Source organism: Streptomyces sp. ACA25 (assembly GCF_028200735.1).
GTDB lineage: Bacteria > Actinomycetota > Actinomycetes > Streptomycetales > Streptomycetaceae > Streptomyces.
Genome location: NZ_JAQKPV010000007.1, coordinates 55,807 through 113,477, shown reverse-complemented (window position 1 = coordinate 113,477; position 57,671 = coordinate 55,807). Strand labels below are relative to the sequence as shown.

At 70.2% G+C, this 57,671-nt stretch carries 52 protein-coding genes (2 of these 52 only partly in view); 30 read left to right on the top strand and 22 right to left on the bottom strand.

What is annotated here, in order from left to right; genetic code table 11:
* From PJ985_RS13105 to pgi, 8 genes are all read left to right on the top strand, one after another.
* Positions 1 to 289, top strand: partial view of a gluconeogenesis factor YvcK family protein gene (locus PJ985_RS13105; protein ID WP_271683885.1) — the final stretch only. It extends 758 nt beyond the left edge of the window; only the last 289 of its 1,047 coding nucleotides appear in the window; its start codon lies off the left edge, out of view; its stop codon occupies positions 287 to 289.
* A complete protein-coding gene (gene whiA, locus PJ985_RS13100) occupies positions 280 to 1,257 on the top strand; it encodes a DNA-binding protein WhiA (protein ID WP_271683884.1) in 978 nt (325 codons plus the stop codon). The genes PJ985_RS13105 and whiA overlap by 10 nt, the downstream gene beginning before the upstream one ends.
* 251 nt (positions 1,258 to 1,508) lie before the next feature.
* Positions 1,509 to 2,513: a type I glyceraldehyde-3-phosphate dehydrogenase gene (gene gap, locus PJ985_RS13095; protein WP_271683883.1), complete on the top strand. Its 1,005-nt coding sequence runs from the start codon at positions 1,509 to 1,511 to the stop codon at positions 2,511 to 2,513.
* Between the two features lie 85 nt (positions 2,514 to 2,598).
* The gene (locus PJ985_RS13090) at positions 2,599 to 3,825 is read left to right on the top strand and encodes a phosphoglycerate kinase (protein ID WP_271683882.1); all 1,227 of its coding nucleotides are present in this window, start codon (positions 2,599 to 2,601) and stop codon (positions 3,823 to 3,825) included.
* A 100-nt stretch (positions 3,826 to 3,925) separates the two neighbouring features.
* The gene (gene tpiA / locus PJ985_RS13085) at positions 3,926 to 4,702 is read left to right on the top strand and encodes a triose-phosphate isomerase (RefSeq protein ID WP_271683881.1); all 777 of its coding nucleotides are present in this window, start codon (positions 3,926 to 3,928) and stop codon (positions 4,700 to 4,702) included.
* 145 nt (positions 4,703 to 4,847) lie between these two features.
* Positions 4,848 to 5,078, top strand: a complete 231-nt coding sequence (secG, locus tag PJ985_RS13080; RefSeq protein ID WP_271683880.1) for a preprotein translocase subunit SecG — start codon at positions 4,848 to 4,850, stop codon at positions 5,076 to 5,078.
* An 85-nt stretch (positions 5,079 to 5,163) separates the two neighbouring features.
* Positions 5,164 to 5,499, top strand: coding sequence for an RNA polymerase-binding protein RbpA (locus tag PJ985_RS13075; protein WP_271683879.1), 336 nt, complete (start codon positions 5,164 to 5,166; stop codon positions 5,497 to 5,499).
* A 111-nt stretch (positions 5,500 to 5,610) separates the two neighbouring features.
* Positions 5,611 to 7,263, top strand: a complete 1,653-nt coding sequence (pgi, locus tag PJ985_RS13070; protein ID WP_271683878.1) for a glucose-6-phosphate isomerase — start codon at positions 5,611 to 5,613, stop codon at positions 7,261 to 7,263.
* A gap of 63 nt (positions 7,264 to 7,326) precedes the next feature.
* Here the strand turns inward: pgi and pgl are convergent, their stop codons facing one another.
* The 5 genes from pgl to tkt are packed head-to-tail and all read right to left on the bottom strand — an operon-like array spanning position 7,327 to position 13,909.
* Entirely contained in the window at positions 7,327 to 8,121 is a 795-nt protein-coding gene (gene pgl / locus PJ985_RS13065; protein ID WP_271683877.1) for a 6-phosphogluconolactonase, read from the bottom strand.
* Entirely contained in the window at positions 8,118 to 9,134 is a 1,017-nt protein-coding gene (opcA, locus tag PJ985_RS13060; RefSeq protein WP_271683876.1) for a glucose-6-phosphate dehydrogenase assembly protein OpcA, read from the bottom strand. The genes pgl and opcA overlap by 4 nt, the downstream gene beginning before the upstream one ends.
* Entirely contained in the window at positions 9,131 to 10,681 is a 1,551-nt protein-coding gene (gene zwf / locus PJ985_RS13055; RefSeq protein WP_443033485.1) for a glucose-6-phosphate dehydrogenase, read from the bottom strand. Before zwf ends, opcA begins: the two co-directional genes overlap by 4 nt.
* The gene (gene tal / locus PJ985_RS13050; protein WP_271683874.1) at positions 10,678 to 11,796 is read right to left on the bottom strand and encodes a transaldolase; all 1,119 of its coding nucleotides are present in this window, start codon (positions 11,794 to 11,796) and stop codon (positions 10,678 to 10,680) included. Before tal ends, zwf begins: the two co-directional genes overlap by 4 nt.
* 34 nt (positions 11,797 to 11,830) lie before the next feature.
* The gene (tkt, locus tag PJ985_RS13045; RefSeq protein WP_271683873.1) at positions 11,831 to 13,909 is read right to left on the bottom strand and encodes a transketolase; all 2,079 of its coding nucleotides are present in this window, start codon (positions 13,907 to 13,909) and stop codon (positions 11,831 to 11,833) included.
* A 367-nt stretch (positions 13,910 to 14,276) separates the two neighbouring features.
* On the opposite strand from tkt, the gene PJ985_RS13040 reads away from it, so the two are divergent.
* Positions 14,277 to 15,218, top strand: a complete 942-nt coding sequence (locus tag PJ985_RS13040; protein ID WP_443033476.1) for a heme o synthase — start codon at positions 14,277 to 14,279, stop codon at positions 15,216 to 15,218.
* Between the two features lie 71 nt (positions 15,219 to 15,289).
* Entirely contained in the window at positions 15,290 to 15,631 is a 342-nt protein-coding gene (locus PJ985_RS13035; RefSeq protein ID WP_271683872.1) for a hypothetical protein, read from the top strand.
* A 110-nt stretch (positions 15,632 to 15,741) separates the two neighbouring features.
* Here the strand turns inward: PJ985_RS13035 and PJ985_RS13030 are convergent, their stop codons facing one another.
* From PJ985_RS13030 to PJ985_RS13020, 3 genes are all read right to left on the bottom strand, one after another.
* Positions 15,742 to 16,773, bottom strand: a complete 1,032-nt coding sequence (locus PJ985_RS13030) for a COX15/CtaA family protein (RefSeq protein ID WP_271683871.1) — start codon at positions 16,771 to 16,773, stop codon at positions 15,742 to 15,744.
* Between the two features lie 65 nt (positions 16,774 to 16,838).
* Entirely contained in the window at positions 16,839 to 17,567 is a 729-nt protein-coding gene (locus tag PJ985_RS13025) for an ABC transporter permease (RefSeq protein WP_271684035.1), read from the bottom strand.
* Positions 17,568 to 17,620: 53 nt separating this feature from the next.
* Positions 17,621 to 18,544, bottom strand: a complete 924-nt coding sequence (locus PJ985_RS13020) for an ABC transporter ATP-binding protein (protein WP_271683870.1) — start codon at positions 18,542 to 18,544, stop codon at positions 17,621 to 17,623.
* Positions 18,545 to 18,739: 195 nt separating this feature from the next.
* On the opposite strand from PJ985_RS13020, the gene PJ985_RS13015 reads away from it, so the two are divergent.
* A complete protein-coding gene (locus PJ985_RS13015; RefSeq protein WP_271683869.1) occupies positions 18,740 to 20,407 on the top strand; it encodes a pectate lyase family protein in 1,668 nt (555 codons plus the stop codon).
* A 143-nt stretch (positions 20,408 to 20,550) separates the two neighbouring features.
* Here the strand turns inward: PJ985_RS13015 and PJ985_RS13010 are convergent, their stop codons facing one another.
* From PJ985_RS13010 to PJ985_RS12975, 8 genes are all read right to left on the bottom strand, one after another.
* Positions 20,551 to 21,855 carry a Gfo/Idh/MocA family protein gene (locus PJ985_RS13010; RefSeq protein ID WP_271683868.1) on the bottom strand — a complete coding sequence of 435 codons (1,305 nt, stop codon included), beginning with the start codon at positions 21,853 to 21,855 and terminating at the stop codon, positions 20,551 to 20,553.
* A gap of 88 nt (positions 21,856 to 21,943) precedes the next feature.
* Positions 21,944 to 23,224 carry an ABC transporter substrate-binding protein gene (locus PJ985_RS13005; RefSeq protein ID WP_271683867.1) on the bottom strand — a complete coding sequence of 427 codons (1,281 nt, stop codon included), beginning with the start codon at positions 23,222 to 23,224 and terminating at the stop codon, positions 21,944 to 21,946.
* A gap of 25 nt (positions 23,225 to 23,249) precedes the next feature.
* Positions 23,250 to 24,110 (bottom strand): carbohydrate ABC transporter permease, encoded by an 861-nt coding sequence (locus PJ985_RS13000; RefSeq protein WP_271683866.1) that lies wholly within the window; start codon positions 24,108 to 24,110, stop codon positions 23,250 to 23,252.
* Between the two features lie 7 nt (positions 24,111 to 24,117).
* On the bottom strand, positions 24,118 to 25,089 hold the full coding sequence (locus PJ985_RS12995; protein WP_271683865.1) for a carbohydrate ABC transporter permease: 972 nt from the start codon (positions 25,087 to 25,089) through the stop codon (positions 24,118 to 24,120).
* Entirely contained in the window at positions 25,086 to 26,237 is a 1,152-nt protein-coding gene (locus PJ985_RS12990) for a Gfo/Idh/MocA family protein (RefSeq protein WP_271683864.1), read from the bottom strand. Before PJ985_RS12990 ends, PJ985_RS12995 begins: the two co-directional genes overlap by 4 nt.
* Positions 26,234 to 27,367, bottom strand: coding sequence for a mandelate racemase/muconate lactonizing enzyme family protein (locus tag PJ985_RS12985; protein WP_271683863.1), 1,134 nt, complete (start codon positions 27,365 to 27,367; stop codon positions 26,234 to 26,236). Before PJ985_RS12985 ends, PJ985_RS12990 begins: the two co-directional genes overlap by 4 nt.
* Positions 27,364 to 28,275 carry a 5-dehydro-4-deoxyglucarate dehydratase gene (locus tag PJ985_RS12980; protein ID WP_271683862.1) on the bottom strand — a complete coding sequence of 304 codons (912 nt, stop codon included), beginning with the start codon at positions 28,273 to 28,275 and terminating at the stop codon, positions 27,364 to 27,366. Before PJ985_RS12980 ends, PJ985_RS12985 begins: the two co-directional genes overlap by 4 nt.
* On the bottom strand, positions 28,275 to 29,168 hold the full coding sequence (locus PJ985_RS12975) for an NAD-dependent epimerase/dehydratase family protein (protein WP_271683861.1): 894 nt from the start codon (positions 29,166 to 29,168) through the stop codon (positions 28,275 to 28,277). The genes PJ985_RS12980 and PJ985_RS12975 overlap by 1 nt, the downstream gene beginning before the upstream one ends.
* A 112-nt stretch (positions 29,169 to 29,280) precedes the next feature.
* Between PJ985_RS12975 and PJ985_RS12970 the strand changes: the two genes are divergently transcribed.
* From PJ985_RS12970 to dapD, 13 genes are all read left to right on the top strand, one after another.
* Positions 29,281 to 30,333, top strand: coding sequence for an aldose epimerase family protein (locus PJ985_RS12970; protein WP_271683860.1), 1,053 nt, complete (start codon positions 29,281 to 29,283; stop codon positions 30,331 to 30,333).
* Positions 30,324 to 31,307 carry a LacI family DNA-binding transcriptional regulator gene (locus PJ985_RS12965; protein ID WP_271683859.1) on the top strand — a complete coding sequence of 328 codons (984 nt, stop codon included), beginning with the start codon at positions 30,324 to 30,326 and terminating at the stop codon, positions 31,305 to 31,307. The genes PJ985_RS12970 and PJ985_RS12965 overlap by 10 nt, the downstream gene beginning before the upstream one ends.
* A gap of 274 nt (positions 31,308 to 31,581) precedes the next feature.
* Positions 31,582 to 32,367, top strand: coding sequence for a helix-turn-helix transcriptional regulator (locus tag PJ985_RS12960; protein WP_443033484.1), 786 nt, complete (start codon positions 31,582 to 31,584; stop codon positions 32,365 to 32,367).
* The gene (sufB, locus tag PJ985_RS12955; RefSeq protein ID WP_271683858.1) at positions 32,364 to 33,785 is read left to right on the top strand and encodes a Fe-S cluster assembly protein SufB; all 1,422 of its coding nucleotides are present in this window, start codon (positions 32,364 to 32,366) and stop codon (positions 33,783 to 33,785) included. Before PJ985_RS12960 ends, sufB begins: the two co-directional genes overlap by 4 nt.
* 56 nt (positions 33,786 to 33,841) lie before the next feature.
* Positions 33,842 to 35,023, top strand: coding sequence for a Fe-S cluster assembly protein SufD (sufD, locus tag PJ985_RS12950; RefSeq protein ID WP_271683857.1), 1,182 nt, complete (start codon positions 33,842 to 33,844; stop codon positions 35,021 to 35,023).
* Positions 35,020 to 35,367 carry a non-heme iron oxygenase ferredoxin subunit gene (locus PJ985_RS12945; protein WP_271683856.1) on the top strand — a complete coding sequence of 116 codons (348 nt, stop codon included), beginning with the start codon at positions 35,020 to 35,022 and terminating at the stop codon, positions 35,365 to 35,367. Before sufD ends, PJ985_RS12945 begins: the two co-directional genes overlap by 4 nt.
* 7 nt (positions 35,368 to 35,374) lie before the next feature.
* Positions 35,375 to 36,139, top strand: coding sequence for a Fe-S cluster assembly ATPase SufC (gene sufC, locus PJ985_RS12940; RefSeq protein ID WP_271683855.1), 765 nt, complete (start codon positions 35,375 to 35,377; stop codon positions 36,137 to 36,139).
* 88 nt (positions 36,140 to 36,227) lie between these two features.
* Positions 36,228 to 37,484: a cysteine desulfurase gene (locus tag PJ985_RS12935; RefSeq protein WP_271683854.1), complete on the top strand. Its 1,257-nt coding sequence runs from the start codon at positions 36,228 to 36,230 to the stop codon at positions 37,482 to 37,484.
* Between the two features lie 10 nt (positions 37,485 to 37,494).
* Positions 37,495 to 37,959, top strand: coding sequence for a Fe-S cluster assembly sulfur transfer protein SufU (sufU, locus tag PJ985_RS12930; RefSeq protein WP_271683853.1), 465 nt, complete (start codon positions 37,495 to 37,497; stop codon positions 37,957 to 37,959).
* A 58-nt stretch (positions 37,960 to 38,017) separates the two neighbouring features.
* Positions 38,018 to 38,347: a metal-sulfur cluster assembly factor gene (locus PJ985_RS12925; protein ID WP_271683852.1), complete on the top strand. Its 330-nt coding sequence runs from the start codon at positions 38,018 to 38,020 to the stop codon at positions 38,345 to 38,347.
* A gap of 207 nt (positions 38,348 to 38,554) precedes the next feature.
* Complete coding sequence (locus PJ985_RS12920; protein ID WP_271683851.1) at positions 38,555 to 38,875, top strand: DMT family transporter; 321 nt, start codon at positions 38,555 to 38,557, stop codon at positions 38,873 to 38,875.
* On the top strand, positions 38,875 to 39,453 hold the full coding sequence (locus PJ985_RS12915; protein WP_271683850.1) for a TetR/AcrR family transcriptional regulator: 579 nt from the start codon (positions 38,875 to 38,877) through the stop codon (positions 39,451 to 39,453). The genes PJ985_RS12920 and PJ985_RS12915 overlap by 1 nt, the downstream gene beginning before the upstream one ends.
* A 9-nt stretch (positions 39,454 to 39,462) precedes the next feature.
* Entirely contained in the window at positions 39,463 to 40,470 is a 1,008-nt protein-coding gene (dapD, locus tag PJ985_RS12910) for a 2,3,4,5-tetrahydropyridine-2,6-dicarboxylate N-succinyltransferase (protein ID WP_271683849.1), read from the top strand.
* Between the two features lie 88 nt (positions 40,471 to 40,558).
* Here dapD and PJ985_RS12905 read toward each other — a convergent pair whose 3' ends face one another.
* The gene (locus PJ985_RS12905; protein WP_271683848.1) at positions 40,559 to 42,436 is read right to left on the bottom strand and encodes an endonuclease/exonuclease/phosphatase family protein; all 1,878 of its coding nucleotides are present in this window, start codon (positions 42,434 to 42,436) and stop codon (positions 40,559 to 40,561) included.
* A 182-nt stretch (positions 42,437 to 42,618) separates the two neighbouring features.
* Between PJ985_RS12905 and PJ985_RS12900 the strand changes: the two genes are divergently transcribed.
* The 5 genes from PJ985_RS12900 to PJ985_RS12880 all read left to right on the top strand — a co-directional run bounded on the left by PJ985_RS12900 (position 42,619) and on the right by PJ985_RS12880 (position 51,150).
* Positions 42,619 to 44,160, top strand: a complete 1,542-nt coding sequence (locus tag PJ985_RS12900) for a hypothetical protein (RefSeq protein WP_271683847.1) — start codon at positions 42,619 to 42,621, stop codon at positions 44,158 to 44,160.
* A gap of 109 nt (positions 44,161 to 44,269) precedes the next feature.
* Positions 44,270 to 45,445, top strand: a complete 1,176-nt coding sequence (locus PJ985_RS12895; protein ID WP_271683846.1) for a serine hydrolase domain-containing protein — start codon at positions 44,270 to 44,272, stop codon at positions 45,443 to 45,445.
* Between the two features lie 258 nt (positions 45,446 to 45,703).
* The gene (locus PJ985_RS12890) at positions 45,704 to 47,182 is read left to right on the top strand and encodes an NCS2 family permease (protein ID WP_271683845.1); all 1,479 of its coding nucleotides are present in this window, start codon (positions 45,704 to 45,706) and stop codon (positions 47,180 to 47,182) included.
* 310 nt (positions 47,183 to 47,492) lie between these two features.
* Positions 47,493 to 49,013: an aldehyde dehydrogenase (NADP(+)) gene (locus PJ985_RS12885; RefSeq protein ID WP_271684033.1), complete on the top strand. Its 1,521-nt coding sequence runs from the start codon at positions 47,493 to 47,495 to the stop codon at positions 49,011 to 49,013.
* A gap of 175 nt (positions 49,014 to 49,188) precedes the next feature.
* A complete protein-coding gene (locus tag PJ985_RS12880) occupies positions 49,189 to 51,150 on the top strand; it encodes a PhoX family protein (RefSeq protein ID WP_271683844.1) in 1,962 nt (653 codons plus the stop codon).
* Between the two features lie 53 nt (positions 51,151 to 51,203).
* Here the strand turns inward: PJ985_RS12880 and PJ985_RS12875 are convergent, their stop codons facing one another.
* From PJ985_RS12875 to ectA, 5 genes are all read right to left on the bottom strand, one after another.
* A complete protein-coding gene (locus PJ985_RS12875; RefSeq protein ID WP_271683843.1) occupies positions 51,204 to 52,709 on the bottom strand; it encodes an SLC13 family permease in 1,506 nt (501 codons plus the stop codon).
* A gap of 222 nt (positions 52,710 to 52,931) precedes the next feature.
* Complete coding sequence (gene thpD / locus PJ985_RS12870) at positions 52,932 to 53,831, bottom strand: ectoine hydroxylase (protein WP_271683842.1); 900 nt, start codon at positions 53,829 to 53,831, stop codon at positions 52,932 to 52,934.
* Positions 53,832 to 53,928: 97 nt separating this feature from the next.
* The gene (locus tag PJ985_RS12865; protein WP_271683841.1) at positions 53,929 to 54,333 is read right to left on the bottom strand and encodes an ectoine synthase; all 405 of its coding nucleotides are present in this window, start codon (positions 54,331 to 54,333) and stop codon (positions 53,929 to 53,931) included.
* Positions 54,334 to 54,379: 46 nt separating this feature from the next.
* The gene (gene ectB, locus PJ985_RS12860; protein ID WP_271683840.1) at positions 54,380 to 55,648 is read right to left on the bottom strand and encodes a diaminobutyrate--2-oxoglutarate transaminase; all 1,269 of its coding nucleotides are present in this window, start codon (positions 55,646 to 55,648) and stop codon (positions 54,380 to 54,382) included.
* 57 nt (positions 55,649 to 55,705) lie between these two features.
* Positions 55,706 to 56,215: a diaminobutyrate acetyltransferase gene (ectA, locus tag PJ985_RS12855; RefSeq protein ID WP_271683839.1), complete on the bottom strand. Its 510-nt coding sequence runs from the start codon at positions 56,213 to 56,215 to the stop codon at positions 55,706 to 55,708.
* A gap of 465 nt (positions 56,216 to 56,680) precedes the next feature.
* Between ectA and PJ985_RS12850 the strand changes: the two genes are divergently transcribed.
* On the top strand, positions 56,681 to 57,671 hold the 5' portion of the coding sequence (locus PJ985_RS12850) for an amidohydrolase family protein (protein ID WP_271683838.1). The gene runs 101 nt beyond the window's last position; 991 of the gene's 1,092 nt are visible here — the first part of the coding sequence; the start codon lies at positions 56,681 to 56,683; its stop codon lies beyond the right edge, outside the window.

Here is a 57,671-nt window from a genome sequence, read left to right as displayed (position 1 = left end):
CTTGAACCTCGCACCCCAGCCCGGCGAAACTGATGGCTTTTCTCCGCAGCGTCATGTGGAGGTTCTGGTACAACACGCCCCTAAACTCACCTTCGACGTGGTGCTGGCCGACCAGGATGCGGTGCCCGACCGGGACAGCCTGTGCCGGGCCGCCGAACGGCTCGGCGCAGCGGTCGAACTGGCCCCGGTGGCCGCTCCGGACGGAACCCCCCGACACGATCCGGAGCAGCTGGCCGCCGCGTACGACAGAATTTTCCGGATGCATGGAAGGATCGGCCCATGGCGATGACGGCAGCGGTGAAGGATGAGATCTCCCGGCTACCCGTCACCCGCACCTGCTGCCGCAAGTCGGAGGTGTCGTCGATTCTCCGGTTCGCGGGCGGCCTGCACCTGGTGAGCGGGCGCATCGTGATCGAGGCGGAGCTGGACACCGGAATCGCTGCCCGGCGGCTGCGGCGCGACATCCTGGAGATCTTCGGGCACTCCTCGGATCTGGTGGTGATGGCACCCGGCGGACTGCGCCGCGGCAGCCGGTACGTGGTGCGGGTGGTGGCCGGCGGTGACCAACTGGCCCGGCAGACCGGGCTGGTCGACAGCCGCGGCCGTCCGATCCGGGGTCTTCCGCCGCAGGTCGTCTCGGGTGCCACCTGCGACGCCGAGGCGGCCTGGCGCGGGTCGTTCCTGGCCCACGGTTCGCTCACCGAGCCGGGCAGGTCGTCGTCCCTGGAGGTCACCTGCCCGGGCCCCGAGGCCGCTCTCGCCCTCGTCGGGGCCGCCCGGCGGCTGCAGATCCCCGCGAAGGCCCGCGAGGTCCGCAACGTGGACCGGGTCGTGGTCCGGGACGGCGACGCCATCGGCGCGTTGCTCACCCGGCTCGGTGCCCACGAGTCCGTGCTGGCCTGGGAGGAGCGCCGGATGCGGCGCGAGGTGCGGGCCACCGCGAACCGGCTGGCAAACTTCGACGACGCCAATCTGCGCCGCTCCGCACGCGCCGCCGTTGCGGCCGGGGCGCGGGTCCAGCGGGCGCTGGAGATCCTCGGGGACGAGGTTCCCGACCACCTCGCCGCCGCCGGCCGGCTGCGCATGGACCACAAGCAGGCCTCCTTGGAGGAGCTGGGCGCGCTGGCCGACCCGCCGCTGACGAAGGACGCGGTGGCGGGCCGGATCCGGCGGCTGCTCGCGATGGCCGACAAGCGGGCTCAGGACCTGGGCATCCCGGGCACCGAGGCCACCCTCACCGAAGAGATGGTCGGCTGAGCGGGCCCGGCCCCTCCCCGAGCTTCCGCGTCTCCCCGGGCGTGCCGGGGGCAGCGGTCCGAGCGCCGCATACCAGCCGGTAGGGGAGCGGCGCCGAGGCGATGACTCCGTGGACGCGTCCGCACGCCCGGTGGACGCGCCCTGCCAATGTCACGGCAGGAGGCCCGGCGCGGTAGGGTCGGAAGTGGTCGGGGACATCCCATACAGCTCGCCGGTGTCCGCCACCGGCGTACCAACGAGGAGATCGGTTCGTGACGATCCGCGTAGGCATCAACGGCTTTGGCCGCATCGGCCGCAACTACTTCCGCGCACTTCTGGAGCAGGGAGCAGATGTCGAGATCGTCGGTGTCAACGACCTGACCGACAATGCGACTCTGGTACACCTCCTGAAGTACGACAGTGTGCTGGGCCGTCTCAAGGAGGAGGTCAGCCACACCGAGGACACCATCACGGTCGGCAACCAGACCTTCAGGACGATGGCCGAGCGTGACCCGGCGAAACTGCCCTGGGGCGAACTCGGTGCCGACATCGTCATCGAGTCCACCGGCATCTTCACCAAGGGGCCTGACGCCGGGAAGCACCTCACCGCCGGGGCCAAGAAGGTCCTGATCTCCGCGCCCGCCAAGGACGAGGACATCACGGTCGTCATGGGCGTGAACCATGAGGACTACGACGCGGCGCAGCACCACATCATCTCCAACGCCTCCTGCACCACCAACTGCGTGGCGCCGATGGCCAAGGTGCTCGACGAGAGCTTCGGCATCGTCAAGGGCATGATGACCACGGTCCACGCCTACACCAACGACCAGAGCATTCTGGACTTCCCGCACAAGGACCTGCGCCGTGCGCGGGCGGCCGCGGTCAACATCATCCCGACCTCGACCGGTGCCGCCAAGGCCACCGCCCTGGTCCTTCCGCAGCTCAAGGGCAAGCTGGACGGCATCGCCATGCGCGTCCCGGTGCCCACCGGCTCGGTCACCGACCTGGTCGTCGAACTCAGCCGCGACGTCACCCGGGACGAGGTCAACGCCGCGTTCCAGAAGGCGGCCGGCGGCTCGCTGAAGGGTTTCCTCGAGTACACCGAGGACGCGATCGTCTCCTCCGACATCGTCAACTGGCCGGCCTCCTGCACCCTGGACTCGCAGCTCACCATGGCCCAGGGCAGCCAGGTCAAGATCGTCGGCTGGTACGACAACGAGTGGGGCTACTCCCACCGCCTCGTCGACCTGACCGTCTTCGTCGGCGGCAAGCTCTGAGCGCAGGCGCAGTCACCACGATGTGAAGAGGCAGGGCTCGTGCACCGCACGGGCCCTGCCCCATGACGGTCAGGAGCCGCTTTTCATGAAGACGATCGACCAACTCGTCGAGGAGGGTGTCGCGGGCCGGCGGGTTTTCGTCCGCGCAGACCTCAACGTCCCGCTCGCGGGCACCGACAACGGACAGAAGACCATCACCGACGACGGCCGTATCCGGGCCGCCGTTCCGACGATCAGCCGTCTCGCTGACGCGGGTGCCCGCGTGATCGTCGCTTCCCACCTCGGCCGCCCCAAGGGCGCGCCGGACCCGCAGTTCTCGCTCGCCCCGGTCGCCCGCCGGCTGGGCGAGCTGCTCGGCCGGGACGTCGCCTTCGCCGCCGACACCGTGGGCGACGGCGCCCGCACCGCCGTGGACGGGCTCGCGGACGGGCAGGTCGCGCTGCTGGAGAACCTCCGCTTCCACTCCGGGGAGACCAGCAAGGACGACACCGAGCGCGGCGCCTTCGCCGACGAGCTGGCCGCCCTCGCGGACGCCTACGTCGGTGACGGCTTCGGCGCCGTGCACCGCAAGCACGCCTCGGTGTACGACCTCCCGGCCCGCCTTCCGCACGCCGCCGGCGGGCTGATCGCCACCGAGGTCACGGTGCTGAAGAAGCTCACCGAGAACGTCAGCAGGCCGTACGCGGTGGTACTCGGCGGCGCCAAGGTCTCCGACAAGCTCGGCGTCATCGAGCACCTGCTGGGCAAGGCCGACCGGATCCTCATCGGCGGCGGCATGGCCTTCACCTTCCTCAAGGCCCAGGGCCATGAGGTGGGCAGCTCGATGCTGCAGGAGGACCAGGTCCCGGCCGTGCAGGGCTACCTGCGGCGGGCGAAGGAGCTGGGGGTGGAGTTCGTCCTGCCGGTCGACGTGGTCGCGGGCGCGGAGTTCCCCGACCTCGGGGCCAAGGCGCCCACGAATCCGGTCACCTGCCCTGCCGACGCCATTCCGGCCGAGCTGATGGGCCTGGACATCGGCCCGGAGTCCGGCAGGCTCTACGCGGAGAAGATCGCCGACGCGGCCACGGTGTTCTGGAACGGCCCGATGGGGGTCTTCGAGCACCCCGACTACGCGGAGGGGACCCGGGCGGTCACCCGGGCGCTGCTGGACAGCGACGCCTTCACGGTTGTCGGCGGCGGTGACTCGGCAGCGGCCGTGCGCATCCTCGGCTTCGACGAGGACGCCTTCGGCCACATCTCGACCGGCGGTGGCGCCAGCCTGGAGTACCTGGAGGGCAAGACGCTCCCCGGTCTCGCCGCACTGGAGAACTGAACCGGTGACGGCGGTGCGCGGCTTCCCTGCCACGCGTCGCCCTCACCGCCGCCCGCCGGCCCAGCCGCACGGGTGAAGAAGCCAGAGAAGAAAGAGGGCTATGACCACGCGCACCCCGCTGATGGCGGGCAACTGGAAGATGAACCTCACGCACCTCGAGGCCATCGCCCACGTCCAGAAGCTCGCCTTCGCCCTGAGCGACAAGGACCTGGAGACTGTCGAGGTCGCCGTCCTTCCGCCCTTCACCGCGCTGCGCTCCGTGCAGACGCTGGTGGACGGTGACAAGATCAAGATCGCCTTCGGCGCGCAGGACATCTCGGCGCACGACAACGGCGCGTACACCGGTGAGGTCTCCGGACCGATGCTGGCCAAGCTGCACTGCACCTATGCGGTAGTGGGGCACTCCGAGCGCCGTCAGTACCACGGCGAGAACGAGGAGGTCTGCAATGCCAAGGTGCGGGCCGCCTACCGGAACGGCCTGACCCCGATCCTGTGTGTCGGAGAAGGGCTCGAGGTCCGCAAGGCCGGCGACCAGGTGGCGCACACCCTCGCGCAACTGGACGGCGCGCTGCGGGACATCCCGGCGGAGCATGCCGCCACGATCGTCATCGCCTATGAGCCGGTGTGGGCGATCGGGACGGGCGAGGTCGCCACCCCCGAGGACGCCCAGGAAGTGTGCGGTGCGATCCGGCGGAGGCTGGCCGAGCTGTACAACCAGGAGCTCGCGGACGCTGTCCGTATCCAGTACGGCGGCTCGGTGAAGTCCGGGAACGTCGCCGCGATCATGGCGCAGCCCGACGTCGACGGCGCCCTGGTCGGCGGCGCGGCGCTGGACACCGACGAGTTCGTCAAGATCGTCCGGTTCCGCGATCAGTGAGGGACCGCTGAGCGGCTGAAGCTAGTACCCTGTCGGGGACCGGCCCGGCGGCCCTGCCGCCTGCCCGGTCCCCGAGACGCCTGTACATTCGGTAGATCCACATCACGTCCGTCGTGTCCGTCCCTCTGAGAGAGTTGGTCCAGCCGTGGAAACGGGGTTTTCGATCGCCCTTGTCATCTTCAGCTTCCTGCTGGGGTTGCTGGTCCTGATGCACAAGGGCAAGGGTGGCGGCCTGTCCGACATGTTCGGTGGCGGCATGCAGTCGTCGGTCGGTGGCTCGTCGGTCGCCGAGCGGAACCTGGACCGCATCACGATCGTCGTCGCGCTGATCTGGTTCGCGCACATCGTGGTTCTCGGCTTGCTGATGCGGTCGTAAGTCAGTAACTCCAGCCACTGGACGTGCGTTGAGCCTTGCATAGACTGAGGCGACTTCGCAGCACGTGAGGCAGGGAGTGACGACCGTGGCAGGTGGCAACGCTATCCGTGGCAGCCGGGTCGGCGCGGGGCCGATGGGGGAGGCCGAGCGGGGCGAGTCCGCCCCGCGTCTGCGGGTCTCCTTCTGGTGCGCCAACAGGCACGAGACGCAGCCCAGCTTCGCGAGCGACGCGCAGGTCCCTGACATCTGGGACTGTCCGCGGTGCGGCCTGCCCGCCGGCCAGGAGGAGGCGAATCCTCCGGCCCCGCCCCGCAACGAGCCGTACAAGACCCACCTCGCGTATGTCCGTGAGCGCCGCAGCGACGCGGACGGCGAGGCCCTTCTCGCCGAGGCTCTCGCCAAGCTGCGCGGCGAGGGCTGATCCCGCCTCGCCGACCGGTCCGCTGACCGGGCAGAACCGTGCGCCCGCCGGGTGATCGTCTAGCGTGGTCGTCGGTGATACCGGACGAGCACAGATGGGCTGAAGCGGACGATGAACGCAAGCGAGCGGACCGCGCTGGACCGTATGCCGCAGTGGAGCGAGCTGGCGGAGCACCGCGAACAGCTGGGCTCCGTGCACCTGAGGGACCTGTTCGCGCGGGACGCCGGCCGTGCCGGGCGGTACAGCCTCCGGGCCGGCGACCTTCACCTGGACTACTCCAGGAACCTGATCACCGAGGACACGCTGCGGCTGCTGCGGGAGCTGGCGCTGGCCACGGGCGTTCCCGAGCTGCGGGACGCGATGTTCCGCGGCGAACGCATCAACCTGACCGAGGACCGTGCGGTCCTGCACACCGCGCTGCGCAGCCCGAGCGACGCGGTCATCGAGGCGGACGGGAAGAACGTCGTGCCGGGGGTGCACTCCGTGCTGACCCGGATGCAGGTGTTCTGCGGCCGGGTGCGGTCCGGGGACTGGACCGGTCACACCGGCCGGCGGATCAGGACCGTGGTCAACATCGGCATCGGCGGATCGGACCTGGGCCCGGCCATGGCGTACGAGGCGCTGCGGCCGTACACCGCGCGGGATCTCGACTTCCGCTTCGTGTCCAATGTGGACGGCGCCGACCTGCACGAGGCGCTGCTGGGGCTGGACCCGGCCGAGACGCTGTTCGTGGTGGCGTCCAAGACGTTCACCACCATCGAGACGATCACCAACGCGAAGTCCGCCCGGGACTGGCTGCTGACCGGTCTGGGCGCCGGCCAGGACGCGGTGGCGAAACACTTCGTGGCGGTGTCGACCAATGCGGGTGAGGTCGCCGCGTTCGGTATCGACACCACGAACATGTTCGAGTTCTGGGACTGGGTCGGCGGACGCTACTCCTACGACTCGGCCATCGGCCTCTCCCTGATGATCGCCATCGGACCGGACCGGTTCCGGGAGATGCTGGCCGGCTTCCACCTCATGGACGAGCACTTCCGTGAGGCACCACTGGAGCGGAACGCGCCGATGCTGCTGGGGCTGCTCGGTGTCTGGTACGGGGGGTTCTTCGACGCCCACGCGCACGCGGTGCTGCCCTACAGCCACTACCTCGCCAAGTTCACGGCGTACCTGCAGCAGCTGGACATGGAGTCCAACGGCAAGTCCGTCGACCGGCAGGGCCGGCCGGTCACCTGGCAGACAGGCCCCGTGGTGTGGGGCACCCCGGGCACCAACGGTCAGCACGCGTACTTCCAGCTGCTGCACCAGGGGACGAGGATCGTCCCCGCCGACCTCATCGGCTTCGCCCGGCCGTCCGGCGAGCTCGCACCGGAACTCGCCGCACAGCACGACCTGCTGATGGCCAACCTCTTCGCGCAGGGCCAGGCACTGGCCTTCGGCAGGACCGCCGAGGAGGTCCGCGCCGAGGGCGTCGCCGAGGACCTGGTCCCGCACCGCACGTTCCCGGGCAACCGGCCGACCACCACGGTCCTGGCCCCCGAGCTTTCCCCCTCGGTACTGGGCCAGCTGATCGCCCTGTACGAGCACAAGGTGTTCGTACAGGGCGCGGTGTGGAACATCAACTCCTTCGACCAGTGGGGCGTGGAGCTGGGGAAGGTGCTCGCCAGGCGGATCGAACCGGCCTTGACCGGGGGTGTGGAGGTGCCCGGTCTGGACGCGTCGACCGCCGCGCTGGTGCGGCAGTACCGGGAACTCCGGGGGCGCTGACCTCCGTCCCGTCCCGTGCCGTCCCCCGGCCGCCGGTGCGTACCGGCGGCCGGGGGAGACGGGTCACGCGGTCGGCGGATGGTAGAGGGTGTGGGGGAGCCGGTCGGCGGCCGCGCGGTCCAGCAGCCAGAGAGTGCGGCGGGTGCCGCGTGCCCCGGCTGCCGGGATCTGTACCTCGCCGGCGCCGGCCAGCGCCAGCGCCACGGCCCTCGCCTTGTCCGCGCCGGCAGCCAGCAGCCACACCTCCTGGGCGGCGCGGATCGCCGGCAGGGTGAGGGTGATCCTGGTCGGCGGGGGCTTCGGTGCGCCGTGCACCCCGACGACCGTGCGCTCCGTCTCCCGCACCGCGGGGAGCTCCGGGAAGAGCGACGCCACGTGGGTGTCCGGGCCGACGCCCAGCAGCAGGACGTCGAAGGAGGGGACCGGTCCGTGGGATTGTGAACCCCCGGCCATGGCCGCTCCGGCCAGTGCGGTGGCGTACGCGGCGGCTGCGGCCTCGGGATCCGGACCGTACGGGCCGTCCGAGGCCGGCATGGCCCTGACCCGGGCGGGATCCAGCGGCACCGCGTCCAGCAGCGCCTGCCGGGCCTGCGTGTGGTTGCGCTCCGGATGGCCCTCCGGCAGGAACCGCTCGTCACCCCACCACAGGTCCAGGCGGGACCAGTCGATGGCGTCCCGGGCCGGGGCGTCGGCGAGCGCCGCCAGCAGTGCGTTGCCGTTACGGCCACCGGTCAGCACCACAGAGGCGGAGCCGTTGGTGGCCTGGGCGTCGACGATCCGGGTGAGCAGCCGGGCCGCCGCGGCCCGGGCCATCAGCTCCGGGTCGCGGTGAACCACGAGCTGGGGGGTGCCGGTCACGAGGAGCCCTTCCGTTTCTTCGGCCGCGGAGCGGCCGGTACCGGGGAGTCCGCGGTGGCCGCCGCGGGGACCGGCGTTGTCTCCGGATCCTGGCTCGGCTGCCGCAGACCCAGACGCACCGCCTTGGCGTATGCCTCGTCCGGGTCGAGCCGGCGCAGCTCTTCGGCGATCAGCTCGGCGGTGCCACGCCGGTGCAGGGCGACGTGCCGGTCCGGCTGGCCCGGCACGGCGAGTTTGGCCAGGGCACCGTCCGAGCGGTCCAGGCAGATGTCACCGTCGTCGGTGATCAGCCGGACGGCGGTGATCCCGGGGCCGTCGGAGAGGACCCGCTCGACGGGAACCCCCAGCCGGCCGGCGAGCCACAGGGCCAGCAGTTCGGTGCTCGGGTTGTGCTCCTCGCCCTCGACCACCGCGGACGTGATGCGGGTGAAGCCCTGGTCCAGTGCGGCGGCCAGCATGCTGCGCCAGCCGGTGATCCGGGTCCAGGCGAGATCCGTGTCGCCGGGCGCGTAGACCTCGGCCCGCCGGACGAGAGCGGCCAGCGGGTCCTCGCCGGCAGCCGCGTCGGTGATGCGCCGCTGGGCGAGCGTGCCGAGAAGGTCCTCCGCCGGGTCGGCCGGAGTGTCCTCCGGCCACCAGACGACGACCGGGGCGTCCGGCAGCAGCAGCGGCAGCACCACGCTGTGGGCGTGTGCCGCCAGCTCGCCGTGCAACCGCAGCAGTACCGTCTCGCCGGTGCCGGTCTCCCCGCCGACCCGCACCTCGGCGTCCAGCCGGGCGATGGCCCGGTCCCGAGGCGAACGGCCGGGCCTCCGGACGACGACGAGGATCCGGGAGGGGTGCTCCTTGGAGGCCTCGCTCGCCGCCTTCAGCGCGTCGTAGTGGTTGCCCTCGTCGGTCACGATGACGAGAGTCAGCACCATACCGACGGCCGGGGTGCCGGTCGCCCGTCGCGCCTTCACCAGAGCCGCGTTGATCCGGCTGCTCGTGGTGTCCGTCAGATCGATGTTCATGGCCGCCGCCAGCTCCGTCCGTCCCGCGCGAGCATGTCGTCCGCGGCCCGTGGGCCCCAGGTCCCCGCGGTGTAGGGTTCCGGTCTGCCGTGCCGGGCCCAGTGCCTCTCCACCGGGTCGAGGATCTCCCAGGAGCGCTCGACCTCCTGGTGCCGCGGGAAGAGATTGGCGTCACCGAGCAAGACGTCCAGCAGGAGGCGCTCGTACGCCTCCGGGCTGGACTCGGTGAAGGACTCCCCGTAGGCGAAGTCCATCGTCACGTCCCGGATCTCCATCTGGGTGCCGGGAACTTTGGAGCCGAACCGGATGGTCACTCCTTCGTCGGGCTGCACCCGGATCACCAGGGCGTTGTTGTTCAGCTCTTCGGTATGGGTGGCGTCGAAGGGGGAGTACGGGGCCCGCTGGAAAACCACCGCGATCTCCGTGACCCGGCGGCCGAGCCGCTTGCCGGTGCGCAGGTAGAACGGCACGCCCGCCCAGCGGCGGTTGTCGATCTCCAGCTTCAGCGCCGCGTAGGTGTCGGTGACCGAGTGCGGGCTGATGCCCTCCTCCTCCAGATAGCCGGGCACCCGGCGCCCGCCCTGCCAGCCACCGGTGTACTGGCCCCGCACGGTGTGCAGGCCCAGTTCCTTCGGCAGCCGGACGGAGTTGAGGACCTTGAGCTTCTCGGTCACCAGCGCTTTGGCCCCGAAGGAGGCGGGCTCCTCCATCGCGGTCAGCGCGAGCAGCTGCAGGAGGTGGTTCTGGATGACATCCCGGGCGGACCCGATGCCGTCGTAGTAACCGGCCCGGCCGCCGATACCGATGTCCTCGGCCATCGTGATCTGCACGTGGTCGACGTAGCTGCGGTTCCACAACGGCTCGAACATCGTGTTCGCGAAGCGCAGCGCCAGGATGTTCTGGACCGTCTCCTTACCGAGGTAGTGATCGATCCGGAAGACTTCCTGATTGGGGAAGACCCCGTGCACGATCCGGTTCAGCTCCTGGGCGGACTCCAGGTCGTGCCCGAACGGCTTCTCGATGACGGCGCGCCGCCAGCTGCTGCCCTGCCCCTGCGACAGGCTGTGCTTCTTCAGCTGCCGCACCACGGTCGGGAAGAACTTGGGTGGGACGGAGAGGTAGAAGGCGAAGTTGCCGCCGGTGCCCCGCTCCTTGTCCAGTTGCTCGATGGTCGCCTTCAGGTTCTCGAAGGCCTGGTCGTCGTCGAAGACGCCGGAGACGAAGCGCATGCCCTGGGCGAGCTGGCTCCACACCTCCTCACGGAAGGGGGTGCGGGCGTACTGCTTCACCGCGTCGTGCACCACCTGCGTGAAGTCCTCGTCGGCCCAGTCCCGGCGGGCGAACCCGATCAGGGAGAAGCCCGGCGGCAACAGGCCGCGGTTGGCCAGGTCGTAGACCGCCGGCATCAGTTTCTTGCGGGACAGGTCTCCCGTGACGCCGAAAATGACCAGTCCCGACGGCCCCGCGATCCGCGGGAGCCGCCGGTCCTGGGCGTCACGCAGCGGGTTGGTGGGTGCTGCGCTCTCGCTTTCCACCGTGCGTCTCAGCCTTCCTCGGGCGCGAGCCGTTCGAGCTCTGCCTGCGTGGAGGCGAGCAGTTCGGTCCAGGCGGTCTCGAACTTCTCGATGCCCTCGTCCTCCAGGAGCTGGACCACCTCGTCGTAGGAGATGCCGAGCTTCTCCAGCGCGTCCAGGTCGGCCCGGGCCTGGATGTAGGTGCCGCGGACCGTGTCGCCGGTGACCCGGCCGTGGTCCCCGGTGGCCTCCAGTGTGGCCTCCGGCATCGTGTTCACGGTGTTCGGGGCGACCAGTTCGGTGACGTAGAGGGTGTCCGGATAGGCCGGGTCCTTCACCCCGGTCGACGCCCACAGCGGGCGTTGCGCGTTGGCCTGGGCTCCGGCCAGCGCCGTCCAGCGGTCGGAGGCGATCACCTCTTCGTACGCCTGGTAAGCGAGACGGGCGTTGGCCAGCGCGGCCTTTCCGCGCAGCGCAGCGGCCTCCTCGGTGCCCAGGGCGTCGAGCCGCTTGTCGATCTCGGCGTCCACCCGGGAGACGAAGAAGGAGGCCACCGAGTGGATGGTACTGAGGTCCATCCCCTTGTCCTTGGCCTGCTCCAGGCCCGTCAGGTAGGCGTCCATCACTTCCCGGTAGCGCTCCAGCGAGAAGATCAGCGTGACGTTCACGCTGATGCCACGGGCGATGGTCTCGGTGATGGCGGGCAGGCCGGCCCGCGTGGCCGGGATCTTGATCAGCGTGTTGGGCCGCTCCACCAGCCAGGCCAGCTGCTTGGCCTCCGCGACGGTCGCGTCCGTCCGGTGCGCCATGCGGGGGTCCACCTCGATGGACACCCGGCCGTCCCGGCCGCCGGTGGCTTCGAAGACCGGGCGTAGCACATCACAGGCGTCCCGGACATCGGCCGTGGTGATCATGCGCACGGCCTCCTCCACGGTGACGCCACGGACGGCCAGGTCGGTGAGCTGCTGCTCGTAGCCGTCACCCGCGGAGATCGCCTTCTGGAAGATCGCCGGGTTGGTCGTGACGCCCACCACGTTCTGCTGGTCGAGCAGTTCGCTGAGATTGCCGGACGTGATGCGCTTGCGCGACAGGTCGTCCAGCCAGATCGCGACACCCTCCTCGGAGAGGCGCTCGAGTGCGTCGGTCATGGAATTCGCATCTCCTGCTCGTACGGGTACGGATTCAGCGCTCGGCAGCGGCCAGGGATTCCCGGGCTGCCTGTGCGACGGCCTCGGCGGTGAGGCCGAACTCGCGGTACAGGGTCACGTGGTCCGCGGAGGCACCGAAGTGCTCCAGGGAGACCACCCGGCCGGTGTCGCCGGTGAACCGGTACCAGGACATCCCCACGCCGGCCTCGACGGCGACCCGGGCCCGGACACCGGGCGTCAGTACACCGTCCCGGTAGGCCTGGTCCTGCTCGTCGAACCATTCCACGCAGGGCATGGACACCACACGCACCGGCACGCCCTCGGCCTGCAGCTGTTCGCGCGCCGCGAGGGCCAGCTGCACCTCGGAGCCGGTGCCGATCAGGATCACCCGGGCCGGGCCGCCCTCGGCCTCTGCCGCGACGTAGCCGCCCTTGGCGGCGTTCTCGTCGGCCGCCAGCACCGGAACGTTCTGCCGGGTGAGGGCAAGACCGTGCGGGGCCGGGCGGGTGGTGTGCCGCTTGAGGATCTCCCGCCAGGCGATGACGGTCTCGTTGGCGTCGGCCGGCCGGACCATGTTCAGCCCGGGGATGGCACGCAGCGCGGACAGGTGCTCGATCGGCTGGTGGGTCGGTCCGTCCTCGCCCAGGCCGATCGAGTCGTGCGTCCACACGTAGGTGACGGGGGCCTGCATGAGCGCGGCGAGCCGCACCGCCGGGCGCATGTAGTCGGAGAACACCAGGAAGGTGCCGCCGTAGATGCGGGTGTTGCCGTGCAGCGCGATGCCGTTCATGGCCGCGCCCATGGCGTGCTCGCGGATGCCGAAGTGCACGGTGCGGCCGTACGGGTCGGCCGTCGGCAGCGGGTTGCCGGCCGGCAGGAACGACGAGGACGCGTCGATGGTGGTGTTGTTGGAGCCGGCGAGGTCGGCGGAGCCGCCCCACAGCTCCGGGATCACCGCGCCGAGGTCCTTCAGGACCTGCCCGGAAGCCTTCCGGGTCGCCACCTGGGTGCCGGCCTCGAACTGGGGGAGGGCCTTCTCCCAGCCCTCCGGCAGTTCCCCGGCCCGGATCCGGTCGTACTCCGCGGCGCGCTCGGGGTTCGCCGACCGCCAGGCAGCCAGCCGCTCCTCCCATGCGGCGCGGGCCGTCCGCCCGCGCTCCACGGCCTGCCGGGAGTGTCCGAGGATCTGGTCCTCCACCGCGAAGTGGCGCTCGGGATCGAAGCCGAGCAGCTCCTTGGTGGCGGCCACTTCCTCGGGGCCCAGCGCGGAGCCGTGCGAGGCCTCGGTGTTCTTGGCGTTCGGGGCCGGCCAGGCGATGATCGAGCGGGCGGCGATGATCGACGGGCGCCCGGTCTCGGCCTGTGCCGCCCGGAACGCCTCGTACAGGGCCTCCGGGTCGAGGTCACCGTCGGCGCTCGGTGCCACGCGCTGGACGTGCCAGCCGTATGCCTCGTACCGGCCCAGCACGTCCTCGGAGACGGCGGCCTCGGTGTCGCCCTCGATGGAGATGTGGTTGTCGTCCCACAGCAGGACCAGGTTCCCCAGCTTCTGGTGCCCGGCCAGCGAGGCGGCCTCGGAGGCCACGCCCTCCTGGAGGCAGCCGTCGCCGGCGAACGTCCAGATCGTGTGGTCGAACGGGGAGGTGCCCGGTGCCGCGTCGGGGTCGAACAGGCCACGCTCGTAGCGGGCGGCCATGGCCATGCCCACCGCGTTGCCGATGCCCTGGCCGAGCGGGCCGGTGGTGGTCTCCACCCCGACGGTGTGACCGTGCTCAGGGTGGCCGGGAGTCCGGCTGCCCCAGGTGCGGAAGGCCTTCAGGTCGTCCAGCTCCAGGCCGTACCCGGCCAGGTACAGCTGGATGTACAGCGTGAGACTGGTGTGACCGACGGACAGCACGAAGCGGTCCCGGCCCGCCCAGTCGGCATCCGAGGGATCGTGCCGCATGAGCTTCTGGAACACGAGGTAGGCGGCGGGCGCCAGACTCATGGCCGTGCCGGGATGGCCGTTTCCGACCTTCTGCACGGAGTCCATGGCGAGGACGCGGACGGTGTCGACGGCCCGCCGGTCCAGGTCGGTCCAGTCGAGGTCTGAGGTGGTCGGCTTGCTGCTCACCCTGCGTCAGGGCTCCTCTCCGCGGTGACTATGGCCAGGTGACGAGCGCCCTCCCGCCAGAGGTGACGGGAGACCCACCGGGCGCTGCCGAGCCTACCGCCGTACGGTGGAAGACCTGGTCGGGTGTTCGCGCAGTGGTCATCCGTTCCGGCCACCCTGCCGGAGCGGTACCGGACGGTCACCCCGGGGCAGTGGACCGACACGGCCACCCCGCCGCCAAGCGGGGTAAGTCGGACGTCTACAGTGACGGGGAACGTGCGAGCTCCCGCCGGCGCCTCACGCCCGTACCACACGGGCCAGGGCCGGGCCGGAGCCCGCTTCTCCGCCCGCAGCGCAAGCCGCTGATGTCGCACATTCTGGGGTGTCCGTGACGGCCGTCGATTCCCGTCCCGTGGAGGAACTCGCTGCGGGTTCCGGCTCTTGGTCGCCGGGAGCCAGGGTCAAGGCGTTCATCGCTCTGACGAAGCCCCGCATCATCGAGCTGTTGTTGATCACCACGGTCCCGGTGATGTTCCTCGCCGCGCAGGGCGTGCCCGACCTGTGGCTGGTGCTCGCCACCTGCCTCGGCGGGTACCTTTCGGCAGGCGGCGCCAACGCGCTGAACATGTACCTCGACCGGGACATCGACGCGCTGATGCACCGCACGGAGAACCGCCCGCTGGTCACCGGCGTCGTGAGTCCGGCGGAGTGCCTGGTGTTCGGCGTCACTCTCGCGGTCGGGTCCACGCTCTGGTTCGGCCTGCTGGTCAACTGGCTGTCGGCCGCACTGGCCCTCGGCGCGCTGCTGTTCTACGTCGTCGTCTACACGATGCTGCTCAAGCGGCGCACCTCACAGAACATCGTCTGGGGCGGCATTGCCGGGTGCATGCCGGTGCTGATCGGCTGGTCCGCCGTCACCAACTCGGTGTCCTGGGCCGCGGTCGTTCTCTTCCTCGTCATCTTCTTCTGGACGCCGCCGCACTATTGGCCGCTGTCCATGAAGGTCCGGGACGACTACGCCCGGGTCGGTGTGCCGATGCTCCCGGTCGTGGCCGGAAACCGGGTGGTGGCCCGGCAGATCGTCCTCTACAGCTGGGTGATGGTCGCCGTGTCCCTGGCCCTGTGGCCGCTGGGGTATGTCGGCTGGTTCTACCCGCTGGTGGCCGGTGCGGCCGGTGCCTGGTGGCTCTGGGAGGCGCACGCCCTGAGCGCCCGTGCCAAGGCGGGCGCCACCGGCGCCAAGCTCAAGGAGATGCGGCTCTTCCACTGGTCGATCACCTACGTCTCGTTGCTCTTCCTCGCCGTCGCGATCGACCCGTTCCTCCGCTGACCGGCCCCCGCCCGGGGTGGCAACCGGCGGGCGCCATGGCCTCCGCGATTACCTCTCGGTAGCATCGGGGGATGGACGACACGACGCAGCAGCCGGCGGACCGCGGGGCCCAGCGGGAGACGGCCCGGCTGACAAAGCACATCCGCTCCTTCACCGCCGCGCACGGGGGCGGCGCCGAGGGCCACCTCTCCTATCTCGGCGCCCGGGGCTACCGCCTGGTGCTGGTGGGCACGGACGGCGAGTGGGGCGACCTGGTGGCCGCCCGCCGGGAAGCGGCGGAGAGCGCCGCCGAACAGGCCGGCGTCACCCTGCACGACACCTTCGACGGCGAACTGGCGGCACGGGTGCGCACCGGGCCCTACGAGTGGTCCCGCATGGCCGGGATCCAGGTGGGCGGCCCCAGCAACACCTGAGGGTGGTCAGGGGGCCGGGGCCGGGGCACGCACCTCTCCGGGCGGGGCGCGCCAAGCCCTCGGCACGGCAGGGGGTGCTCCGGGGCCCGGGCCGGCCGTGGCCCGCCGGGTTACGGCCGGGACGAGCCGACCAGCGAGGCCCGGTCCGGTCGGCCTGCCGCGGGCTCCGGGTCCGCGCCCGCGGGCGGCCCGGTGTCCTCCGTCCCCGGAACCGGTCCGCGCCCGCGCAACGACAGCAGCAGCCGCACCATCGCGACCCACACCAGCACCGAGCCCAGCATGTGCAGGCCGACCAGCACCTCCGGCACCTGAAGGAAGTACTGCGCGTAGCCGATCACGCCCTGGGACATCAGCAGCAGGAAGAGGTCCCGGGTGCGGGCCCGCGGCCCCCGGGGGGCGTCGACCAGCCGCAGCAGCGCCCATACCGCCAGGGTTCCCAGGACGGCCATCCAGGCCAGCGCGGCGTGCACCTGGCTGATGCGTTCCCAGTCGAACGGCATCCGGGCGATCTCGCCGGGGTCTCCGGCATGCGGGCCGGTGCCGGTCACCGCGGTGCCGGCCACGATCAGCGCCGCGTTCACCACGGCCAGCGCGGCCACCGCTCTGCGGACCGGCACGCCGGCCAGTGGCCGCGGCGGTGAGTCGCCCTCGCGGCTGCGCTGCCAGGTCACTGCCGCGACCGTGATCAGCGTGGTGGCAAGCAGGAAATGAGCGGCGACGATGTACGGGTTGAGGCCGGTGAGCACGGTGATCCCGCCGAGTACCGCGTTGCCCATGACGATCCAGAACTGCGCCCAGGCCAGCCGGGTCAGTCCGGGACGGCCCGGTCTTGCCGACCGGGCGGCGACGATGACCCAGCCGACGGCGGCGCACAGCACATAGGTGAGCATCCGGTTGCCGAACTCGATGACCCCGTGCACGCCCATCTCGGAGGTGACCACCAGGCTGTCGCCCGTGCACTTGGGCCAGGTGTCGCATCCGAGACCGGAGCCGGTGAGCCGGACCGCACCGCCGGTCACCACGATGACGAGACTCATCACCAGTGCGGTGAGCGCGGCACGCTGCACCGTCCGCGGATCCGGGGTCCAGCGCTGGGCGACGTGAGCGAGCGGGTTTCGCGCGGCTTCGAGCAGTTTCGGCACCCCGCCATGGTAGGCGGGCGCCAGGGTGTGCCCGCACAGGGGGACACCCGGTCCTACGGCCGGCATTACTCCCAGCGGAAGAAGCGGGCGGCCGCGGTGAGGCCGGCCGCGGCCCACGCGACCAGCACCGCGACGCTGCCCCAGGGGAGCCCGGCACCGTGCTGCAGCACCTCCCGCAGCCCCTCCGAGAGCGCCGCCATCGGCAGCAGCTCCAGGACGGCCCGGACCGGATCGGGGAAATTCTCCAGCGGGATGATCACGCCGCCGCCGAGCAGCAGCAGCAGGAACACCAGGTTGGCGGCTGCGAGCGTCGCCTCCGCGCGCAGCGTGCCCGCCATGAGCAGGCCCAGCCCGGAGAAGGCCGCGGTGCCCAGCAGCATCAGCAGGGCGGCGGTCGCCGGGCTGCCCTGCGGGGACCAGCCCAGTGCCAGCGCCACCACCGTCAGCAGCAGGGTCTGGAGCACCACGGTGACCAGTACGGCGCAGGACTTCCCGGTGAGCAGGGCCCAGCGTGGCAGCGGCGAGGCACCGAGCCGTTTCAGCACCCCGTAGCGGCGCTCGAAGCCGGTGGCGATGGCCTGCCCGGTGAACGCGGTGGACAGCACGGCCAGGGCCAGGATTCCGGGGGTGAGGAAGTCCACCCGCTCACCGTCCCCGGCGGCGTTCCCCGTATCAATGAGGTCGACCGTGCTGAAGACCACGAGCAGCAGGGTCGGGATGACGGCCGTCAGCAGCAGCTGCTCGCCGTGCCGGAGCAGCATCCGGGTCTCCAGCAGGGCCTGTGCCGCGATCATGCGGGGGAGCGGTGCTGCTCCGGGCCGCGGCCGGTGCGTTCCCTGACTGCTGCTCACGGCCGGAGCTCCTTGCCGGTCAGGTCGAGGAAGACGTCCTCGAGGGTGTGCCGCCGGGTGGTGATCCGGTCCGGCATGACGCTGTACTGGGCACACCAGGCGGTGACGCAGGCCAGCATCCGCGGGCCGACGTCCCCGGTGACCCGGTACACGCCGGGCGAGGTCTCGGTCACCTCGCTGCCCGCGGGGAGCGAGGCACGGAGCCGGCTGAGATCGAGATCTGCCCTGCCGGTGAACTGCAGGCTGTCCTCACCTCCGCGGCACAGCTCCTCGGGGGTGCCCTGGGCAACGACCCGGCCGGCGTCGATCACCGCGACCTCGTCGGCCAGCTCCTCGGCCTCATCCATGAAATGCGTGGTCAGCACCACGGTGACGCCGTCCGCGCGGAGCTCCCGGATCAGGTCCCAGGCGGCCCGCCGGGCCTGCGGGTCCAGGCCCGCGGTCGGCTCGTCGAGGAACACCAGCTCGGGGCGGCCCACGACGGCGAGTGCGAGTGCGAGGCGCTGCTGCTGACCGCCGGACAGCCGGCGGTAGGGAGTGCGGCCGCAGGAGCCGAGCCCGAGCCGCTCGCTGAGGGCCGTGGTGTCCAGCGGGTGGGCGTACAGCTTCGCCAGGTGACCGAGCATCTCGGCGGCCCGGGCCCCGGGGTAGATCCCGCCGCTCTGCAGCATCACGCCGATCCGGCGGCGCAGCTCGCCGCCCTGGACCACCGGGTCGAGCCCGAGTACCCGCACCCGGCCGGCGTCCGGGCGCCGGTAGCCCTCGCACGCTTCGACGGTGGTCGTCTTGCCCGCACCGTTGGGTCCGAGCACCGCCGTGACTGTGCCCCGGCCGACAGTCAGGTCCAGACCGTTCACCGCGGTGGTGCGGCCGTACCGTTTCACCAGCCCGGTGATCTCCACGGCCGCTTCCCTGTGCATGCGGCGAGTCTACGGGCGTCATCCGCCCGGTCAGTGACCGGGGGCGGCGGACGCCTGCGTTCCGCTCCTTGACATGTAAACGTCACGCAACGACGATGATGCTGCAACCGATTGCCGTCAGTGGCTCACAGCCAGGAGGTGAGGTGTGCCGGTCCTTCTTCCGTCCGTTATTTCCCTCTGGAGAGGACGACTCCCATGCTAAGAAAGCGCAAATCCGTCACCCGTCTGGGTGCTGCTCTGGTCAGTGCATTCGCCTTGGTGCTGGGACTTTGGGTGGCATACCCGCAGTCCGTGCAGGCATCGGAAACCGCCTTCAGTGACGATTTCTCCGGGGGTGCCGGATCCTGGACGACGCACGGCGGGAGCTGGAACGTCATATCCGGCCCGGCGTATCAGCAGTCCGTCGGCGACCGCAACGCGCGTGCGTTCGCCGGCGACAGTGACTGGACCGACGCGGTGGTCGAAGCCAGCGTACGGCCGCAGTCCGGAACCGGCAGCAGTTTCTCCGCACTCCTGGGCCGGGTCCAGGGAGATGAGAGTTACTACTACCTTGCGCTGCGCAACAACGGGACGTTCGAGATCAACAAGCTGGTCGACGGTTCCCGGACCGAACTCGCCTCCACCGCGTTCGGTGTGCGGCACGGATCCGACTACGACCTGCGGCTGGAGATGACCGGGAACCGTATCACCGGGTCCGTCAACGGCCAGGAGCTGCTGACCGCCACGGACGGTGAGTTCGGGTCCGGCCGTATCGGTCTGAAGACCTTCAACGCCACCGCGGACTTCCGGGCCGTCTCGGTGCAACTGCCCGGAGGCGGCGGTGCGGACCCGTCGGACCCGGGTGACGGCGACGACCCGGGGAGCGTCGACCCGCCGACCGGTGACTCCCCGCTAGGCTACGCCGCCATGAACGGCGGCACCACCGGCGGATTCGGCGGCAGCCCGGTCAACGTGTACCGGCTGAGCGAGTTCAGCAACCCGGCCGACGCCATGTACGACCTGCTCTACGAGCACATCCGCAAACCCGGTGAGGGCCTGGTCATCTACGTCGACACCAAGGTCAGCGAGGCGACCTTCAGCCGCAGCAAGTTCGACGTGAAGGACGTCTCCCACGTGTCCGTCCTCGGCACCGGCAACGGCGGCGAGATCGAGGGCATCGGCTTCACCGTGTCCCGGGCGGACAACATCGTCTTCCGGAACCTGGAGATCCACCACGTCCGGCAGGGTGAGGGCACCGCGATCGAGGTGACCAACAACAGCCACAACGTGTGGATCGACCACAACGAGTTCTACAGCGAGCGGGAGAACGCCCCCAACAAGGACTACTACGACGGCCTCGTCGACATCAAGCGCAACGCCGAATACGTCACCGTGTCCTGGAACTACTTCCACGATCACTGGAAGACGATGCTGCTGGGGCACACCGACAACGAAAGCCTCAAGCCGGACAGGGTGACCTACCACCACAACTGGTTCCGGAATGTGAACTCACGGATTCCGCTCATCCGGTACGCCGATGTGCACATGATGAACAACCTGTTCCAGGATGTCACCGGTTCGGCCGTCAACGCCCGAATGGGTGCCCGCGTGATGGTGGAGGGGAACTACTTCCTGAACGTCGGAAGCGGCGAGACGGACACGCATGCCGGTTATCCGGAAGGCCCGGTCGGCTGGTTCTACGGAAGCTCGCAGACCGGCTACTGGAATCTACAGAACAACACCTACCAGAACTCTCCGCACGAGCATCTGTCGTCCACCACGAGCTTCACGCCCCCGTACTCCTACCAGGTGGACAGCCCGGAGGTCGCCAGGTCCCGGGTCGAGCAGTACTCCGGGGTCGGCGTGATCGACATCAACCCCTGACGGAATCCCCCGCCGGAACTCCTTGCCGGCGCTCCGGAGCACTCGTCCGGAACCGCACGGAAAAGCCCGGCCCGGCACGGATCCGCGAGGATTCGACCGGGCCGGGCCGCTCCGTATCGGACCCCGAATGCTGCAAGCGGTTGCTAAGAGGTAACCCGGCGGGTGCCGCCGTCCATCAGCCGCACCGGCAGCCCGGTGCGGGCCGATTCGTTGCCCGCGGCCCCGATGAGAACGCTGCGGATGCCGTCCCGGTAGCCGGCCTGCCGCGCCAGCGGATCGTCGGACGGACCGCGGAAGACATCGTCCAGCAGCAGCCGGTCCCCGCCGCCGTGACCGCCCGCGCCCTGCTCGACGGGCACCTTCTCCGCCTCCTGCCAGTGGCGGTGCACGGTCAGCCGCTCCCAGGATCCGGTTGCCTGCTCCTTGCTCGCGGCACCGGGGTCGATCGCGGCATGCGGTGGTGTCCAGGCCCGCTCGCAGACTTCCAGCTCCAGCCGTCCGCCGGTGCCGTTGACGACGACCCGGTACCCCTCGTAGGGGGCATGTGCGGTGAGTGAGTACGTCAGCAGCGCCCGATTGTCGTACCGCACCAGCACCGCCATCGTGTCGTCGATGGTGACGCCCGCACCGAACACATCCTGGTCGCGGACGTAGCCGTCCTCGTGCTCGGCGTCGAGGTAGAGCCGCTTCAGCCGGTCGTCGGCCGAGATGTCGAGGATGAAGGGATCGGTGCCCAGACCGGGGGATCCCTGACCGCGTGCCGGGCGCGGGCCCAGCTGCCGGCCGGCGGCGTTCTCGCTGCCGTAGAACCGCAGGTCGGTCTGGGCGAAGACGAGTTCCGGCCGGGCGTCCAGCCACCAGTTGACCAGGTCGAAGTGGTGGCTCGCCTTGTGCACCAGGAGGCCCCCGGAGGAGGCCCGGTCGCGGTGCCACCGCCGGAAGTAGTCGGCGCCGTGGATGGTGTCCAGCGCCCAGTCGAAGTGCACCGAGGTCACCTCCCCGACGGCGCCCTCGGCGATCAGCCGGCGCACCGCGGAGTTCCGCGGGGAGTAGCGGTAGTTGAACGTCACCACCAGCCGGCCCGTGCTGCGCTCGGCAGCTGCCGCGATCTGCGCGCAGCCCTCGGCGTCCGTGGTCAGCGGCTTCTCCACCACGACGTCCCGCCCGGCGTCCAGCGCTGCGCACACGTACCGGGCGTGGGTGGCGTCGACGCTGGTGACGATCACCGTGTCGGCGTCCTCCAGCATGTCGGTGAACGCCCCGGCCGGGTAACAGGGCACGGGGGCGCGGCCGGCCGCGGTGATCCGCTCGTTGTAGTAGTCCATCCTGGTCCGGTTGGTGTCGCACAGTGCGGAGATCTCGCCGGTGTCGCTCCAGTCACCGAGCAGCGCGTCGACATACATCTGCGCGCGGTGGCCGAGACCGACGAAGGCGTAGCGGCGGGTCACAGAGGGCCTTTCCGGTGGGTGCACGGGGAAACCGGTGGTGCGGCCGCCGGGGACGGCCGCACCACCGGGCAGTGGTCGGGCGGGGCGGTCAGCCGAGGGTGGAGTTCGCCTCGGTGAGGAACTGCTCGGCGGCCTCCTGCGAGGTCAGCTGCCCGAAGATGACCTGCTCTCCGTAACGCTGCAGCATGTTGGGGACCTCACCGGCACCGTCGGGGTACGCGCCGGGCGGGTCGGAGATGTCGTCGGCGGCCGCGTCGATGAACTCCAGGGAGGCGAGGTCGGTCTCCGGGAGATCGTCCCGGATCTGCTCCAGCACCGACTCGTTCATCGGCAGCCCGCGGTCACTTCCCAGGATGGCTCCGGCCTCCGGGTCGTTGGCCAGGAAGTCGATCAGCTTGCCCGCGGCCTCCTTCTCGCTGCTCGTCTCGCTGGCAGTCCAGAACATGGTCGGCTGCAGGAACATCCCGCTGCTTGCGGCTCCGGGCTCCCTGGGCATCCGCAGCAGCTCGATGTCCTCGCCGGAACCACTGGTGACCGCGGCGAGCTGGTTGCTCCACCACATGCCCATCGCGCCGCTGTTGGTGGCCACCAGGGAAGTCTCCACCCCGGTCGAGCCGATCTCGGTGCTCAGCGCGGCATCGGGGGAGCCGGCCGTGTCGATCAGCTCCAGATGGGTGTCGAACCAGTCGCTGATGGTCTCCGCGGAGATACCGATCGCGTCCTCGGTGTAGAAGGCCTCGCCCCGCTGATCGGCGAAAATCCGCAGGTAGGCGTCGTTGAAGTTGAGCTGGGTCCCGTAGGTGCCGTTACCGGTCGCCTCGGTGATCTCGGCACTGATCCGGTGGTAGTCGTCCCAGGTCCAGGAGGTGTCGTCGGGTATGTCGACTCCCGCCTGCTCGAAGACTGCGGTGTTGGCCATCAGGGTGAAGGCGTTGGCGCCGGTGGGAATGGCGTACTGCACCCCGTCAATGTTGCCGGACGGCAGCAGCTGGGCGTTCAGGTCTCCGGTGTCCACCAGGCCGTCCAGGTCGGCCAGCGTCCCGCGGCCGGCGAATTCACCGAGCCGCCGGATTTCGATGGCGAACACGTCCGGGGCATCGCTGCCCGCGATCTGGGTGCTGATCTGGTCGTAGTAGGAATCCCAGGCGGAGAAGGACGGCTCGACCCGGATGTCCGGGTTCTTCTCCTCGAACACCGCGATGGCCTCCTCGGTCAGCCGGTGGCGCGAGTCGTCGCCCCACCAGGCGAACCGGATGGACACCTGACCGTTGTCGCCGGAACCGCTGTCGTCACCGGCACACGCGGCGGTGAAGGTCAGAGCGCCGGTCACCAGCAGGGCCGGCCACACTCTCAGTTTGCGTTGGGACACAGAACTCTCCTTTGAATCCGTCCGGTTATTTCAGGCCGGTGGTGGCAATACCACGCGTCAGGTACTTCTGGCCTGCGAGGAAGAACCCGAATATGGGCCCGAGAGACAGTACCGATATCGCGAACATCGGTCCCCAGGAAGAATCTCCGGTGGAGTCCAGGAACGTCCGCAGTGCGACGGGAACGGTGTGCATGTCGGGGTTTGTCAGGAAGATCAGCTGGCTGAGGAAGTCGTTCCACGTCCAGATGAAGGTGAAGATGGCGGTGGTGGCCAGCGCGGGCATCGAAAGCGGCATGATGATCCTGCTGAAGATGCGCCAGTGGCCGGCCCCGTCGATGACCGCGGCCTCGTCCAGGTCTCTGGGAAGGGTGCGGATGAACTGCACCATCAGAAAGATGAAGAAGGCGTCGGTGGCAAGGAACTTCGGCACGATCAGTGGATAGAAGGTGTTGATCCAGCCGAGCTCCGAGAACAGGATGTACTGGGGGACGATCACCACGTGCAGCGGCAGCATGATCGAGCCCAGCATGATCGCGAAACACAGCCGCTTGAAGGGGAACTCCAGCCGGGCGAAGGCGTACGCGGCCAGCGAGCAGGCCACCAGGTTTCCGACCACCGCGCCGGCGGTGATGATGGCCGAGTTGAGGAAGTAGTGGCCGAACGGATGCCGCAGGGCGTTCCAGCCGTTCCCGAAGTTCTCGAACGTGATGCTGGTCGGGATGAGGCCCTGCTCGCGGAAGATCAGCTCCTCCGGCTTCAACGCACTGGAGATCATCCACAGCAGTGGGTAGAGCATGACGAGCCCGAAGAGGATCAGGCAGATGTGAGTGAGAATGCGCTGTCCGCGGACGGCGGCCAGGGACCTGGAGAGCAGCGTGTCGTTCATCCCGGTGTCATTTGTCACTGTAGAACACCCAATACTTCGACATGAAGAAGTTGACCGCGGTCAGGGCCGCGATGATGAGCACGAGAATCCAGGCCATGGCCGACGCATATCCCATCTCCATCGTCGGGCCGAACCCCTTGGTGTAGACGTACATCGTGTAGAAGAGCGTGGAATCCGCCGGGCTGCCGTCGCCGCCGCTCACCACGTATGCCTGAGTGAAGGACTGGAAGGCGTTGATCAGCTGCAGGATCAGGTTGAAGAAGATGATGGGAGTCAGCAGCGGCAGGGTGATGGAGACGAACTGCCGGGTTTTTCCGGCCCCGTCGATGGAGGCAGCCTCGTAGTAGTTGCGCGGTATCTGGCGCAGCCCGGCGAGAAAGATGACCATGGGGGAGCCGAAGGTCCATACGTTCAGCACGATCAGCGTGCCGAGCGCGGTGCTGGGGTCGGCCACCCAGCTGGTGCCCTCGATACCGAAGACGCCGAGGAACTCGTTGAACAGCCCGTCGGCGCCGAACACCTTCCGCCACAGGATGGCGATGGCGACACTGCTGCCCAGCAGCGAGGGCAGGTAGTAGATCGAGCGGTAGATCGGCAGCCCGCTCACCCCGCGGTCCAGGATCAGGGCCAGGGCCAGGGCGAACGTCAGCTGAAGCGGCACCGAGACGAACACGTAGATCGCGGTGTTCGACAGCGCCTTCCAGAAGCGGGGGTCCTCGGTGAACATCCGGGTGTAGTTGTCCAGGCCCACCCACTCCGAGTCACCGATGAGGCTGTAGTCGGTGAAGGACAGGTAGAGCGAGGTCAGCAGCGGTCCGGCGGTGATGGCAATCAGCCCGATGAACCACGGAGCCAGGAACAGCGCCGCGGTCCAGGCCTCCTTGCGGTGCCGTTTGCGCGGTGACACCGGGGAGGCCGTCCGCGCCGCCGGCGGGGCGGAAGTGTGCGGCCGCTTCGGACGCACCTGGGTATCGGTCATACGTGCCTCCCGGCGGGTCCGGAGAACTGCGGCAGCTCGGAGAACAGCGCCAGCCGCTCCGCGGAGGCGGTGACGAGATCGGTGATGCCGGGGACGACTCTGCGCACTGCCCCGGTCGACGGGTCCTGCGCGGGGTGCTCCTCGGCCCGCAGGGGCAGCGGGTCCTCCGCCGTGCGCACGGCCTCCAGCACCTGTGTGAACGGTCGGGTGGCGGACAGCGGCACCAGGAGCCCGCCCCCGCTCTCCCCGCCCGGCTCCAGCCGGGCAAGGAGGTCGGCCAGCAGACCGGTCCGCTCGTAGGTGGTGGTCACCGACGGCTCCCCGGCCCGTTCCAGCCGGACCTGGTCGAGCGTGTACCAGAGGCTGATCCGGCCGCGCTCGCCGTGCACCGTGATGACCGGCGGGCGCTGCTCGGGGGCGGCCAGTGTGACGGCAACGGTGAGCGGGGCCCCGTCCGCCAGACCGCCGCTGGTGCGGACCCGCAGACAGGAGGTGTCGTCGGCCTCGATGTCGAAGGCGTGGAACAGCTCGGTCTCGATCGAGGTGATCTCTCCCCCGTCGAGCGCCAGCACGGTGGCCACCGCATGGGCGAAGGGGTTGGTCAGCGCCCCGTCCACCACATCCGTCCCGTCCAGACGGCGGCGGCCGGCCCAGCTGGCCCGGCGGTAGTAGGAGGTGTCGCGTGACCACGCGCCGGCCGCCCCGATGCCGCGGACCGCGCCGATCAGCCCGTCGGTGATCATCCGCCGGACCGCCCGGGGGGCAGCGGAGCCCAGACTCTGGAACCCGACCTGGCAGAGGGCGCCGTGCTCGCGAGTCGCGGCGAGCAGCCGGTCGAACTCCGCGAGAGAGGGAGCCGGCGGCTTCTCCAGGAGCAGGTGCGCGCCGGCTCGCAGCGCGGTCAGGGCGAGCGGCACATGGGTGTGGATGGGCGTGGCGACGATCACCACGTCCGCCGCGGTCTGCTTCACCAGGCCGGCGAGGTCGCCGGACTGGGCGGGGCTGCCGAGCCCCTCCAGTGCGCCGGCGGGGACCGGCCGCAGGTCGCAGATGCCGGCGAGCTCGGCCCGGCCGTCCTCCGCGGCCTCGCGCAGAACCCCCAGATAGGTGCGTCCGAAGCCGTGTGCTCCGGCCAGTACGATCCTCACCGGGCCACCTCCCGCAGGTGCTCGGTGGCGAACCGGAGGCCGTGGCCGGGCCGGCCGGTGAGCCGTAGCTCGCAGCCGTCGATCACCACCGGGAAGGGCTCGTGGAGCACTCCCAGCTCCGCGAACGAGGCGTCCTCCACGTCCTCCACCATGGTCGGCAGGGGCAGCGTGCAGGCCAGCTGTCCGGACAGGTCCGGGAGCAGGTGCGGGTACACCGGCACGTCGAAGGTCCGGGCGAGCTCGGCGATCCGCCGCAGCGGGGTGATGCCCCCGACCCGCGCCACGTTCGGCTGCAGGACGTCACACGCCTGGGAGGTGAGCAGGTCCCGGAAACCGCGCACGGTGCGGATGTTCTCGCCCACCGCGAGCGGCACGCCGGTGTCCCGGCGGAGCCGGACGTGCGCGGACAGATCGTCCGCGGGAAGCGGCTCCTCGACCCAGAGCAGCCCGAACGGCGCCAGTGCGGTGAGGGCCTCCCGGGCGCGGAAGAGATCCCATCGCTGGTTGGCGTCGATCATCAGCTTCGTGTCCGGGCCGATGACCTCGCGCACGGCTGCGATCCGCTCGACATCGCGCGCCAGGTCGTCGCTGCCGACCTTCACCTTGACCGCCGGGTAGCCGCGGCCGGCCCAGCGGCGGGCCTGGGCGGTGAGCTCGGCCAGCGAGTAGTGCAGGTTCACGCCGCTTCCGTACACCGGCACCGATGAGCGCCGCCGGCCCAGTTCGTCGGCCAGGCCGTGCCCGGCCGCCCGCGCCCTCAGGTCCCACAGGGCGGTGTCGACGGCCGCCATCGCGAGGGTGGTGACACCGCCCGCGCCGGCCTCGTGCAGATGCAGCCAGAGGGCGTCCCAGACGGTCTCCGGGTGCGCGGGCAGCCCGGTCACCGCCTCGCGGCAGTCCTGCGTGAGCAGCGCGTGCACCGCGCCCGCCCCGACCTTCGGTGTCCACGTGAAGCCGGTCCCGGTACGCCCGTCCTCGAGCGTGATCTCGGCGACGACGATGTGGTGGGCCGGGACGTCCGGGCCCCACGGACGGGGCAGCGGCACCCGGTACGCGACCGCGGTGACATCGGCGACGGTGCCCAGGGCCGCAGTGGCCGGCCGGCCACCGGTGAGCGTTCCGGCCGTCATGACGCCGGCACCAGGGACAGGCCGGCCTCGATGATCCGGGAAAGCTCGGCACGGTGCTCCGCGCTGGGCGGGGTGAGCGGAGCCCGCGCCGGGCCGACGTCCAGGCCGCGCTGCCGCACACCTTCCTTCACCAGCGACACGGCGTAACCGGGCGCCTGGTTGCGCAGCTCCACCAGCGGGGCGTAGAAGTCCGCGAGCAGCCGCTGCACCAGTGCGGGGTTGTCGGTGAGCGCGGCGTGGAAGGCTTGCGCCACCTCGGGGACGAAGCAGAAGGCCGCCGAGGAGTAGAGGTCCACCCCGATGCCGCGGTACGCCGGCATGGTCAGCTCGGCCGTGGGCAGCCCGTTGAAGAAGGTGAGCTCTGCTCCCGCCGCACGGAGCGCGCACATGATCCGCTGCATGCGGTCGATGTCGCCCAGCCCGTCCTTGAACCCGGTCACACCCGGGACAGCGGCAAGAGCCACCGCGTCCGCCGGCTCCAGCACCACCGGACCGCGCTGATACAGGATGACCGGCAGACCGACTTCCGCGACGGCCCGCACGTACGCCCGCAGGCCGGCGGCGGTGCCCTGCGTCAGGTAGGGCGGCAGGAGCAGGACGCCGTCGGCGCCGGCCTCGGCCGCCCGCCGGGCGTGCGCCAGCGCGCTTCCCAGCGGACCGCCGGCCCCCGCGATGACCGGGACCCGGCCGCCCGTCTCCTGCACGGCGGTGCGCACCACCAGGGCCTGCTCGTCCTCGGACAGGGCGCTGATCTCGCCGGTGCCGCAGGCGGCGAAGACGCCGCCGGGGCCGTGCTCGAGCCCGGTGGCGAGGTGCTCCGCGAGCACGCCGGGCGCCACGTCGCCGTGGCTGTCGTAGGGCGTGACGGGGAAGAAAAGTACTCCGGTGAGCTTCAAGGGATCCCCCATCAGGTCAGGTCGACAAGTTCGGTGCGCCAGCTGCGCTTGGCCCGCCAGCCGAGCAGCCGCTCGGCCTTGGCGGTGGAGAAGGCGGGGTCGGCGCCGGTGAGGGCGGCTGCCGCGGCGGCCGTGCCGGGGTGGAAACGCGGCAGCAGGCCGGCCAGGGGCTCCCGGGCCAGGGCGTCGGCCGCGCCGGCGAAGAAGACCTCGCCGTTCGGGATCTCCGGCAGCGCGTCCAGCAGCCGCTCCACCATCTCGCCGCCGTCCCGGGCGTCCAGGTAGTTGAAGAGCGCCTGGCCGGACAGGGCGGGGTCGTTCAGCCGGTCGGAGATGGTGTGCCCGGTCTGCGTGGGCGCGCCGGCCCACTCCTCGGGGGCCACCACGAAGCACGGCCGGACCGCCGCGAACCGTACCCGGTCACCGGCGGCCCGGGCGAAGGTCCGCATGGTCTGTTCGGCCGCGGCCTTGGACAGGCTGTAGGCGTTCCACGGGCGCACCGGGTGGTCCTCGTCCAGCGGGAGATAGTCCGGAGCCCATCCGCCCGGCGCCCCGTAGCCGATCACCGTCGGGCTGCTGGCCACCACGAGCCGCTGCACCCCGCTGTGCGTCGCGGCCTGGCAGACGTTGAACGCGGCCTGGGTGTTCACCCGGTAGGTGAGTCCGTCGGTGCGGCCGAACGGGGTGGCGATGGCGGCCAGGTGGATGACGGCCTGCGGGCGGAATCGTGCCATCACCTCGAATGCCTGCCCCGCGTCCGCCAGATCGGCCGGCAGCACCGCGGCGCAGGCCCCGGGGTCACCGGGGGACAGGTCCACTCCGGTCACCTCGTGGCCTGCCGATACCAGCGCGGTCACGACGCTTCTCCCGAAGCGTCCTGCGCTGCCGGTTACGAGCACCTTCATGGATCTCCCCTCACGACTACAAGCGGTTGCAGAACCGTGGCGCAGGAAGAATGAAACGTCAATAGGGGCGACACGTACTTTTAACAACCGGTTGCAGGTTAGGGTGACTGCCGTGAGAGACGACTTCGGCTTCAGCACGGACGGCGCCCCGATCGGACGCCATGTCCTGACCGCCCCCGGCATCCGGGCACGGGTGCTCGATTACGGCTGTGTGATCCAGTCCCTGGAGGTCCCCGACCGCAGGGGCCACAGCGCCGACATCACCCTGGGCTTCGACTCCATGGCCGACTACGCCACCCGGAGCAGGTACTTCGGCGCGGTGGTCGGCCGGTTCGGGAACCGGATCGGCAACGCCCGCTTCACCCTGGACGGCCGGGAGTACCGGCTGCCCGCCAATCAGGGAACGAACAGCCTGCACGGCGGGGAGCACGGCTTCGACAAGCGGGTCTGGGAGGTGACGGAAGCGGCCTCCGACCGGCTGACGCTGACCCACCTCAGCCCGGACGGCGAGCAGGGCTACCCCGGGACCCTGCGGGCCCGGGTGACCTACACGGTGTCCGGCTCGGCCGAAGGCAGTGAGCTGCGCATCGACTACCACGCGACCACCGACGCGCCCACCCACGTCAACCTCACCAACCACGCCTACTTCAACCTGGCGGGCGGCGGTGACATCCACGGGCACGAACTGACCCTCGACGCCGGCCACTACCTCCCGGTCGACTCGCGGCTGCTGCCCACCGGAGAGCTCGCGCCCACGGCAGGCACCCCCTTCGACTTCCGCACCCCCCGCACCGTCGGGGAGCGCATCGGCGAGGACCACGAGCAGTTGAGGACGGCGGGCGGCTACGACCACTGCTTCGTCTTCGACTCGCCCGCCGGCGCGCTGCGGCCGGTCGGCCGGGTCCGGGAAGCGGGTTCCGGCCGGACCATGCAGGTTCTCACCACCGAGCCGGGTGTGCAGTTCTACTCCGGGAATATGCTCAAGGACGCCGAGTACGGGGAGGGAGCCGGCCTGTGTCTGGAGACCCAGCACTTCCCCGACTCACCGAACCGGCCGGAGTTCCCCACGACGGTGCTGCGCCCGGGTGAGGAGTACGTGTCGACCACGGTCTACCGGTTCGCGGTGGAGCGGGAAGCGGGGGAGGAGTCCACACAGTGGCCGTAACCATCCGGGAGGTGGCGCGGGCCACCGGGGTCCATGTGTCCACGGTGTCGCGGACGTTCTCCGCCCCGCACCTGGTCAACAACGAGACCCGGGAGCGGGTGCTCGCTGCCGCGACCGAGATGGGCTACCGGCCGAACCAGGCCGCCCGGGCGCTCACCACCGGGCGGACGCACAACATCGGACTCATCGTCTCCGACATCGCCAACCCGTTCTTCCCGCCACTGATCAAGGCGGCCCAGGCCTATGCCCGGGAGCGGGAGTACCACGTCTTCGTCGCCGACACGGACGAGGACCCGCAGGCGGAGGAGGAGTTGATCCAGACTCTCACCAAGCAGGTGGACGGAGTGGTTCTGGTCAGTCCGCGGCTGACCAACCAGGCGATCGAACGGATGGGTCTGGAGCTGCCCTTCGTCGTGGTGAACCGCCGGGTGCGAGGGCTTTCGGCGGTGCTGATGGACATCGGTCACGGCACCGCGCTGGCCGTCGAGCACCTGGCCGGGCTCGGCCACCGCCGGCTGGTTCTGCTGGGCGGTCCGCGTGCTTCCTGGACCAGCGAGCAGATGAAGAAGGCCGCGGTGGAGGCCGCCGGCCGCTGCGGGGTGGGGCTCGAGATCACCGGCCCGAACGCGCCGACCGAGGGCGGCGGCCTCGACGCGGCGGCCGAGGTCAGCGCCAGTGCGGCCACCGGGGTCATCGCGTACAACGACCTGGTCGCCATCGGTGTCATCGAGGGCCTGGGCGAACGGGGGATCGAGGTGCCGCGGGACGTCAGCGTGGTCGGCGTGGACGACACCGTTGCGGGGCGGCTGAACCGCCCCAAGCTCACCACGATCACCATGCCCACCCCGGCCGCGGGACGGACCGCGGTCGACCTGCTGCTGCAGGCTGTCGACGCCGGAGGCGGCCGGACCGCCGCGCAGGCCATCCTGGAGACCGGTCTCGTGGTCCGCGAGTCCACCGGCCCTCCCGCCTGACCCTTCTGCCCCGCCGGCCGGACCGGAGCCGCGGCTCCGGCCGGACCGCGTGGGACGCGACTCGGCCCGCCGCCCCCGCGCGCACCGGCGAAACACGCCCCGATGCGGCCGGATATTTTCTCCTTCCGGAGCCCCCCGCACCCCTCGGTGCCCCTGCGGGGAGCGGGAACTGAGGCAAGCCTTACGTGACGCACGGCATTGCGGCCGGTCAGGGCCCGGCTTGCCCGCTCGGAGCGAATTACGCAACAATGGCGTTGTGAAAACCTCCGGAGGGCTGCACGAGCGACAGGAACGGCGGACGGCTGCGACAGCCGCCGACGGATCCGCGCTGTCCGCGCCGGAGGAGCAGCTCGGCACCCGGCAGCGGGTGGCTCGTTCCATTCTCGACCACGGCCCGTCCACCGCGGCCGAGCTCGCCGTCCGGCTGGAGCTGACCCAGGCGGCGGTCCGCCGTCACCTGGACGCCCTGGTCGGTGAAGGCGTCGTGGAGCCCCGCGAGAAGCGGGTCTACGGCTCGCGCGGCCGAGGGCGGCCCGCGAAGGTCTTCACCCTGACGGACAGTGGCCGGGACGCTTTCGACCAGTCCTACGACGAGCTCGCAGTCGAGGCGCTGCGCTGGATTGCGCAGAGTGCCGGTGACGGGGAGCGCGGAGGCGCCGCCGTCCTGGCCTTCGCCAGGGCCCGGGCGAAAGCCCAGGCCGAGCGGTACCGCCCGGCTGTGGAGCAGGCCGCCTCCGACCGGCGCACCGAAGCGCTGGCCGAAGCGCTGTCCCGCGACGGGTACGCTGCTACCGCCCGCGCCGCACCGGCTTCCGCCGGTGAGCAGCTCTGCCAGCACCACTGCCCGGTGGCGCACGCCGCCGAGCGCTTCCCGCAGCTGTGCGAGGCGGAGACCGAAGCCTTCTCCCAGTTGCTGGGCACGCACGTGCAGCGGCTGGCCACCCTCGCCCACGGCGACGGGGTGTGCACGACTTTCGTACCGGACCGGCCGCCGGGCGCACCGGCCCCGTCCACCAAGACCACCGCATCATCACGCACCGCCGGGAGGAACCCCGCATGACGCTCCCCACGGAGACCGCCCACCCCGAACTCGAGGGCCTGGGCACCTACGAATACGGCTGGGCCGATTCCGACGCAGCCGGTGCCGCGGCCAAGCGCGGCCTCTCCGAGGAGGTCGTCCTCGACATCTCGGGCAAGAAGTCCGAGCCGGAGTGGATGCGCAAGCTGCGGCTCAAGGGCCTGAAGCTCTTCGAGAAGAAGCCCATGCCCAGCTGGGGCTCCGACCTCAGCGGCATCGACTTCGACAACATCAAGTACTTCGTGCGGTCCACCGAGAAGCAGGCACAGACCTGGGACGACCTGCCGGAGGACATCAAGAACACCTACGACAAGCTCGGCATCCCCGAGGCGGAGAAGCAGCGCCTGGTCGGCGGGGTGGCCGCGCAGTACGAGTCCGAGGTCGTCTACCACCAGATCCGCGAGGACCTGGAGGAGCAGGGCGTGCTGTTCCTGGACACCGACACCGCGCTCAAGGAGCACCCGGAGCTCTTCCAGGAGTACTTCGCGACGGTGATTCCGGCCGGTGACAACAAGTTCGCCGCGCTGAACACCGCCGTGTGGTCCGGCGGCTCGTTCATCTACGTGCCGAAGGGCGTGCACGTCGACATCCCGCTCCAGGCCTACTTCCGGATCAACACCGAGAACATGGGCCAGTTCGAGCGCACGCTGATCATCGTCGACGAGGACGCCTACGTGCACTACGTCGAGGGGTGCACCGCCCCGATCTACGACTCGGACTCGCTGCACTCCGCGGTCGTGGAGATCATCGTGAAGAAGGGCGGCCGCTGCCGCTACACCACGATCCAGAACTGGTCGAACAACGTCTACAACCTGGTGACCAAGCGCGCCGTCGCCTACGAGGGCGCGACGATGGAGTGGGTCGACGGCAACATCGGCTCCAAGGTCACCATGAAGTACCCGGCCATCTACCTGATGGGCGAGCACGCCAAGGGCGAGACGCTGTCCGTCGCCTTCGCGGGCGAGGGCCAGCACCAGGACGCCGGCGCCAAGATGGTGCACATGGCGCCCCGCACCTCCTCCAACATCGTCTCCAAGTCGGTGGCCCGGGGCGGCGGCCGCACCTCCTACCGCGGTCTCATCGAGATCGGGGAGGGCGCCGAGGGCTCCAAGTCCAACGTGCTGTGCGACGCGCTGCTGGTGGACACCGTCTCCCGCTCCGACACCTACCCCTACGTCGACGTCCGCGAGGACGACGTGACGATGGGCCACGAGGCCACCGTCTCCAAGGTCAGCGACGACCAGCTCTTCTACCTGATGAGCCGCGGCATGACCGAGAACGAGGCCATGGCGATGATCGTGCGCGGTTTCGTGGAGCCGATCGCCAAGGAGCTGCCCATGGAGTACGCCCTGGAGCTGAACCGGCTGATCGAGCTGCAGATGGAAGGCGCGGTCGGCTGACGGCGCCCCTGACACCCGCAGACCCCTCATTGCAGAAAGCGAGCACGACCACAGCCATGGCTGACGCCCAGACTATTCCGGCGGGTGCGAACACCACCGGATCGATCGCGGTGGCCGCCGAGTCCACCGTCGCCACCAGGATGAGCACATCGCCGTCCTTCGATGTGGCGGACTTCCCGGTACCCCACGGCCGCGAGGAGGAGTGGCGGTTCACCCCGCTGTCCCGACTTCGGGGCCTGCACGACGGCACCGCCGTGCCCTCGGGCGTCGTCAAGGCGGAGATCGACGCCCCCGCCGGGGTGACGGTCGAGACCGTCGCCCGCGACGACGCCCGGATCGGACGGGCGGGCAAGCCCGTCGACCGGGTCGCCGCGCAGGCGTTCAGCTCCTTCGAGAAGGCCACGGTCGTGTCGGTGCCCGCCGAGGCGGTGCTCACCGAGCCGGTCCGGGTCGCCCTGCACGGCGAGGGCGGCGTGTCCTACGGGCACACCGTGTTCGAGCTGGGCGCCTTCGCCGAGGCCGTCATCGTCATCGACCACACCGGCGACACCGTCCGGGCGGCCAACGTCGAGTACGTGCTGGGAGACGGCGCGAAGCTGACGGTCGTCTCCGTCCAGGACTGGGACAGCACTGCGGTGCACTGCGCCCAGCACAACGCGCTGGTCGGCCGGGACGCCTCCTTCAAGTCCGTCGTGGTGACCTTCGGCGGTGACCTGGTGCGCCTGCACCCGCGGGTCGACTACGCGGGCCCCGGTGGCGAGGCCGAGTTCTACGGCCTTTACTTCACCGACAACGGCCAGCACCACGAGCACCGGCTCTTCGTCGACCACGAGGCACCCAACTGCCGCAGCAACGTGGTCTACAAGGGCGCGCTGCAGGGCCGGGACGCCCGCGCGGTGTGGATCGGCGACGTGCTGATCCGGGCCGCCGCCACCGGCACCGACACCTACGAGCTCAACCGCAACCTCGTGCTCACGGACGGCGCCCGGGTCGACTCGGTGCCCAACCTGGAGATCGAGACCGGCGAGATCGTCGGCGCCGGGCACGCTTCGGCCACCGGCCGCTTCGACGACGAGCAGTTGTTCTACCTGATGGCCCGCGGCATCCCGCAGGACGAGGCCCGCCGCCTCGTGGTGCGGGGCTTCTTCGCCGAGCTGCTGCAGCAGATCGGCGTGCCGGACGTCGAGGAGCGGCTGGCCGCCAAGCTGGAGGCCGAGCTGAAGGCGTCCGTCGGATGACCGCCGACAGCGTCGCAGGGTACGAGCAGGTCTGCCTGCTGGGTGACCTCGAGGAGGACACCCCCAAGCGTGTGGAGATAGCCGGCACGCCCGTCTCCGTCGTCCGGACGGAGGGCGAGGTCTACGCGGTGAGCGACATCTGCTCGCACGCGAACGTCTCGCTCTCCGAGGGCGAGGTGGAGGACTGCATGATCGAGTGCTGGCTGCACGGCTCGATGTTCGACCTGCGGACGGGCAAGCCCTCGGGCCTGCCCGCCACCCGCCCCATTCCCGTATATCCCGTAAAGATCGAAGGAGACGGCCCCGGCGCGGCTGTGCTCGTCTCCGTCACCCAGGAGTCCTGAGTTCCCTATGGCAACGCTTGAGATCCACGACCTGCACGTCTCCGTAGAGGGCGACACCGGCCCCACGGAGATCCTGAGCGGTGTCGACCTGACCGTGAAGCAGGGCGAGACGCACGCCATCATGGGCCCCAACGGCTCCGGCAAGTCCACCCTCGCCTACTCGCTGGCCGGGCACCCGAAGTACACCGTCACCGGCGGCACCGTGCGCCTCGACGGCGAGGACGTCCTGGAGATGTCCGTCGACGAGCGTGCCCGGGCCGGTCTGTTCCTCGCCATGCAGTACCCGACCGAGATCCCCGGGGTGTCGGTCTCCAACTTCCTGCGCACCTCCGCCACCGCCATCCGCGGCGAGGCCCCCAAGCTGCGGACCTGGGTGAAGGAGGTCAAGGAGGCCATGGCGCGCCTCGAGATCGACCCGGCCTTCGCCGAGCGCAACGTCAACGAGGGCTTCTCCGGCGGTGAGAAGAAGCGCCACGAGATCCTCCAGCTGGAGCTGCTGCGGCCGAGGATCGCGGTCCTCGACGAGACCGACTCCGGTTTGGACATCGACGCACTGCGCGTGGTCTCCGAGGGCGTCAACCGGGTGCGGGAGAGCGGTGAGGTCGGTACTCTGCTGATCACGCACTACACCCGTATTCTCCGGTACATCACCCCCGATCACGTGCACGTCTTCGCCAAGGGGCGCATCGTGAAGTCGGGCGGCCCCGAGCTCGCCGACGAGCTGGAGGCCGAGGGCTACGAGAAGTACGTGAAGGGCGGCGTGGCTTCGTGATCGACACGTGTGCGGCTGCCGCCGGGCAGCTCACCACCGACCACCGCGGGCTCCCCGCGGACAGAGCACCGAACGGAGGATGTGGGGCGTGACACATCTGCCTGGCCTCCTCGACACCGAGGCGATCCGCAAGGACTTCCCGATCCTGGACCGGGTCGTGCACGACGGCGAGAAGCTCGTGTACCTGGACAACGCGGCGACCTCGCAGAAGCCGCGTCAGGTGCTGGACGCGCTGAACGCCTACTACGAGCGGCACAATGCCAACGTGCACCGTGGCGTGCACGTGCTCGCCGAGGAGGCCACGGCGCTGTACGAAGGCGCGCGGGACAAGGTTGCCGCCTTCATCAACGCTCCCAGCCGCGACGAGGTGATCTTCACCAAGAACGCCTCGGAGTCGCTGAACCTCGTCGCGAACATGCTCGGATGGGCGGAAGAGCCCTACCGCGTGGACGCCGAGACCGAGATCGTCATCACCGAGATGGAGCACCACTCCAACATCGTTCCCTGGCAGCTGCTCTCGCAGCGCACCGGTGCGAAGCTGAAGTGGTTCGGTCTCACCGACGACGGCCGGCTGGACCTGTCGAACATCGACGAGGTCATCACCGAGCGCACGAAGATCGTTTCGTTCACCCTGGTCTCCAACATCCTGGGCACCCACAACCCGGTCGAGACGATCGTGCGGCGTGCCCAGGAGGTGGGTGCCCTGGTGCTCCTCGACGCCTCCCAGGCCGCCCCGCACATGGTGCTGGACGTCCAGGCGCTGCAGGCCGACTTCGTGGCCTTCACCGGTCACAAGATGTGCGGCCCCACCGGCATCGGCGTGCTGTGGGGACGCCAGGAGCTGCTGGAGGACCTGCCGCCGTTCCTCGGCGGCGGCGAGATGATCGAGACCGTCTCGATGCATTCCTCGACCTACGCCCCCGCTCCGTACAAGTTCGAGGCCGGCACCCCGCCCATCGCGCAGGCCGTGGGCCTGGGCGCGGCGGTGGACTACCTCTCCGCCATAGGCATGGACAGGATCGCCGCCCATGAGCAGGCGATCACCGCGTACGCGCTGGAGCGCCTGGCCACCGTGCCCGGCCTGCGGGTCATCGGCCCGCCGACGGCGGAGGACCGCGGAGCGGCGATTTCCTTCGCGCTCGGCGACATCCACCCGCACGACGTGGGCCAGGTGCTCGACGAGCGCGGCATCGCGGTCCGGGTCGGACACCACTGCGCGCGTCCGGTCTGCCTGCGCTACGGAATTCCCGCGACCACCCGGGCGTCGTTCTATCTGTACTCCACACCCGGCGAGGTCGACGTCCTCGTCGAGGGTCTGGAGTACGTACGGAACTTCTTCGGATGAGGGGCCTGACGTGAAGCTGGATTCCATGTACCAGGACGTGATCCTGGACCACTACAAGCATCCGCACGGGCGGGGGCTGCGGGACGGCGACGCCGAGGTGCACCACACCAACCCGACCTGTGGGGACGAGATCACCCTGCGGGTGAAGCTGGACGGGGAGATCGTCAGCGACATCAGCTACGACGGGCAGGGCTGCTCCATCAGCCAGGCCAGCGCCTCCGTCCTCAACGAGCTGGTGGTCGGCAAGAAGCTCGACGAGGCATGGCAGGTCCACGGTGCATTCCTGGAGCTGATGCAGTCCCGGGGCCGGCTGGAGCCGGACGACGCGATGGAGGAGCGGCTGGAGGACGCGGTCGCGTTCGCCGGAGTCTCGAAGTACCCGGCGCGCGTCAAGTGCGCCCTGCTGAGCTGGATGGCCTGGAAGGACGCGACCGCCTGGGCCCTGGGCGAAGCCGCAGAGAAGAAGTCCGTATGAGCCACGGGCACAACCGCACGTCCGCCTCGGCGGGAGAAGCGAACGGAAGGGGTGCTGCATGAGCGACACCGCGATCAAGCCGGCCTCGGAGGACGAGGTCCGTGAGGCGCTGTACGACGTCGTCGACCCGGAGCTGGGTATCGACGTGGTCAACCTCGGCCTCATCTACGGCGTACACGTCGACGAGGACAACGTGGCCACCATCGACATGACGCTCACTTCGGCGGCCTGTCCGCTGACCGACGTCATCGAGGACCAGGCCAAGACCGCCACCGAGGGGCTCGTCAAGGAGCTCAAGATCAACTGGGTCTGGATGCCCCCGTGGGGGCCGGACAAGATCACCGACGACGGACGCGACCAGCTCCGCGCGCTCGGTTTCAACGTCTGAGACCCGCCCGCTCCGGCGGGGGGAACCACGCGATCACGGCCGTGCCCCGCCGCCCTGCGGCGGGGCACGGCCGTGTGCTGCCCGGCGGCCGGCAGCCAGGGCCGCCGGAGGGGCGGCAGGAACGGTTCTCACGACACACCTCCAAGCAGCCGCGTCACCGTCCTGCCGCCCGGTCGTCGAGCGGGACCGTTGTGTACGGTTGTACACATGGTCTACGTGACGCTGGCCGGGGCGATCCTGGCGGAAATACTGGGCACCACGGTCATGAAGTACAGCGACGGCTACACCAAGCTGTGGCCGACGCTGGGGAGCCTGGCCGCCTACGGGGTCGCCTTCACGCTGCTCGCGCAGACGCTGAAGACCATGGACATCGGGGTGGCCTACGCGATCTGGGCCGGAGCCGGGACCGCGCTGATCGCCGCCATCGGCATGCTCTTCCTCAGTGAGGCCGTCACACTGACCCGGCTGGCCGGCGTCGGGCTGGTGATCGCCGGCGTCGTGGTGCTGAACATCGGAAGCACCCACTGATGGCCCGCAGGTACGACCCCGACCGCCGGGAGCGCATCGTCAGCGCGGCCGTCCGGGTGGTGGGGGAGCGCGGCATCGCCGGGCTCAGCCACCGGGCGGTGGCCGCCGAGGCGGACGTGCCGCTCGGCTCCACCACGTATCACTTCAGCAGTCTGGACGATCTCCTGGTCGCCGCGCTGCGGCAGGTGAACGACGGCTGGCTGGCCCGGGTGGCCGCATGGGTCGAAGGGGTGGACCCGGGCGTCCCGCTCGCCGACGAGACGGCCCGCTTCGTGGCGGAGTCCCTGGCCGGGGAGCGCTCCCGGGTCGAGCTGGAGTACGAGCTCTACTTCGCCGGGCTGCGCCGCACCGCGGTGCGCCCGCTGGCCGCGCAATGCCTGGACGACATGGCCGCCCTGCTGCGGAACCTGGTCCCGGACGAGGCCACCGCCCGGGCCATGGTCGCCCTGCTGGACGGACTGATGCTCCAGTTGGTGCTGACCGGCAGACCGTGCGATCCCGAGCAGGTCAGTGCGGCGTTCGGGCGGCTGATACCGGTCGGCGGGACCGGTTCGCCTTCGCCGAGGGCAGCCGGTTAGCGTTTGACCATGACCGCTGCCACTGACACCACTCCCACCGGCGCCGTCGCCGCCGGGCTCGCCACCCTCACCACCGACGGGACCGTGCTGGACACCTGGTTCCTGTCCCCCGAGATTGTCACCGCCGCCGGTCAGGAGGACCTGGGCCCGTCCGGTACCGAGCGGCTGAGCCCGGAACGCGCCGCCGAGCTGCTCGGCCCGGACGCCGCGGCGCAGGCGCTCGGCCCGGACCCGCTGCGGGGGGTCGAGGTCGTCGCGGTTCGCACCGTCATCGCCTCGCTGGACGAGAAGCCGGCCGACGCCTACGACGCCTACCTCCGGCTGCACCTGCTGAGCCACCGGCTGGTCCGGCCGCACGGGCAGAACCTGGAGGGCGTGTTCGGCCTGCTGGCCAATGTCGCCTGGAGCAACCTGGGTCCGGTCGCGGTGGACCGGGTGGAGCAGGTCCGGCTCGCCGCCCGGGCGGCCGGCACGCCGCTGCTGGTGACCAGTGTGGACAAGTTTCCGCGGATGACCGACTACGTGGTGCCGTCGGGCGTGCGCATCGCCGACGCCGACCGGGTCCGGCTCGGTGCCCACCTGGCCGCCGGCACCACCGTGATGCACGAGGGCTTCGTCAACTTCAACGCCGGCACGCTCGGCTCGTCCATGGTCGAGGGCCGGATCAGCGCCGGCGTCGTGGTGGGCGACGGCTCGGACATCGGCGGCGGTGCGTCGATCATGGGGACACTGTCCGGCGGCGGAAAGCAGACCATCGCCATCGGCGAGCGCTGCCTGCTCGGAGCCGAGGCCGGCATCGGGATCTCGCTCGGTGACGACTGCATCGTGGAGGCCGGTCTCTACGTGACCGCGGGCACCCGCGTCACCCTGCCGGACGGCCAGGTCGTCAAGGCGGTGGAACTGTCCGGCGCCGACAACCTGCTGTTCCGCCGCAACTCCACCTCCGGTGCCGTCGAGGCTCTGCAGCGCACCGGCTCCTGGGGCGGCCTGAACGCGGCACTGCACCACAACGACTGACCTGCTCCCGGTCGGCGCTGCTCCAGCGGCGCGCAGCCGCCCGGAATCGTCGCCCCCGGCCGAGGCCCGGGGGCGACGATTCCGCCGTCTACGGCCGGAAGCGCAGCACCTGCGGGTCGTGGTCGCTGGCCTGGTCGGCGAATTCCGCGTTCAGGTGCACGATGTCGTAGTCGAAACGCCGGATCCCCGGTGAGACCAGAATCTGGTCCAGGGTCTGCGAGTTGCCCTGGAACACGTAGCTGTAGCGCTCCCCGGGGGGGAGCGAGAGGGCGGCGCTGCGCAGTGCGCCGCCCGCCGTCAGAGCCGAGGTGGTGGCGGAGAACTCGAAGTCGTTGATGTCACCGAGGACAATGACGTTCGCCTGCTTCTGCACCGACAGAATGTCTTTGACGAAGGTGTTGACGGACTCCGCCTGCAACAGACGCTGGGCTTCGGTCGTGCGGTTCGGTGGCTGGAAGCGTGCGTACAGCGGCTGGTCGCCGCCCTTGGAGTTGAAGTGGTTGGCGACCACGATCACCGGCCTGCCGCGGAAGGTGAACTCGCCGGCCAGTGGTTTCCGGCTGCGCTCCCAGGCGTCGCTGAGGGGGTCGACCCGGCCGGGGGAGTGGGTCAGTGCCGCCCTGCCCCGCTCCTTCCGTACTCCTGTCGGGGTGGTGGCGTCACCGCCGGGCCGGTCGGTGAACGAGACCCGCTCCGGATTGAAGAGGTAGACGTTCCGGATGTTGCCTCCGGGCTGGCCGCCGTCCTGTCCGTCCTCCGGGTCGATGCCCCGCCACTCGTAGCGCGGCCCGCCCGCCGCGACGATCGCATCGGTGAACATCCGGAGAGTCAGCGTGGCGCTGACCGTACCGTCGTCGACCGGGCCGGTGTTGTCCTGGATCTCCTCCAGGGCGAGGATGTCGGGGGAGGCCAGATGGTCGACGACGCCCTCGGCGAGCCGGTCGAACTTGACCTGGTCGTTCCCCGGGTGCAGATTCTCGACGTTGTAGGTGCCGACCGCCAGCTCGGTGCGGTGCTGGGGACGGGTGCGCTCCCGCTCCAGGCCGCCCGGCCGCACCTCGCCGAGCTCGCGTGCGGCGATCTTGTACCCCCCGAACTGGTCGAAGTCCAGGGGACCTTCGGTGATCCCGGTCAGGACGTCACCGGTGTTCGCGGCCGGGAAGGGCTCTTCGGCCGCCGGGGTCAGGGACTGCACCTTCAGACGCCCGGAGTTCTGGTCCTCGTAGGAGCGGTACACCGTGCCGCCGCGGGGGGTCGGGTTCTGTTCCGGCTTCAGCGTCACCCACAGCTCGTGGTACTGCGTGCTGGGGCCCACCACCCGTGCGTCCGTGAAACGGACGTTCATTCCTTCGAGTGATTCGTACAGGTCGAGCGCGTAGGTGTCCGGACGGAGCTCCAGGTGTTCGATGCTCCCGTCCTGCCCGGGATCGCCCTGCGGGGCGAACGTGCCGGGAACGGTGTCCGGACCGAGCACGACGGGCGGCGGAAGCTCGTTGCCGGAGGACAGTACGGTCACGGCGGGTCCGGACAGCTGGGTCACCGAGGTCAGACCTGCGCCTGCTCCGCCCGGGTAGTACTCCCCGACCCGGCCGGAGACGAGCACCTCGTCACCCACCGACACCTGTGGAGCCGAGCCGGTGAAGACGAAGAGGCCCTCGCTGGTGGCGGGGTCGTCGTCGGGCCGCGGGTCCTGCATCCAGAAGCCGCGGGAACCGTAGGTGCGGACCCCCGTGACGATGCCGTGGACATCAGTGGCCTCTTCCCCGGCGTAGGGCGATATCCGGGTGGTGCCCTGGATGTCGTGGATGCGGACGTCGCCGGCCGCGGTGTCCGGGCCGGAGCGCAACCCTGCGGCGGAGGACGGCGGGGCCAGCAGGGTGGAGCACAGGGCGGCGACGCTGAGAGCGCCGACCGCCGCGCCGCGGCGTGGCAGACGGCGGGATCGGGCGGCTGGGGTGGGGGGCAAGTCAACCTCCGGCGAACACGGGTGCGGCGACACTTCTACGCGCGTAAAGCTCCCCCAGTGCGGGGTACTTGTCAACGGACCCCGGGGGGCGGTGGGGCGGCGTTCCGGTGAACCGGACGTGCGGGCGGAAACGTGTCTAGGCTGGGACCTTCACAGCCCTCCCCCGCTAGGAGCCCACCGTCATGTCCGGTGACGACCGTCCCACCGTGCCGCCCGTGCGGCTGCCCTCCGACGCCGAGCTCGCCCGGGACGCCCTCGCCGCACCGCTGCTCTCCCGTGCGGTGCGGCTCGCCCGCTGGGCGGAGCCCGGTGTCCCGGTCGGAGCCGGCGGTGAGCTGCTGACCGCCGGACTGCGGGAGGCGGTCGGCCGGCTCGGTCTGGACGCCGGGCGGGACGGCGCCGCATTCACCGCCGAGGCATGGAACTTCGCGGTCGACACCGGGCTGGTGGAGATCGAGGAGACCGGTGAGCCCGGGGCCGCGTCCGGGGCGGAGACCGCGAGACCGGAGGGCGAATCCGAGGCCGCGATCGGCACCGCCGCGCCGGGCGAGGAGCTGACCAGGCTGACCGCCGGCGCTCCGGATGACGTGCTGGAGGTCTGGCTCGGTGGTCTGGACGCCGTACTGTCCGACGCCTCCACCCCGAGCTTCGAGGAGCTGATCGGGGACCTCGACGGTGCGCTCGGTGCGGACGGTCGGATCGACCCGGCGGCGATCGATCTCGGCGCCCTGGACTGGGACCCGGACCAGGAAAGCGACTTCCTCGACGGTGCGCTGAGCAATCTCTACCTGCTCGCCGCCACGGACGAGACGGTGGCAGCGGGCGCCATGGTTCCGCTCCCGGTGGTCGCCGCCTCCATGGTGGTTCCCGAGGACATGGACGAGCCCTCCGACAGCGTGCTGGAGGAGGTCTCCGCGACGATGATGAAGCTGGACGGGCAGTTCCGCGTCCTCGCCGACACCGGCGCACTGGACTACCATCCGGTCGATGACGCGCTGATCCTGGACGAGCAGGACGGGGACCCCGGGCCCGGAGTGACGGAGGACGAGGACGAGGACCTCACCCGGTACGGCCAGGTGCGGCTGACCCCGCTCGGGCTGTACGGGGTCCGGCAGCGGATGCTCGACGCCGGGCTGGAGGCCCCGGCCGTCGGCGATCTCTCCGAGGAGGATGCCGGGACGCTGCTGGGGGTGCTCGGGCGCCATCCCGAGACGGCGGCCCGCGCGGAGGCCGAACAGTGGCTGGACGGCCGGGACCAGCTGGCCGCTGCCCGTGACCTGCTGGCCGCTGCCCGCGGCACTGATCCGGAGGGCCCCGCCCGGCGGCTGAGCTGCCAGCTGGTGATGTCCTTGATCGGCGGAGGGGCGGAGCCCGCGGTCCGTGAGGTCCTCGACGACAGCGAGCTGGGGGGCCTCGCCCGGGTCTGGCTCAGTGAGCGAGGGGCGTCCGAAGTGCCCCTGCCGTCCGAGGACATGATTTTCTGGCTGACCATCGACACCCTCGCCGCCCAGCTGTCCCTGTTCGCCGGCGAGGAGGACCCGGTGGAACTGCGTGAGCTGGTGCAGGGTCTGGTGGACCAGCACAGCGGGTTCTTCGACCGGGCCAGGCGCACCGACCACCCCGCGGTGGTCGAGGTGCTGGAGTCCATGGGGCGTCTGCACCCGGACAAGCAGGTGGCCAAAGAGGCCCGCAGGGCGGCGTTCAAGGCCCGCGCCCGCACCTGACGGGGGGCCCGGCTGTCCCCGCCCGCCGAACCGGTTGCGGTGGGCCGGACGGGCAGGCGTTCCGGAACCGGCCGGGAAGCGGTCGGGCAAGAGGGAGAGAGAGCAGCAGATGAGTGCAGTGTCCGGTCGGGTGCAGGGCACGGTGTCGCAGGAGTTCGAGCCGGTCCGGGAGGCCTTCGCCGCCGTCCTGCGGGAACGCCCGGACCACGCCGCGCAGGTCGCGGTCTTCGCCGACGGCGTGCCGGTGGCCGACCTGTGGGGTGGCCCCGATCTCGCCGGGGACGCCCTGCTCGGCGTCTTCTCCTCGTCCAAGGGCGCAGCCGCCCTGGTCGCGGCCCTGCTGCTGCAGGACGGCATCCTCGATGCGGACCGTGAGGTGTCCTACTACTGGCCGGAGTTCGCTGCCGAGGGCAAGGACACCGTGAAGCTGTGGGAGCTGCTCTCCCATCGCGCGGGCGCGGTGGGCACCGAGGCGGGCTTCTCCCTGGAGGAGCTGGCCGACGACCGGACTGTCGCCGAGCGGGTCGCCGCGCACCGTCCGTACTGGCGTCCCGGCTCCGCCTTCGGTTACCACGGCGTCACCCTCGGCGCACTGCTCGGTGAGGTCGTGCTGCGGACCACCGGAAGGTCGCTCCAGGAGTGCTTCGAGCAGCAGTTCCAGCGGCCCCTGGGTCTGGAGTTCTTCCTCGGCCTGCCGGAGCGGTACGAGCCGCGGGTGGCCGGCATCCTGCCGATGCGGCCCACTCCGGAGCAGCGCCGGCAGTGGGAGGCGGCTCTCCCGGTGCCCGACAGCCTGGGTGCGATCGCCGCCAACCTGCACCATCCCGGGGTCCCCGCTCTGGAGGAGCTCCCCAACCACCGCGTCATCAGGGCAGCCGGCCCGGCGTCCTTCGGCGGCGTGGGCAGCGCCCGGGGGCTGGCCCGGATGTATGCCGCGGCGGTCAGCGGAGTGGACGGCCGGCCCCCGCTGCTGGCCGGGGAGACCGTCGCCCGGATCGCCCAGCCGCACTCGGCCGGCCACGACCTGGTGCTGCACATGCACCGCGTCTACGGCCTCGGATTCATGGTGGACCTGCCCTCCCAGGGGGCCGGGGCCTTCGGCCATGACGGTGCCGGGGGTTCGATGGGCTTCGCCGATCCGCGCAGCGGCCTGGCGTTCGGCTATGTGCGCCGCCGCTTCCCGTACCCGGGTGGCGCGGGGCCGGAAGCCGCACGGCTCGCGGCGGTCGCCCGCCGCTGCGCGCTGGCCGCCCGTGGCGCGACTCCGGCGCCCGGCACGGACTGACCGCCCGGCGGGGCCACCGGCACGTCCGCGGCACGCTCCCGGGCGGCCGGCCCCGGGAGTATCCGGCCCGGTGGTATCCGGTCCCTGGGAGTACCGGACCGGCTGCGCTCCGGATCCGGCCTCGCGTACCGGCTCGCCGGAACGGCTCGATTGGATAACGGAGCGGCATCGGGTGGTCCGGAGAAACCTGGAGGAAATCTTTGAGCAGGGAGAATCCCTCCGTTCGCACTCCCCGTCACCCAGCGCCGAAGGTCCCCGATGCCGAAACCGCCCGAATCCTCTGAGCCGGCCGCAGCACCGGAGACGTCCGGCCCGGACGGCCGCTCCGCACACCTGCGGCGTGTCGACGAGTTCTTCCAGATCTCCGCACGCGGCACCACCTTCGCCCGGGAGAGCCGCGGCGGCCTGGTCACGTTCTTCACCATGGCCTACATCCTGGTGCTCAACCCGATCATCCTGGGCGGCGCCCAGGATGTGAACGGGGACGTCCTCGATTTCGGTCAGCTGGTGACCGTCACCGCGCTGGTGGCGGCGATGATGACGGTGCTGATGGGCGTCACCGCGAACCTGCCGCTGGCGCTCGCCGCCGGGCTCGGGCTCAACGCCATGGTGGCCTACCAGATCGCCCCGCTGATGACCTGGCCCGAGGCCATGGGACTGGTGGTGCTCGAGGGCATCCTGATCTGTGTGCTCGCCGCCACCGGGCTGCGCGAAGCGGTGATGCACGCCATCCCGCTCCAGCTGAAGCAGGCGATCAGCGTGGGCATCGGCCTGTTCATCGCCTTCATCGGTTTCATCAACGCCGGTTTCGCCACCCGGATCCCGGGTGAGGAGGGCTCGGTGCCGGTGGAGCTGGGCACCGGCGGGCAGCTGGCGGGCTGGCCGGTGTTCGTCTTCACCCTCGGTGTGCTCCTCACCCTGGCCCTGCTGGCCCGCCGGGTGAAGGGCGCCATCCTGCTGAGCATCGTCGCCATGACGGTGCTGGCCGTCGTCATCCACGCGCTCGCCGACATCGACGACAGTGAGTGGGGCCTCACGGTGCCCGAGGTGCCGGCCCAGCTGGTCGCCGCCCCGGACTTCGGCCTGGTGGGCGCCTTCAGCCTCTTCGGAGCCATCGGGCAGGTCAGCATCATCACCGTGGTGCTGCTCGTCTTCACTCTCTTCCTGACCGACTTCTTCGACACCATGGGAACGGCCGTGGGCGTCACCAACAAGGCCGGACTCCTGGACGAGCAGGGCCGCGTCCCGCGCCTGGGCCGGCTGCTCTTCGTGGACGGGCTGGCCACGGTGGCCGGCGGCGCCGCCTCGGCGTCCTCCAACACCTCCTACGTGGAGTCCGCGGCGGGCGTCGGTGAGGGCGCGCGGACCGGCTTCGCGAACCTTGTCACCGGCGGTCTGTTCGTCCTGGCGCTGTTCTTCGCGCCGCTGGCCGCCGTGGTGCCGTCACAGGCCGCCGCTCCTGCCCTGGTCGCCGTCGGGTTCCTGATGATGACTCAGGTCAGCCGCGTGGACTGGGCCCACTACGACCTGGCGATTCCCGCCTTCGTCACCATCGCCGTGATGCCGTTCACCTACTCGATCACCAATGGCATCGGCGCCGGCTTCATCGCCTACGTGGTGGTGAAGGTGGTGGTCGGCAAGGCCCGCGAGGTGCACTGGCTGCTGTGGGCGACTTCCGCGCTGTTCGTCGTCTACTTCGCGATCAATCCGATCGAGCAGCTCCTCGGCGTGCGCTGACCCCGCTGCTGGCGTGGAAGTCTCCCGGCGCACGGGGTGCTGCCGGCGGACGAGTCGCCCGGTCCATTTGCTCTGCGGATGCCCCAGGGGGCGGGGTCTTCCTCCGGTGCGGTGGCCGCCGCCTTCCAGCCGGTGTCCTCGGGGCGCAGGGCGCTGCGCAGGAAGGCGGTGGTGAGGAGCGCGTTCGCCTGCAACCGCTTGCAGGAGGGCGCGGTCCCCTATAGGGTCCGGGCAGGCATTCGCATGTGCAGATACCGTTCGTGATTTCGAACAGCCCTGTCCAGCAGAGGAGTACGCGGTGGCAGAAGCAGTGTGGAGCGTGGACCCGCGAACCGGGGAACAGCGGGAGCAGGTCGGCACCGAGTCGACTGCCGCCGATGTCGACGCGGCCGTCCGGGGAGCCGCCGCGGCTGTCCCGGGGCTCGCCGGCCGGGACGCCAGGATCGCGCTGCTGCGGGCGGCCGCGGACCGGCTGGAGGCCGAGGCGGAGGAGATCGTGCGGACCGCCGATGCCGAGACCGCGCTGGGCGGACCCCGGCTGCGGGGTGAGCTCGGCCGGACCACCGGCCAACTGCGGGCGTTCGCCGACGAGGTGGCCGACGGCGGCTTCCTCGGCGTCATCATCGACCACGCCGACGCGACCCTCACCCCGCCCCGGCCGGACCTGCGCCGCTACCGTGTCCCGCTGGGACCCGTGGCCGTGTACGCCGCCTCCAACTTCCCACTGGCCTTCTCCGTACCGGGCGGAGACACTGCCAGCGCGCTGGCCGCGGGCTGCCCCGTCGTGGTGAAGGCCCACCCCGGCCATCCGGCCACCTCCGCGCTCTGCGGAGCCGCGCTGCGCCGGGCCGCGGCGGACGCAGGCCTGGACGAGAACACCGTCAGCGTGGTGTACGGCTTCGACGCCGGGGTCGAGCTCGTCCAGCACCCCCTGGTGGCTGCCGCGGGGTTCACCGGATCGGTGCGCGGGGGCCGGGCCCTGTTCGACCTCGCCGCCGCACGCCCGGTGCCCATCCCGTTCCACGGAGAGCTCGGCAGCCTCAACCCGGTCGTGATCACCCCGGCCGCAGCAGAGGAGCGTGCCGACGGAATCGGTGCCGGCCTCGCCGGGTCGATGACGCTCGGCACCGGGCAGTTCTGCACCAAGCCGGGGCTCGTCCTCGCCCCGGAGGGCACCGCGGGTGACGCGCTGCTGAAGGCGCTGGGTGAGCGCGTCGCCGAGGCCGCCGAGGGGGTGCTCCTCGACGGCCGGATGCGGGACGCCTTCCTGGAGGGGGTCCGCGCCCGCACCGCCCTGCCGGAGGTGGACGCGCCGGTCGCCGCGGGAACGGGCACCGCGCCGCGCGGCGTCACCCCGGGATTCCTCACCGTTCCCGCCGCACGGCTGGCCCAGGACGGACCGCACGAGCTGCTGCTGGAGGAGTGCTTCGGCCCGCTCACCGTCGTCGCCCGGTACCGGAGCCCCGAGGAGGTCAGTGCCGTCCTGTCCCGGCTGCCCGGCAACCTGACCGCCACCCTGCACCTCGGCGACCAGGAAAGCGCGGACGGCGGTGAGGACGCCGTACGGTTGCTGGCCGAGCTCACCCCGGTCGCCGGCCGGGTGCTGGTCAACGGCTGGCCCACCGGCGTCGCCGTCGCCGCCGCGCAGCAGCACGGCGGCCCCTACCCGGCGACCACCTCCACCTCCACCTCGGTCGGTGCCACCGCCGTCGAGCGCTGGCTGCGCCCGGTGACCTATCAGGACACCCCCGAGGCGCTGTTGCCGCCGGAGCTGCGTGCGGACAACCCGCTCGGCCTGCCGCGGCGGGTCGACGGGCAACGGGAGGGCTGACCGCACTTCCGGGGCCCCGGCTGCGGCAGTCGGGGGATTCGGCTCGGCCGTATGTGCGGAGGTGGCATGGCGTTCACTTTGTCGGCCTCCCTGCTTCACTGACGGCTCCTAGCCTCGCGGCAACACCCCTTCACCCCCCGTTGCCGCGGGGCCACGAGCACAGTGAGGACGGCCGATGTCAGCACAGCGCCCGGCGTTTCCCGAGACCGACCCGGACGAGATCAGCTCCAACCCTTCCGGAAACCGGTCGTTCCGGGAGGTCGTGGAGACACACATGTCCCGCCGCGCGGCCCTCCGTGGCGGCACCGCGGCCGCCGCGGCGTTTCTCTCCGCAGGATCCCTTCTCGGCACCGGTCAGGCCGCCGCCGTCGGCCGACCGGAGAGCATGGCGGGGGCCCGCCCGGGTTCCGGGAAGAGCGGCCTGCTCGGCTTCGCGCCGGTCCCCACCTCCACCGCCGACACCGTCGTGGTCCCCGAGGGATACGAGGTGCGGACCCTGATCCCCTGGGGCACTCCGCTCCGGCCGGGCGGCCCCGCCTGGCGGAAGGACGGCTCCAACACGAGCGCCGAACAGGCCCAGCAGATCGGCATGCACCACGACGGCATGCACTTCTTCCCGCTCGGACGCGGCCGGGAGGGCAACCGGCGGGGGTTGCTGGTGCTCAACCACGAGTACGTCGACCAGCGGCTGCTGTTCCCCGACGGACCCGAGGAGATGACCGCGGACAAGGTCGCCAAGGCGCTGGCCGCGCACGGTGTCAGCGTGGTGGAGATCGCCCTCGTCGACGGCGAGTGGCAGGTCGTCGACTCCCGCTACGCCCGCAAGGTCACCGGCTCCACCCCGGTCGAGTTCTCCGGCCCGGTCCCCGCCGACCACCCGAAACTGCGGGCCGCCGATCCGCCGGCGGGCACCCTGAACAACTGCTCGCACGGCGTCACCCCCTGGGGGACCTATCTCACCTGTGAGGAGAACTGGAACGGCTACTTCGGCACCGAGGACCCGTCCTGGCGGCCCACCGAGGAACAGGCCCGGTACGGCGTGTCCGCGACCGGGGCGGGCTACCGCTGGCACCTGGCTGACCCGCGCTTCGACCTCGCCGTCAACGGGAACGAGCCGAACCGCTTCGGCTGGATCGTCGAGATCGACCCGAAGAAGCCCCACTCGACGCCGGTCAAGCGGACCGCGCTGGGCCGGTTCAAGCACGAGGGCATGACCCTCACCGAGTCGCGCGGCCGGATCGTCGGCTACTCGGGTGACGACCAGAACGGCGACTACCTCTACAAGTTCGTCGGCGACGCGCCCTGGCGGACGCACCGCGCCCGTGGCCGCAGCCCGCTGGACCACGGCACCCTGTACGTTGCTCGCTTCGAGGACGACGGAACCGGCAGCTGGCTGCCGCTGGTCTTCGGACAGGGCCCGCTCACCGCGGAGAACGGATGGGAGGACCAGGCCGACGTGTTGCTGCGCACCCGCCAGGCGGCGGACGCGCTGGGCGCCACCCGGATGGACCGCCCCGAGTGGGTCGCGGTCAACCCGAAGAACCGGGACGTCTACTGCACCCTCACCAACGGCGCCGGCTGGGACGGTGCGGTCAACCCCCGGAAACCCAACCCCTACGGCCACATCGTCCGGTGGGCGGAGAAGAACCGCGATCACACCGCCACCATGTTCACCTGGGACATCTTCGTACTGGCCGGTGACCCCGCCTACGACGGGCAGGTGACCCTGACCGACAGCAGCATTTTCGGCTCGCCCGACGGTCTGTGGTTCGACGCGGACGCCCGGCTGTGGATTCAGACCGACGTCTCCAACAGCTCGCAGACCCTGGCCGAACGCGGCTACGACAACATCGGCAACAACGCCATGCTGGCGGCCGACCCGAGGACCGGTGAGATCCGGCGCTTCCTGACCGGGCCGCGCGGCAGCGAGATCACCGGGGTGATCACGACCCCGGACCAGCGGACGATGTTCGTCAACGTTCAGCACCCCGGTGAGTCCAGCGCGGCCTGGGGCACCCCGTCCCCGCAGAACCCGCGCGCGGTCAGCAACTGGCCGGACTTCGACCCCGAGGGCCGGCCCCGCTCGGCCACCCTCGTCATCCGCCGCACGGACGGCGGCGTGATCGGCGCCCCCTGAACGCCGCCGGCCCGGTCCGGCGGGTGCACCGCCGGACCGAGCCGGAAAAGGGCTCAGAGGCTGATGCCGAAGACGATGATGCCCAGCGTGTAGACCGCGAAGGTGACGAGCACGACGCCGATCATGTTCAGCAGGACACCGCCGCGGATCATCTGTGCGATGGTGACCTGCCCCGAGCCGAACACCACCGCGTTCGGGGGAGTCGCCACCGGCAGCATGAAGGCACAGGTCGCCGCGAGGGCAACGGGGAGCAGCAACAGCATCGGGTCCAGCCCGAGGCCGCCGGCCACGCCCGCCATGATGGGCAGGAAGGTCGCGGTGGTCGCGGTGTTGCTGGTGAGCTCGGTGAGCAGGAGGACCAGCAGGCCGACGGCGAACACGAGCAGCACCGTGGGCCAGACGTCGAGCCCGGTGACCCGGTCACCGATCCACGGCCCGAGGCCGACCGTGCTGCCGTCCTCCGTCTCCCGGGTGAACTGCCCCGACAGGCTCAGGCCGCCGCCGAAGAGCAGCAGGATGCCCCAGGGGAGGTTCTTGGTGTCCTCCCACTCCAAGGACCGCTGCCTGCGGTCGGCGGTGACCGGAAGGGCGAACAGCAGCAGCGCGGCGGTCATGGCGATCACCCCGTCATCGATCAGCCCCGCCCACTCCCAGACATCCGCCAGCTGGGGCATCACCATCCAGCTGACGGCTGCGAAGACGAACACCGCCAGAACCGTCCACTCGGCGCGGCCGATGGGTCCCAGCTCACGGCGGCGCTCCTGGATGAGTTCCCGGCCGCCGCTGACCTCGGTGATCCGCGGCCGGAACGCCACCTTGGTCAGGACCAGCCAGGCGATCACCAGGAAGACCGCGGCGATGGGGACCCCGAACTGCATCCACTGGAAGAAGCTGATCCGGATGTCGAGGTTCTCGTCCGCGTATCCGCGCAGCAGGGTGTTGGGCGGCGTGCCGATCACGGTGCCCAGGGAGCCGATCGACGCGGCGTAGGCGATGCCCAGCATCAGAGCGGTGGCGAAGTTCGGGTCACGCTGCCCGTCCCCGAGCTGAGCCATGAGGCCGAGCACGGCGATACCGATGGGCAGCATCATCACCGCTGTGGCGGTGTTCGAGATCCACATGCTCAGAAAGGCGGTGGCGAGCATGAAGCCGCCGATCATCCGCACCGGACTGGTGCCCACCACGCTCACCGTGGCGAGCGCGAACCGGGTGTGCAGGTTCCAGCGCTGCATCGCGATCGCGATGATGAACCCGCCCATGAACAGGAAGATGACCGGGTTGGCGTAGGGCGGAGCCACCACTCCGATGGGGGCGACGTCCAGGGCGGGGAACGCCACCAGCGGCACCAGTGCGGTGGCGGGCAGCGGCAGCGCCTCGGTCATCCACCAGACCGCCATGAGAGTGGCGACGGCGGCGACGTTCTTGTCGCCGGATTCCAGGGTATCGGGCAGGAGCGTGCGGACCAGCAGGGCCAGCGCGACACCGGCGGCCAGACCGATCCACTGCCGGGGCAGCACACCGGTGCCAGGGGTTTCCTTCTCGAGCGCTATGGACGGCACATCTCATCCCAGGTTGATGGTCAACCTGGAGAATCTCCCACCACACCCGCCCAATGATCAAGAGGGCGGCGATGAGGAACTGCAGTGCTGTCCGCACGGGGTACGGCCCCCGCGGGCGGGAGCAGCGTGGCCGTACGCGTTCCTGCCCACGCATACGGCCACGCTGACGGTGCCCGGGGCTACCGCGGTGCGGTTCCCGGCTGCCGTGCGGTCACCGGCGGATTATCGGACCGGGGTGAAATCCCGCGCCCCGATGAAATCGGGACGGCGGACCGGAGCGGCGAACGGCTCGACCGCGGTGTTCTCCACGCTGTTGAACACGATGAAGACGTTGCTGCGCGGGTGCGGGGTGATGTTGTCACCGGACCCGTGCATCGCGTTGCAGTCGAACCAGACCGCCGAACCCGCCTTGCCGGTGAACAGCCGGATGGAATGGGCTTCCGCCATCTTGGTCAGCTGTTCGTCGGACGGTGTGCCGGCGTCCTGCATTTGCAGGGACTTCTTGTAGTTGTTCTTCGGTGTGGCGCCGGCACAGCCGAGGAACGTCCGGTGGGACCCGGGCATGATCATCAGCCCGCCGTTTGTCGCGTAGTTCTCGGTCAGAGCGATCGAGACGGACACGGTCCTCATGTTCGGCAGGCCGTCCTCGGCGTGCCAGGTCTCGAAGTCCGAGTGCCAGTAGAAGCCGGTGGCGCCGAACCCGGGCTTCACGTTGATCCTGCTCTGGTGGACGTAGACGTCCGAGCCGAGGATCTGCCGGGCCCGTCCGACGACCCGGGGGTCGCGCACCAGACGGGCGAACACGTCGCTGATCTTGTGGACTTCGAATACTGTCCTGATGTCCTGGGTCTGCGGCTCCACGATGGAGCGCTCGTCGGCGCGCATCACGGGGTCGTTGGTCAGACGGGCGAGCTCCCTGCGGTAGACCTCCACTTCTTCCGCAGTGATCAGCTCGTCGATGGCCAGGAAACCATCGTGCTCGTAGTCGGCCAGGTCGTCCGCCTGGATCGGTCCGGTCGCACCGGGTTCGGACCACACCACCGGGTCCTGGCGCGGAGTAATCACCTCGGTGTTTCCACGCGTCGGATAGAGGTCGATGGTGTGCTCGGGTGCGGTGATCATGGTGCTGCCTTCCTCTCCTCTCGTATGAACCTTTCTTTGAGGGAAGGGCCGGGGAACGCGCGTGGTGCGCGCGTTCCCCGGCCACCTAGTGGTCTTGTCAGACGGCGTCGGGCTCCGTCAGCAACGGGTAGACGCCGTTCTCGTCGTGGTCCTCGCGGCCGGTCACCGGCGGGTTGAAGACACAGAGGACCCGGAAGTCGGTCTTGGCGCGGATGGTGTGCTTCTCGTGTCCGTCCAGGAGGTACATGGTGCCCGGGGTGATCGTGTGCTTCTCGCCGCTCTCGTCGTTGGTGAGCTCGGCCTCTCCTTCTATGCAGAATACGGCTTCTACGTGATTTGCGTACCACATGGAAGTCTCGGTTCCCGCGTAGAGCACGGTTTCGTGCAGGGAGAAGCCCACGCGTTCCTTGGCCAGGATGATGCGCTTGCTGCGCCAGGTGCCGGAAGCGGAGCGGATGTCCCGCTCGGTCCCCTCGATGTCACTGATGGAACGGACGATCACAGTTCTGGTGTGCCTCTCTGTGTGCGTTTCGGAGTGTCGCGGCGGGTCAGGCGGTCTCTCGGACGGCCCGGGCCAGGATGCGCAGGCCCTCGTCCAGCTCCTCCGGGGTGATGGTCAGGGCGGGGAGCAGCTTGACGACCTCGCTCTGCGGGCCGGAGGTCTCCAGCAGGAGTCCCAGCTCGAAGGCGCGCCGGCAGATGGCCGTGGCCCGGTCCGGTCCGGGGAACTCCATGCCCCAGACCAGCCCTCGGCCGCGGTGGTGGACACCGCTCTCGGAGCCCTCGTCGATGATGGCGCGCAGAGCGGCCTCCACCTGCTCGCCGCGGGCGAGGGTCTGCTTCTCCATCTGGCCGTCGCTCCAGTAGGTGTCCAGCGCGGCTGCCGCGGTCACGAACGCCGGGTTGTTGCCGCGGAACGTGCCGTTGTGCTCTCCGGGCTCCCAGACGTCCAGCTCGGGCCGGAAGAGGGTGAGGGCCAGCGGCAGCCCGTAGCCGCCGATGGACTTCGACAGGGTGATGATGTCGGGGGTGATCCCCGCTTCCTCGAAGGAGAAGAAGGGACCCGTCCGGCCGCAGCCCATCTGGATGTCGTCGACGATGAGCAGCATGTCGTGCCGCTTGCAGAGGTCGGCCAGGCTGCGGAGCCACTCGGCACGGGCGACGTTGATGCCGCCTTCACCCTGCACTGTCTCGACGATGACCGCGGCGGGCTTGTTGAGGCCCGACCCCTGGTCCTCCAGCAGACTCTCGAACCAGATGAAGTCGGGAGTCCTGCCGTCCAGGTAGTCGTCGAACGGCATCGGGGTGCCGTGCACCAGGGGGATACCGGCGCCGGCGCGCTTGAAGGCGTTGCCGGTCACGGCGAGTGCGCCCAGCGACATGCCGTGGAAGGCGTTGGTGAAGGACACGATGGACTCGCGCCCCTTGACCTTGCGGGCCAGCTTCAGCGCCGCCTCCACCGAGTTGGTGCCGGTCGGGCCGGGAAACATGACCTTGTGGTCGAGGCCGCGGGGGCGCAGGATGACATCCCGGAAGGACTCCAGGAACGCCCGCTTCGCGGTGGTGGACATGTCCAGGCCGTGCGTCACACCGTCACGCTCGAGGTAGTCGATCAGCGCGCGTTTGAGCACCGGGTTGTTGTGGCCGTAGTTGAGCGTCCCGGCGCCGGCGAAGAAGTCGAGGTACGTGTGGCCGTCCTCGTCGTACATGTAGCTGCCCTGGGCGCGGTCGAAGATGGTGGGCCAGGCACGGCAGTAGCTGCGCACCTCCGATTCCACGGTCTCGAAGACAGTCAGGTCGGGCTGGGTGATGGTCACAGCATGCTCCTGGGGGGTGAAAATTCGCGAGTGTGAGGCAAGGGGCGGGCGGTCTGCTCAGTGCCGGACCAGGCCGGGGATCGGCCCTATCCGGTACAGCACCTCCGGCTCGTGGCCGCTTTCGGGGAACACGTCGGCATCGAGGAGAACGTCGCGGCTGACCGCGGCGGCGTGGCGCTCGGCGAATGACGTGAACAGCCTGTTGGAGGGAGCGTTGTCCGGAGTGACGGTGGTCTCCATGACCTCGACGCCCAGCTCCTCGCCGGTGCGCGCGACCAGACCGTCAAGCATCGCGGCGGCGAGGCCGCGGCCGCGGTGTGCGTGATCCACGGCGACCTGCCAGACGAACAGCGTGCGCGCTTGCTGCGGGCGGAGGTAGCCGGTGATGAAGCCGGCCGGCTCTCCGGCGGTGTCGCGGGCCACCACCGAGGTGGTGGCGTAATCGCGGCACCACAGCAAGTAGCTGTAGGACGAGTTGAGGTCCAGCACCTGGGAGTCGCGGGCGATGCGCCAGAGCGCGGCTCCGTCGTCGAGGCGTGGAGTGTCGAGCTTCAGTCCCTCAGGCATTTCCAGGAAGTCACTACGGGCACCGGCATGATCTGCTTGTGCGGGGGTCATGCAGATCAAATTTACCGAGCAAAAAGGGAAAGTGCATCGCGAGAAGGGGTTCACAAATGCGCCGAGATGTGTTATCGCCGGGGCAGGCCGGAGTGCCGAAGTGGCGGCGAAATGCCAGGCTTGACCGTTCCATAAAGGGCAAAACGGGCACCTGTGAAGTCAGTCACATCTCTGTAACAACGCTGCGAAGTCAGCAACTCCCGTGGTGAAACCTCTGACACTGCGGAAGATCTGCGTTTGAGGGTGGTATCAGCGGGAAGGAGCTCACGGGCAGCTACCTTGGGCTGACCTTGGAATCATAGGCACCATACACCGCACCAGGGTGTGGGAATGGCTGGGGAAACGAAAAATTTACCCGTGGCCGGCGCGGACCCCTCCACACGGCGCCGGGCCGGCACTTCGTAGGCTGCGGACATGAGTCAGACTCCGGTGATGCATTTCAAGGGCCGCATGCTGACGGGGCCTGGTGAGGTCCGTGACGAACTGTGGGTCGTCGGTGGCCGCGTCACCTTCGAGCGTCCGCGGACGGCCCGGGAGGTCACCACTGTCACCGGGTGGGTGCTGCCCGGACTGGTCGACGCGCACTGCCATGTCGGGCTCGACGCCCATGGGGCCGTGGACGCGGCCACCTCCGAACGGCAGGCGCTGACCGACCGGGACGCGGGCACTCTGCTGATCCGGGACGCGGGCTCGGCGGCCGACACGCGGTGGATCGACGACCGGGAGGATCTCCCGCGCATCATCCGGGCCGGCCGGCACATCGCCCGTACCCGGCGTTACATCCGCAACTTCGCTCACGAGATCGAGCCGGAGGACCTGGCCGCATACGTCCGGCGGGAGGCTCGCCGCGGGGACGGCTGGGTGAAGCTGGTGGGCGACTGGATCGAGCGCTCGGTGGGTGACCTGACGCCGTGCTGGCCGCGCGGGGCGCTGGAGGCGGCCATCGCCGCCGCCCATCAGGAGGGCGCCCGGGTCACCGCGCACTGCTTCGCCGAGGATTCCCTGCGGGATCTGGTGGAAGCCGGCATCGACTGCGTCGAGCACGCCACCGGGCTGACGGAGGACACCATCCCGCTGTTCGCGGAACGGGGCGTGGCGATCGTCCCCACACTGGTCAACATCGACACCTTTCCGCAGCTCGCGGCAGGCGGGGAGCAGAAGTTCCCGCACTGGTCCGCCCATCTGCGGCGGCTGTACGAGCGGCGCTACGACACGGTGCGGGCCGCCTACGACGCGGGGATCGAGATCTTCGTCGGGACCGATGCCGGGGGATCGCTGGCCCACGGGCTGGTGGCGCGCGAGGTCGCCGAGCTGGTGAAGGCCGGCATTCCGGCTGCCGAGGCGCTCTCCGCGACCGCCTGGCGGGCCCGGGAGTGGCTGGGCCGGCCCGGGCTCACCGAGGGAG

What these genes read in the sequence shown, in the direction of transcription:
- PJ985_RS12945 (WP_271683856.1), top strand. Translation starts at nt 35,020, where the DNA reads ATGACCGCCGACAGCGTCGCAGGGTACGAGCAGGTCTGCCTGCTGGGT.
- PJ985_RS12880 (WP_271683844.1), top strand. Translation starts at nt 49,189, where the DNA reads ATGTCAGCACAGCGCCCGGCGTTTCCCGAGACCGACCCGGACGAGATC.
- whiA (WP_271683884.1), top strand. Translation starts at nt 280, where the DNA reads ATGGCGATGACGGCAGCGGTGAAGGATGAGATCTCCCGGCTACCCGTC.
- sufB (WP_271683858.1), top strand. Translation starts at nt 32,364, where the DNA reads ATGACGCTCCCCACGGAGACCGCCCACCCCGAACTCGAGGGCCTGGGC.
- thpD (WP_271683842.1), bottom strand. Translation starts at nt 53,831, where the DNA reads ATGATCACCGCACCCGAGCACACCATCGACCTCTATCCGACGCGTGGA.
- pgi (WP_271683878.1), top strand. Translation starts at nt 5,611, where the DNA reads ATGAACGCAAGCGAGCGGACCGCGCTGGACCGTATGCCGCAGTGGAGC.
- PJ985_RS13020 (WP_271683870.1), bottom strand. Translation starts at nt 18,544, where the DNA reads ATGCACAGGGAAGCGGCCGTGGAGATCACCGGGCTGGTGAAACGGTAC.
- PJ985_RS12915 (WP_271683850.1), top strand. Translation starts at nt 38,875, where the DNA reads ATGGCCCGCAGGTACGACCCCGACCGCCGGGAGCGCATCGTCAGCGCG.
- PJ985_RS12975 (WP_271683861.1), bottom strand. Translation starts at nt 29,168, where the DNA reads ATGAAGGTGCTCGTAACCGGCAGCGCAGGACGCTTCGGGAGAAGCGTC.
- sufC (WP_271683855.1), top strand. Translation starts at nt 35,375, where the DNA reads ATGGCAACGCTTGAGATCCACGACCTGCACGTCTCCGTAGAGGGCGAC.
- PJ985_RS12980 (WP_271683862.1), bottom strand. Translation starts at nt 28,275, where the DNA reads ATGGGGGATCCCTTGAAGCTCACCGGAGTACTTTTCTTCCCCGTCACG.
- PJ985_RS12920 (WP_271683851.1), top strand. Translation starts at nt 38,555, where the DNA reads ATGGTCTACGTGACGCTGGCCGGGGCGATCCTGGCGGAAATACTGGGC.
- sufD (WP_271683857.1), top strand. Translation starts at nt 33,842, where the DNA reads ATGGCTGACGCCCAGACTATTCCGGCGGGTGCGAACACCACCGGATCG.
- PJ985_RS12890 (WP_271683845.1), top strand. Translation starts at nt 45,704, where the DNA reads ATGCCGAAACCGCCCGAATCCTCTGAGCCGGCCGCAGCACCGGAGACG.
- tpiA (WP_271683881.1), top strand. Translation starts at nt 3,926, where the DNA reads ATGACCACGCGCACCCCGCTGATGGCGGGCAACTGGAAGATGAACCTC.
- tal (WP_271683874.1), bottom strand. Translation starts at nt 11,796, where the DNA reads ATGACCGACGCACTCGAGCGCCTCTCCGAGGAGGGTGTCGCGATCTGG.
- opcA (WP_271683876.1), bottom strand. Translation starts at nt 9,134, where the DNA reads ATGAACATCGATCTGACGGACACCACGAGCAGCCGGATCAACGCGGCT.
- PJ985_RS13025 (WP_271684035.1), bottom strand. Translation starts at nt 17,567, where the DNA reads ATGATCGCGGCACAGGCCCTGCTGGAGACCCGGATGCTGCTCCGGCAC.
- ectA (WP_271683839.1), bottom strand. Translation starts at nt 56,215, where the DNA reads ATGCCTGAGGGACTGAAGCTCGACACTCCACGCCTCGACGACGGAGCC.
- PJ985_RS13090 (WP_271683882.1), top strand. Translation starts at nt 2,599, where the DNA reads ATGAAGACGATCGACCAACTCGTCGAGGAGGGTGTCGCGGGCCGGCGG.
- dapD (WP_271683849.1), top strand. Translation starts at nt 39,463, where the DNA reads ATGACCGCTGCCACTGACACCACTCCCACCGGCGCCGTCGCCGCCGGG.
- PJ985_RS12925 (WP_271683852.1), top strand. Translation starts at nt 38,018, where the DNA reads ATGAGCGACACCGCGATCAAGCCGGCCTCGGAGGACGAGGTCCGTGAG.
- PJ985_RS13000 (WP_271683866.1), bottom strand. Translation starts at nt 24,110, where the DNA reads ATGAACGACACGCTGCTCTCCAGGTCCCTGGCCGCCGTCCGCGGACAG.
- PJ985_RS12985 (WP_271683863.1), bottom strand. Translation starts at nt 27,367, where the DNA reads ATGACGGCCGGAACGCTCACCGGTGGCCGGCCGGCCACTGCGGCCCTG.
- PJ985_RS12900 (WP_271683847.1), top strand. Translation starts at nt 42,619, where the DNA reads ATGTCCGGTGACGACCGTCCCACCGTGCCGCCCGTGCGGCTGCCCTCC.
- PJ985_RS12895 (WP_271683846.1), top strand. Translation starts at nt 44,270, where the DNA reads ATGAGTGCAGTGTCCGGTCGGGTGCAGGGCACGGTGTCGCAGGAGTTC.
- PJ985_RS13035 (WP_271683872.1), top strand. Translation starts at nt 15,290, where the DNA reads ATGGACGACACGACGCAGCAGCCGGCGGACCGCGGGGCCCAGCGGGAG.
- PJ985_RS13015 (WP_271683869.1), top strand. Translation starts at nt 18,740, where the DNA reads ATGCTAAGAAAGCGCAAATCCGTCACCCGTCTGGGTGCTGCTCTGGTC.
- PJ985_RS12995 (WP_271683865.1), bottom strand. Translation starts at nt 25,089, where the DNA reads ATGACCGATACCCAGGTGCGTCCGAAGCGGCCGCACACTTCCGCCCCG.